We start from the raw sequence: 54,667 nt of genomic DNA, 5'->3' as shown, positions 1-54,667 counted from the left end.
AGCGGCGCCGGTTCGCACTTGAGCTTGATGAAGAGATAGCCGACCACGCCGAAGGCGGCCGCCGTGAAGACGTCGAAGGTCTGGTTGTTGACCGAGTACACGCCGATGCAGCAGAACGTCAGGATGGCCGGGAACAGGTAGCGGTAGGGCACCTGCAGCAGCTTGACCCAGATGCCGATCAGCGGCAGGTTCAGGATGATCAGCATCAGGTTGCCGATCCACATCGAGGCGATCAGCCCCCAGAACAGCGCGGGGTTGCTGGTCATGACCTGCGGGCCCGGCTGGATATTGTGGATGGTCATCGCGCCCACCATCAGCGCCATCACCGCGTTGGGCGGAATGCCCAGCGTCAGCAGCGGGATGAAGGAGGTCTGCGCCGCGGCGTTGTTGGCCGATTCCGGACCCGCCACGCCTTCGATGGCGCCCTTGCCGAACTCATGCGAGTACTTCGAGGTCTTCTTTTCCAGCGAGTAGGCCGCGAACGAGGCCAGCGCCGCGCCGCCGCCCGGCAGGATGCCCAGTGCTGAGCCCAGCAGCGTGCCACGCAGCACGGCAGGGATCATGCGCTTGAAATCGGCCTTGCTCGGCCACAGGTTGGTGACATGGTCGGTGAAGGTCTCGCGGTTTTCCTTCTGCTCCAGGTTCGCGATGATTTCCGCGAAGCCGAACATGCCCATGGCCAGCGCGACGAAGTCGACGCCATCGGTGAGTTCAGGCACATCGAAGGAGAAGCGCGCGGCGCCCGAGTTCACGTCGGTGCCGACCAGGCCCAGCAGCAGGCCCAGCACGATCATCGCCACGGCTTTCGCCAGTGAGCCCGACGCCAGCACTACGGCGCCGATCAGGCCCAGCACCATCAGCGAGAAGTACTCGGCCGGGCCGAACTTGAATGCCAGTTCCGACAGCGGCGTGGCGAACGCAGCCAGGATCAGGGTCGCCACGCAGCCGGCGAAGAACGAGCCCAGGCCGGCGGTGGCCAGCGCCACCCCCGCTCGCCCTCGCCTGGCCATCTGGTAGCCATCGATGGTGGTCACCACCGACGACGATTCACCAGGCAGGTTGACCAGGATGGCGGTGGTCGAGCCACCGTACTGCGCGCCGTAGTAGATGCCGGCCAGCATGATCAGCGCGGCCACCGGGGGCAGCGTGTAGGTCACCGGCAGCAGCATGGCGATGGTGGCCAGCGGGCCGATGCCCGGCAGCACGCCGATCAGCGTGCCCAGCACGCAGCCGAGGAAGCAGTAGCCTATGTTCTGCAGGGTCAGGGCCGTGGAGAACCCAAGGCCCAGATGCTCGATCAAATCCATGACGCCGCCTCCCCGCCTGCATCGTTGTGCCACGAGATATCCTCGACAGCAGGCGCGCGCAGGCTGCGGCCCCGATGGCTTATCCATTCACGGTAGGCGCGGGTGCTTTCATCCGCCTTTCAGTGCGGCACGCTGCGGGTATGTACCGATGGGCGGAGCGTGACGCCGGAGATGCCTGAGGCACAAAGCAGCCGCCCCGCGCTCGGGCGGGGCGTTTCGGCACGGCTGCCGCTTGCGCGGCAGGCGGGAGCGCGATGGCGATGTCCCTACTGCTTCGTGGCGTCCTTGCTCATCGCATCCTTGCCCATGGCGTCCTTCCCCATCGTGTCCTTGCCCATGGCGTCGTGCCCCTTCTTCATCTTGTCCTTGCTCATCGCATCCTTGCTCATTGCATCCTTGCCCATGGCGTCCTTGCCCATGGTGTCCTTGGCCATGCTGCTGTCCTTGCTCATGGGAGCGGCATCCTTCTTCATGGCGTCCTGCGCGAAAGCGTGGCCGCCGAGCAGCATGGTGGCCGAGAGCAGGGCTGCGAACAGTTTGTTCATGGAATACTCCTTGGGGTGGTCAGTGTGCAGGCCGGCACCATGCCGGCCGATTCTTCGCGCGGATCCATGCGGGTCAGGATCCGCCGAACCAGTTGTATCCCTGGTCTTCCCAGTAACCGCCGGGATACGTGTTGGTGACGTACAGCGCCATGATGTGCTTGGGGTTCTTGTAGCCAAGCTTGGTCGGCATGCGCAGCTTCATGGGAAAGCCGTATTTGGGAGGCAGTCTTTCCCCGTCGTAGGTAAAGGTCAGCAAGGTCTGCGGATGCAGCGCGGTCGGCATGTCGATGCTGGTGTAGTAGTCGTCGGCGCAGCGGAAGCCGACGTAGCGGGCGCTGGTGTCCGCGCCCACCCGCTGCAGGAACGTCGAGAACGGCGTGCCGCCCCATTTGCCGATGGCACTCCAGCCCTCCACGCAAATATGCCGCGTGACCTGCGAGGTCTGCGGCAGCGCGTAGAGCTGCTCGAGTGTCCACGGGGTCTTGCGCGCGACCAGGCCGCTCACTTCGAGGCGAAAGCCATCGGCCTGCACCTGCGGCACTTCATCCTCGCCGTAGAAGGCGTTGAACGGGAACGGTCGCGTCAGCCGGGATTCATCGTAGGTCGGCGCCAGCCGGTCGGGATCGAACAGCCAGCCCTGCACTCGGTCGTTGAAGCGCGACACCGCGGCGAGGAAGCGCTCGACGGAGGCGTCGTCGCTGATGCTGCAACCGGTCAGCAGCGACAAGCCGCCGAGCGTGATGGCACGCTTGCCGAACAGGCGGCGCGAGGGCATGTCGAGTGCGCGCGCAGCATCGCGCAGGATCAGTTCCCGGTCCGGCACGGCGATGGTCTTGGGCTTGGTCATGGGAGCTCTCTTGCGTGGGGGGAAGCGGGTACTCAGCGGCCGCGCAGCATGATCAGCAGCGTGCGCGGCACCAGCGCCACCATCGCCACATGCACGACCACAAACAGCACGATGGCGCTCATGCAGACGAAATGGACCCAGCGCGCCGCGTCGTAGCCGCCCATCAGCGTGCGCAGCAACGGGAATTGCACCGATTTCCACACCGCGAGGCCGGACAACACGGTCAGCACCAGTATCAGCACCACGCCGCAGTACATCGCCTTCTGCGCCGCGTTGTATTGCGCCAGGTCCGCATGCGCCAGGCGGCCGCGCAGCGCGGCACCGATGTCGCGCAGCGCGCCGCGCAGCGACAGCGGCAGGAAGCGGCGGCGCAAGCGGCCGGTCAGCACGTTCATCGACAGGTAGAACAGCCCGTTGGCCACCAGCAGCCACATCGCGGCGAAGTGCCACTGCAGCGCGCCGCCCAGCCAGCCGCCGAGCGTGATGTCATTCGGAAAGCGCAGGCCGAACAGCGGCGAGGCGTTGTAGATGCGCCAGCCGCTGAGGACCATGATGACGACGGCGATGGCGTTGAGCCAGTGGGTCAGGCGCACCCAGCCAGGCTGGATGATGGCGGACGTATGTCCGCGGCGGCCGGGTACGGGCCGCGATGGCTGATTTGTCTCCACCGTCGTTCTCCAGGAGCGGGCGATATTGCGCAACGCGCGCCGGGGTCCGGATGGGATGAGGGCGTGGCGCTGCAGCGTTCTATGTGCTTTTGTCGACGGTCAGGCCACGAACTTACACGCGCGCCGAAATTTTTTTACGGAGCGCGGACGCGTCGGCAAGGGGTATGCCCGGGGTCACTCAGCAAGCTCGGAGGGGGCGCGGCAGGCGCGCGGCGCAAGGGGAACGGGCTGTTGGGCGAGGCAGGAAACGGCTACCCGCACGCTTGACATTAGCATCGGGCGGGCACGGCGCCAAAGACAATCGGCGCCAGGCTCCGCGCCGCCCGGCCGGGGCAGGGCCTGCACGGTGCGTGCCGCTACAATGCTGGCTTCCCGGACGCGCTGCGCCATTCCCCGCCCGGGGACAGCCCCCGCCGTACCGCACCAGGACCCCGAGATGCCTTTCACCGCCGAGCAACTGACCGAATACATGGACTTCGCGGGCCAGCTCGCGCAAGCGGCCGGCGCCGCCAGCCTGCCGTACTTCCGCAGCGCGCCCGCGGTGCAGGACAAGGGCGGCCGGCGTTTCGACCCGGTCACCGAGGCCGACAAGGCTGCCGAGCATGCCATGCGCGCCCTGATCCGGGCACGCTACCCCGAGCACGGCATCCTGGGCGAGGAGGAGGAGCGCGTGGCCGGCAGTTCGCCGCTGACCTGGGTGCTGGATCCGATCGACGGCACCCGGGCTTTTATCACCGGGCTGCCGCTGTGGGGTACGCTGATCGCACTCAACGACGGCCAGCGGCCGGTGCTCGGCGTGATGGACCAGCCCTTCACGCGCGAGCGCTTCAGCGGCGACGGGCGCGGCGCCTGGCTCAATGGCCAGCCGCTGCGCACGCGCCCTTGCGCGGACCTCGCGCAGGCCAAGGTGATGTGCACCACGCCGGAGATGTTCGAGGACGAGGCCCAGTTCGCGGCCTTTCGCCGCGTCGCGGATGCCGCCCGGATGCAGCGCTACGGGGGCGACTGCTACGCCTATTGCATGGTTGCCGCCGGCCACGTGGACGCGGTCGTCGAGGCGGGCCTGAAGCCATACGACGTGCAGGCGCTGATCCCGATCGTGCAGGGTGCCGGCGGCGTGATGACCAGCTGGAGCGGTGGCGATGCGCAGCACGGCGGCACCGTGGTCGCCTGCGGCGATGCGCGCCTGCACCAGCAGATACTCGCCCTGCTCAACGCGCCGGCCTGACCATCCCCGGGGCCGGCCGGACCGTTCGCTTGCCAGGAACGCGCTATGATTCAGGGCTTCATTTTTGCAGCAGGAAAGAAACAAGAAACATGACGTCAAACGCATGCGGCCTCGATTTCGGCACCTCCAATTCCACGGTGGGCTGGGTCCGTCCGGGCCAGGCCACGCTGTTGCCGCTCGAAGACGGCAAGCTGACGCTGCCCTCGGTGATCTTTTTCCATGCCGAAGACCCGCTGGTGAGCTACGGCCGCGCCGCGCTCGGCGATTACCTGGCCGGCTACGAGGGGCGGCTGATGCGCTCGCTCAAGAGCCTGCTGGGCACCTCGATGATGGAGGACAGCACCGAGGTGATGGGCCAGGCCATGCCGTTCCGCAAGCTGCTCGCGCATTTCATCGGTGAACTCAAGCAGCGTGCCGAGAGCGTCGCGGGCGCGCGCTTCGAGCAGGTCGTGCTGGGCCGCCCGGTGTTCTTCATCGACGAAGACCAGAAGGCCGACCAGCTTGCCGAGCAGACCCTGCGCGAAATCGCCGCCGACGCCGGCTTCAGGGACATCGAGTTCCAGTACGAGCCGATCGCCGCGGCCTTCGACTACGAAGCGACGATTTCCCGCGAGGAACTGGTGCTGGTGGCGGACATCGGCGGCGGTACCTCGGACTTCTCGCTGGTGCGCCTGTCGCCCGAGCGCGCCGGCAAGACCGACCGGCGCGGCGACATCCTCGCCAACGGCGGCGTGCATATCGGCGGCACGGATTTCGACAAGAGCCTGAGCCTGGCCAGCGTGATGCCCTTCCTCGGCCTGGGCAGCGAGCTGCGCAACGGCAAGGCGATGCCGTCGGGGCAGTACTTCGACCTGGCGAGCTGGCACACCATCAACCTGGTGTACACGCGCAAGGCGTGGTCGCACGTGATGGACAACTATCGCGACGCCGCCGACAAGGTCAAGCTCGACCGCCTGATCAGCCTGATCAAGCAGCGTGCCGGCCACTGGCTGGCGATCCAGGTGGAAGCGGCCAAGATCGCGCTGTCCGCCGAGCCGCAGACCGAGCTCGACCTGGGCCGCATCGCGCCGGGCGAGACCATGGCCATCAGCCGCGCCGACTTCGACCAGTCGATCGGCAAGCTGGTCGGCAAGACCGAGCAGACCGTGCAGGCCCTGCTGCGCGACGCCGGCGTGCAGGCCGATGGCATCGATACCGTGCTGTTCACAGGCGGCTCCAGCAGCGTGCCGCTGCTGCGCGAGCGGCTTTCCGAACTGATCCCGGGCGCGCAGCGCATCGAGGGCGACCTGTTCGGCGGCATCGGCTCGGGCCTGGCGCTGGACGCGCGGCGCAAGTTCGGCTGAACCCACGGGGCCGCGTGCGCCGGTCTCCGGCGCCGCCCGGCAGACCTCTGCCCCGTGTCATGCCGTCATGCTAATGTGCCGTTTTCGCGCAATCGAAGAGGCAATACATGCAAGCGGCTATCGTCGAAGCCGGCTACGGCTCCGATCCGGTCGGCCTGGTAAGCGGCTTCCGCTTCCCGCCGGGAAAGCCGGGCCAGCCCATCGACTCGGCCAGCGCATCCGCCTGGCTCAAGGCGCCGCCGCCTGGCGACGAATTCATCTGGCTGCACTTCAACCTCGCCCATAGCGCCTGCGAGCGCTGGCTCAAAGGGCAGATGGACCTGCCTGAAGGGTTTTTCGAGGCGCTGCGCGAGGGCTCCCGTTCCACGCGTATCGAACGCCTCGACGCGGCGCTGCTGGCCGTGGTCAACGACGTCATTTATAACTTCGGCGTCACTTCCACCGATATCTCCACGCTGTGGGCCTGCGCCGACCGCCGCCTGCTGGTGACGGCCCGCCTCAAGCCGCTGCGCTCGGTGGACCAGTTGCGCGCCTCGGTCAAGCAGGGCGAGCTGTTCAGTTCGCCGCTGTCGCTGCTGGTGCACTTGCTGCGCGACCAGGCCGACGTGCTGGTACGCATCGTGCGCGAAACCAGTGCCAACGTGGACCTGATCGAAGACCGCCTGCTGTCGCAGCGGCTGCAGGGCAACCGTGTGGAGCTGGGCTCGATGCGGCGCGGGCTGGTGCGGCTGCAGCGGCTGCTGGCGCCCGAGCCCGGCGCGCTGTTCCGGCTGCTGAACCGGCCGCCGGACTGGCTGCGCGAGGAGGACAGCCAGGACCTGCGCGAATCCACCGAAGAGTTCTCGCTGGTGCTCAGCGACCTGGCGGCGCTGGTCGAGCGCATCAAGCTGCTGCAGGAAGAAATCGCCGCCAAGCTAAACGAGCAGACCAACCGCACGCTGTTTACACTGACCCTGGTGACGGTGCTGGCGCTGCCCATCAATATCGTGGCCGGCTTCTTCGGCATGAACGTGGGCGGCATTCCGCTGGCGGACCACCCGCACGGCTTCTGGGTGCTGGTGGTGCTGGTGGCCAGCTTCACCGTGCTGGCCGGGCGCTGGGCGTTCCGCAAGCAGGAAGACTACTGAACGCCACCGGACGGCAGTGGCGCCCGTTCATACCGCCGTCACATGCTGCTGCTAGGCTGGCGTGCTGATGCGAAGAGGAGTGTGCGATGAGACCAGACGAGAGCGAGCTGATCCGGCGTATCCACCGCGAGGTGGCCGATCACTATGACGAAGAACTCGAACTGGAGCTGGAAGACCACCACGTCGACACGCTGTTCGGCGAAGGCGGCGGCGGCCTGGACGAAGAGGAGCGCGCTGCGCGCCGCGAGTATTTCCGCGAGCTGTTCCGCCTGCAGGGCGAGCTGGTCAAGCTGCAGAGCTGGGTGGTGGAGAGCGGCCACAAGGTCGTGATCCTGTTTGAAGGGCGCGACGCCGCCGGCAAGGGCGGCGTGATCAAGCGCATCACGCAGCGGCTCAATCCGCGCGTGGCCCGCGTGGCGGCGCTGCCCGCGCCCAACGACCGCGAGCGCACGCAATGGTATTTCCAGCGCTATGTCTCGCACCTGCCGGCCGCCGGCGAGATCGTGCTGTTCGACCGCAGCTGGTACAACCGCGCCGGGGTCGAGCGCGTGATGGGTTTCTGCACCGACGACCAGTACGAGGAGTTCTTCCGCTCCGTGCCGGAGTTCGAGCGCATGCTGGTGCGCTCGGGCATCCAGGTCATCAAGTACTGGTTCTCGATCTCCGACGACGAACAGAACCTGCGCTTCCTCAGCCGCATCCATGACCCGCTCAAGCAGTGGAAGCTCAGCCCGATGGATCTCGAGTCGCGCCGCCGCTGGGAGGACTACACGCGCGCCAAGGAGATCATGCTGGAGCGCACCCATATCGCCGAGGCGCCGTGGTGGGTGGTGCAGGCGGTCGACAAGAAGAAGGCGCGCCTGAACTGCATCCATCACCTGCTGCAGCAGATGCCCTACGTCGAGCGCGTGCAGCCGCCGGTGGTGCTGCCGCAGCGCGAGCGGCACGAGGACTACACGCGGCAGCCGGTGCCACAGGCCATGGTGGTGCCGGAGATCTACTGATCGCCGCCACGGCCGCGGCGGTGCCGACCGGCGCCACCACGTCCGTGGCGCCGCGCTTTCCCTGCCTCAGCCCTTCTTCCTGGCATCGCGCAGCGCCACCTCGCGCTCCGGCCTCGCGGCGATGATCTTCCTGCGCTTCTTCTTTTTCAGTTCCTTCCACGCCTTGCATTCCTTGCGCGTGCGCAGGCACCCCTTGCAGTAGCCGGTGGCCTCGTCGAACTTGCAGATCTTGATGCAGGGCGACGGCACGCTCATGGCGCGCTCCCGCATTCGGCACGGCGCAGCACGAAATCGGCCACATCGTCGCGCACCGGCGACAGCCAGTGCAGGGGATCGGAGAAGGCGCCGATCAGCAAGGTGTGCGAGAGCCGCGCGTAGCTGCGGTACTGCGTGGGCACGCCGCGCTGTTCCAGCCTGGCCGCCATCTGCGCCGAGTTGCGCTGCGGGTTGACCAGGCGGTCGCCTTCATCCACGCCGATGAAGGCGGCGGGCGTGCCCGCCCGCGCATAGTCGATCGGCTGCGAGCCGGCGGGGTAGTCGGGATGGTGGAACACGGGCCTGGCCTGCGGGTTCTCGATGGGCAGGAAATCGTAGGGCCCGGCCAGGCCGATCCAGCCGCGCAATTGTGCCGGGCTCATGTCGACGCCTTCCAGCCAGCGCGGATCGAGCGCCAGCATGGCGGCGTTGTAGGCGCCGGCACTATGGCCCATCACGAACAGGCGCTGCGGGTCGCCGCCATAGCTGGCGATCTCGCGCCGCGTCCAGGCGACCGCGCGCGCGTTGTCGGCCAGGAAATCGGGGTAGCCGACCTCGGGATAGAGGCGGTAGTCGGGAATCACGGTAAGGATGCCCCGCGCGGCCAGCGCGGCGGCGACGTAGGCATAGTCGGCCTTCTCGCCACTGCTCCAGGTGCCGCCGTAGAAGAACACCACCACCGGCGCCTTGCCGCCGCATGCCGGCTCGCGCGGCGCGTAGACGTCGAGCTTGCCCCGTGCGCCGCTGGCAAAGGGGACGCCGGCGCTCAGGGCATACGCCTTGCTTTGGGTTAATCCATTGAGCACATCCGCGGTGGAGCACGCGCCCAGACCGGCCAGCGGCAGCGCGAGCATCGGTGCAAGAAAACGTGTTGGTGACATGGGCCTGCCCTTTGCGCCGGTAATTTTTTCAAATGCCGCCGGCCATTCTTGCATGACGGCGGGCGCCGTGCATTGCCTGGCATGCTGCGGCGCGGCCATGGCCGCGTGCAATGGCGCGCTTGCGTATTGGTCTGCGCGGTGCGCCGCAATATGGATGCCCGCTGGATGCCCGCCCGCGAGCCGGCAACGCGCATCCGTCCGACCAATCCTGCGGATCCTGAATCCTGGCGATCCCGCAGAAGCCTCCGGAGGTACCCGCTTGCTTGGCACCTGGGCATGGGTCATCGGCGCGCTGCTGATCACCATGGGGCTGATCGGCTCGATGATGAAGCGCCTGCCGGTCTCGGCTTCCGCGCTGTACCTCGTGTCCGGTATCGCGCTCGGGCCGTCGGGGATGGGCCTGATCCGGGCCGACCTGGCCGACCGCGGGCATGCCGTGGTGCTGGAAACGATCACCGAGATCGCGCTGCTGGTCTCGCTGTTCGCGGTGGGGCTGCGGCTGCGCGTGCATCCGCGCGAGCGGATCTGGCGCATTCCCCTGCGGCTGGCCACGCTGGGCATGCTGCTGACCATTGCCATGCTGTATGCGATCGGCACGCTGCTCATGGGGCTGCCGGCCGGCGTGGCGCTGCTGCTGGCCGCCATCCTGGCGCCGACCGATCCGGTGCTGGCCTCCGATGTGCAGGTGGCTGACCCGCAGGACCGCGATCGCATGCGCTTCAGCCTGAGCGGGGAGGGCGGGCTGAACGATGGCGCCGCCTTTCCCTTCGTCATGCTCGCGCTCGGGCTGATGGGCGCGCGCGGGGCGGGCGGCACCTGGCAGCACTGGTTGTGGGCCGAGCTGCTGTGGGCCACGCTGGCCGGCCTGGCGCTGGGCTGGGGCATGGGCTGGCTGTGCAGCCGCGCGGTGCTGGCCTTGCGCAAGCGTCACGGTGGCGCGCTCGGCATGGAGAGCTTCTTCACCATCGGCCTGATCGGGACGGCCTACGGTGCGGCGCTGGCTGCACACAGCTATGGCTTCCTTGCCGTGTTCGCCGCCGGCCTGGCGATGCGGCATGTGGAGCATGCCGAGAACGTGGACACAGAGCCCAGCGAAGTGCTGGAGTCGGCCGCGCTGGTCGGCCAGGAAAGCACGGCGGTGCAGCACGACAAGGCTGCGGCCTACCTGGCGCATATCGTCGGCGAGTTCTCGCTGGATCTCGAGCGGCTTGCCGAACTGAGCGTGATGGTGCTGGTGGGCGCGCTGCTGTCGGCGCGGCTGCTGCGCTGGGAATACCTCGGCCTGGGGCTGGCGCTGATCCTGCTGGTACGCCCGCTGGCCGTGTATCTCAGCACCGCCGGGGCGGCGCTGCAGCCCGCCCAGCGCCGCCTGGTGGCATGGTTCGGCGTGCGGGGCATCGGCTCGGTCTATTACCTGGCATACGCCCTCGCGCATGGTGCCGATCCACGCCATGCCCTGCTGCTGGCCGACGCCACGCTGTGCGTGGTGGTGCTCTCGGTGGCGCTGCACGGCTCCTCGGCCACGCCGCTCATGGCCATGTACCGGCGCTGGCGCGGTGGCGGCGGCGGCTGACACGCCGGCGCCCAGCGCCACATGAGGCACATCCGGTACTAAAGCTCCGATCGGCGGATGCCGATATTGGCGTTGTCAATGCGCACGCCGAGGCTGCGCTGCCATCCCAGAAACGGAGCAAGAAGAGAATGTCGGACACCGGAATCCGCGCGCGCGCCAGCGTGATCGCATCACTCCTGGCCGCCGCGATGCTGGCGGCTTGTGGAGGTGGCGGGGGCGATGCGCCAGCTACCCAGGCGACGGCCAGCCCGCCCGTCGTCCCGGTTCCCTCGGTGCCGGCGCCGGCATTGGCCCCTGCGTGCAGCGGCTGTGGCGCGGTCGACGGCAGCAACTACGCGGGCAGCGGCACGGGAATCTGGGAGGCGTCCAACACCGCCGGCACCGCGGCCGACCTGTCGGTGGCCATCGGCGGAGTGAACGGCAAGGCTGTCACGCTGCTCTACACCAATGGCGCCACGGCCCAGCCCATGCCGGCGTTGTCGCTGTCGGTGATCCAGCCGGTGGTGGGCAACCTCTCGATTCAATCCGCGCAGGCCACGGGTTCGTCGCAAGACGAGCAGACCCTGCGCGACATATCCGAGTTCAACCGTTCGGGCTGGGCCGCGCTGGCGGGTACCAAGCACACCGCCAGCTTCTCCGGGATGGCGCCGCCGCCGCCGCAGGCCTCCGTGATCGGTGACGTGAAGAGCTGGTACCACACGGACGGCACGCGGCATTCGGCCACGCTCGAACGCAGCGTTCCCGGCCAGGACGGCACCATCGTCAACTTCTGGGTGGAGACCACGGAATGGACCCCGACCGGCAGCAAGATCAGCAACACCATCGTCGATTCGCTTGCGTCGGGCTTCGCCGGCGCCGGCGGCATCTATGACATGCTGACCTCGGTGGGCGGTCCGATGTGGGGGCCGCACAGCTACAGCAACCTGATTTCCGGCACCGGCCAGCCGGTCGATATCGTCATCCTCAACTTCGACAACAACAACACGCCGTACGGCACGGTGGGCTACTTCTGGGGCCTGCACAACCTGAAGAACACATCAGATGCGCGCAGCAACGAATCGCTGTCGCTCTACCTCGATTCCGAGACGCTCTACCTGGGCGGCGCCGAGGGCCTGAAGTCGATGAAGATGACCATGGCGCATGAAGGCATGCACATGCAGAATTTCTATCGCCGCGGCGTCAAGGCCGGCCCGCAGTACGCGTTCGATACCTGGCTGGAGGAGATGTCGGCGATGATGATGGAGGACTTCGCCAGCTATACCGTCGACGCCACCTTCAACGCGATCCGCGACGTGCGCTTTCGCGACTACGTGAGCTACGGCAACGGCAATTTCAATTGCAATCTGATGAGCTTCACCGGCTTCGGCGCAACCTGCGAGAGCTACTCGGTATCGGGCAGCTTCGGCGGCTTCCTCGACCGGCAGCTCGGCCTGGCCTTCTACAAGGACCTGCTCTCGCGCACCAGCAGCACCGATTCGAAGACCGTGCTCGACCAGTCCATCAAGACTGCGCGCGCGGATTCCGGCTTCGAGCAGGAACTGCTGCGCTGGAGCGTGACCAGCAATTCGCTGATGCCGGCGGCGTCCTCGCCGGCGCGCTTTGGCTACCCGGCCCGCGTCGAAGGCGGCTTCACCTTGCCGCTGATCGATCCGGACAAGTACCGCGCCACGCGCAAGCTGCCAGGCTCGGTAGCCCCCACGCTGCAGCCCTACGGCAGCTTCCCGGTGGTGCGCACCAACACCGGCGCCACGTTCAGCGAGACCGTGCGCATTCCGGCCGGCGCGACGTTGTCGGTGGTGGTGTACTGACAGGCCCGCACCGACCACGCCATGCACCGCATCCTGATCCTGATCGCCGCGCTCTGCGCCGTACTGGCGGCCTGCGTGCACGCGGTGCCGGCCGGGGGCGTGATCGCGCTCACCGGTAAGGTAATGGTCAAGGGAAGCGCCCTGTTCCAGCAGCCGATGCTGGTCACGGCAGACGGCGCGGTCTGGGTGCTGGACGCGCTTCCCGTGGAGCAGGCCCGGGCGCTGGGCAGCCGCGAGGTGACGGTCACCGGCGTGGTAGTGCGCCCAAACCAGCCGGGCACCTGGGCGCCGGCCATCCGTGTCGAGCGCCTGGAAGACACTTCCGGGGCTTTGCGCTAGCAGGGCAGAAGCGGCCCCCAATGGTGGCGCGGCGGCAGTCCGGTGGTCGCCCGATAGCCGCCCGGCGGCGGTCGCCGGCGAGCGCCTTGCACCGCCTCAGGGGAACGCCTCTTCCAGCGTCAGCACCGTACCCGTGAGGGTAGCGTCGTAGCCGGGCAGGGCATCCACCACCTGGCGGAAGCTGCCGCTGCGCAGTGCCGCCACGGCGCCGGCCAGCGCCGGGCTTTGCAGCCGCTCGCGCTCGATGGCGAAGAAATAGCGCTCCTTGAGCACCGGCACGAAATCCAGGCCGAATCGCCGCGCGGCGGTCTCCACGCCGAAACCCGCATCCGCCATGCCGCTGCCGATATAGGCCGCCACCGCCGCATGGGTGAATTCGCCGTTGCTGTAGCCCTCGATGCGGCTGCTGTCGATGCCGCGCGCCTCCAGGATCAGGTCCAGCAGCAGCCGCGTGCCCGAGCCGGTCTGGCGATTCACGAAGCGCACGTCGGGCCGGCACAGGTCGCCCAGGCTGGTGATCCGCTGCGGATTGCCTGGCCGCACGAAGATGCCCTGCGAGCGCACCGCCAGATGGATCAGCAGATGCGTCTCGGGCCGGATCCAGGTGGCGAAGCGGGCCAGTGTTCTTTGCTCGAACTCGCCGATCGGCACATGGAAGCCGGCGATGTCGCAGCCACCCTGGGCGAGCGCGGCCACCGCCTCGAGGCTGCCGCAATATTTCAGGTCGTGGCGCACCTGGTGCGCATCGAGGAAATCATGCAGGGCGGCTACGGCGAAGCCATGGCTGGCGTGCAGGCGCAACGCAGGCTCGGCGCGGTTCACCAGCTTCTTGAGCTCGATCTCCAGCTCCGATGCCAGGCTTTCCAGCGTGGGCGAGAGCCGCGCCGCAATGCGCTTGCTGGCCCACACCAGTTGCTGCGCCAGCGGCGACAGCGCAGTGCCGCGGCCGCGGCTCTTGGCGATCAGCGCGCCGCCGAACAGGGCTTCCGCGTCGCGCAGGATGCCCCAGGCATAGCGGTAGGACAGGCCGGCGGCCTGCGCCGACTGGCTGATGCTGCCGGTGCTTTCGATCAGGCCAAGCAAGGTCACCAGGCGCGAAACGTCCAGCGCCGGGCCGGCGCCGGAATCGTCGTCGCGGACCTGCAGGTGGGGCTCTATGGAAATGCGGATCATATGTGAAAAATAGCATATTGCTCGAATGCATCCAACTGCCTATAGTCCGCTCAAAGAGGCACTGAAAGCGGGAGGATGTCGCTCGAAGTGGCAGTGCAGCATGGCTGAAGCCCGCCGGACGGCCTCCAGATATGAAAAAAATAGCATATAAAGCGGTGGCTGCACGACGGTCGCCGCACCCCGCAGCAGATCCTGGCAAGACGCGCAAGCCAATGCGCCGCACCGTCTGCCGCCGGCCCTAACGCGCCGGCCCGTGCTGCTTCACCAGGAGATCCGATGTCCCTACCCGCCGCTGACGCCTTGCGCGAGCCGGCTCGCGCGCAGATCGCCGGCATCATCGCGGCGCGCCGCGACATGCCAGGCGCCTTGCTGCCCATCCTCCACGAGATCCAGGACGCGGTTGGCTATGTGCCGTCCGAGGTCCTGCCCGAGATCGCGCGCGCGCTGAACCTGTCGCGTGCCGAAGTCCACGGCGTGGTCACCTACTATCACGACTTCCGCGAGCGCAAGGCCGGCCGCCACGTGGTGCGCGTATGCCGCGCCGAGGCGTGCCAGTCGGTGGGCGGCGAGGCGCTGGCCGCGCACGCCGAGCGCGCCGTCGGCTGCGCGTTCCACGAGACCACCGCCAATGGCGAATTCACGCTCGAGGCGGTCTATTGCCTGGGGCAGTGCGCCTGCGGCCCGGCCGTGATGATCGACGGCAAGCTGGCCGGGCGCGTCACGCCGCAGCGCTTCGACGCGCTGCTCGCCGCTTGCGAGCGCAGCGCGGAGGTGCCAGCATGAGCGCCACCGCGACCGCTACGACTACCACTACCGTATTCGTCCCCTGCGATTCCAGCGCGCTCGCCATGGGCGCCGACGAAGTCGCGAACGCCATCGCGCGCGAGGCCGCGGCGCGCGGCGCCGCCGTGACGCTGGTGCGCAACGGCTCGCGCGGCATGTTCTGGCTGGAGCCGCTGGTGGAGGTGCAGACCGCGGCGGGCCGCGTGGCCTATGGCCCGGTTACGCCGGAAGACGTGCCGGCGCTGTTCGACGCGGGCTTGCTCGCCGGCGGCGCGCATGCGCTGGCGCTCGGGCTCACCGACGAGATTGCCTTCCTCAAGAAGCAGGAGCGCCTGACTTTCGCCCGCGTGGGCATCACCGATCCGCTCTCCCTGGCCGACTACCTCGCACACGATGGCTTTGCCGGCCTGACACGCGCGCTGGCGCTGGACGGCGCGCAGATCGTGCGCGAGGTCACCGATTCCGGCCTGCGCGGGCGCGGCGGCGCAGCCTTCCCCACCGGCATCAAGTGGCAGACCGTGCTGAACGCGAACTCGCCCGTCAAGTATGTGGTCTGCAACGCCGACGAGGGCGATTCCGGCACCTTCTCGGACCGCATGGTGATGGAAGGCGATCCCTTCATGCTGATCGAAGGCATGACCATCGCCGGCCTGGCGGTCGGGGCAGAGCACGGCTATATCTACGTGCGTTCGGAGTATCCGCACGCCATCGCCATGCTGGAGGCCGCCATCGACATCGCGCAGGCGGCCCGCTGGCTCGGCGAAGATATCCGCGGCAGCGGGCGGCGCTTCTGCCTGGAAGTGCGCAAGGGCGCCGGCGCCTACGTGTGCGGCGAAGAAACCGCGCTGCTGGAAAGCCTCGAGGGCAAGCGCGGCGTGGTGCGCGCCAAGCCGCCGCTGCCGGCGCTCGAAGGCCTGTTCGGCCAGCCCACCATCATCAACAACGTGATCTCGCTGGCCACCGTGCCGCTGATCCTGGCGCGCGGCGCGCAGTTCTACCGCGACTACGGCATGGGGCGCTCGCGCGGCACGCTGCCGTTCCAGCTGGCCGGGAACGTGCGCCAGGGCGGCCTGGTGGAGAAGGCCTTCGGCGTGACCCTGCGCGAGCTGCTGGAAGACTACGGCCAGGGCACGCGCAGCGGCCGTGCCATCCGCGCGGTGCAGGTGGGCGGGCCGCTCGGCGCCTACCTGCCGGTGTCGCGCCTGGACACGCCGATGGACTATGAGGCGTTCGCCGCCTTCGGCGCGGTGCTCGGGCACGGCGGCATCGTGGTGTTCGACGACACCGTGGACATGGCGAAGCAGGCGCGCTATGCGATGGAATTCTGCGCCATCGAATCCTGCGGCAAGTGCACGCCGTGCCGGATCGGCTCCACGCGCGGCGTGGAGGTGATCGACAAGATCATCGCCGGCGACCAGCCGGTCAAGCATGTGAAGCTGGTGCGCGACCTGTGCGACACCATGCTGGGCGGCTCGCTCTGCGCCATGGGCGGCATGACGCCGTACCCCGTGCTGTCGGCGCTCGACGCCTTCCCGGAAGACTTTGGCGTGGCCGTGCCCGCCAAGGCTGCCTGATGCCACTGAACCAGCAAGATACCAGCGAAGAAATGCGGGAGCCCGCCTTGAACACACGCAACGAAATCGACTTTGGTACGCCCCCCAGCGAGGCGCAGGAGCAGGTCACGCTGCAGATCGACGGGGTCGACATCACGGTGCCGGCCGGCACCTCGCTGATGCGCGCCGCCGTGCAGGCCGGCGTCAACGTGCCCAAGCTGTGCGCCACCGACAGCCTCGAGTCCTTCGGCTCGTGCCGCCTGTGCCTGGTCGAGATCGAAGGCCGGCGCGGCTATCCGGCCTCATGCACCACGCCGGCCGAAGCCGGCATGAAGGTGCGCACGCAGAGCGACAAGCTGGCCGACCTGCGCCGCGGCGTGATGGAGCTGTACATCTCCGACCACCCGCTGGACTGCCTGACCTGTCCCACCAACGGCAACTGCGAGTTGCAGGACATGGCCGGCGTAGTGGGCCTGCGCGAAGTGCGCTATGGCTACGACGGCGCCAACCACCGCGCCGAGGCCAAGGACGAATCCAACCCGTATTTCACCTACGATCCTTCCAAGTGCATCGTGTGCAACCGCTGCGTGCGCGCCTGCGAGGAAACGCAGGGCACCTTCGCGCTCACCATCAGCGGGCGCGGCTTCGACTCGCGCGTGACGGCGGGGCAGGGCGGCAGCTTCATGGAGTCGGACTGCGTGTCGTGCGGGGCCTGCGTGCAGGCCTGCCCCACCGCCACGCTGGCCGAGACCTCCATCATCCGCATGGGCCAGCCCGAGCACAGCGTGGTCACCACTTGCGCGTACTGCGGCGTGGGCTGCGCCTTCAAGGCCGAGATGAAGGGCAATGAAGTGGTGCGCATGGTGCCGTACAAGGACGGCCAGGCCAACGAAGGCCACTCGTGCGTGAAGGGGCGTTTCGCCTGGGGCTACGCCACCCACAAGGACCGCATCCTCAACCCGATGATCCGCGCGAAGATCACCGACCCGTGGCGCGAAGTCTCGTGGGAAGAGGCCATCGCCTACGCCGCTTCGCAGTTCAAGCGCATCCAGGCCGAGCATGGCCGCGACTCCATCGGCGGCATCGTCTCGTCGCGCTGCACCAATGAAGAAGGCTACCTGGTGCAGAAGCTGGTGCGCGCCGCCTTCGGCAACAACAACGTCGATACCTGCGCGCGGGTCTGCCACTCGCCCACCGGCTACGGCCTCAAGCAGACGCTCGGCGAATCGGCCGGCACGCAGACCTTCCGTTCGGTCGAGAAGTCCGACGTCATCCTGGTGATGGGCGCCAACCCGACCGACGGCCACCCGGTGTTCGCCTCGCGCATGAAGAAGCGCCTGCGCGCCGGCGCGAAATTGATCGTGATCGACCCGCGCCGCATCGACCTGGTCGATTCGCCGCACGTGCGCGCCGACTACCACCTGCAGCTGCGCCCGGGCACCAACGTCGCCGTGGTCACCGCGCTGGCCCACGTGATCATCACCGAAGGGCTGGCGGACGACGCCTTTATCGCCGAGCGTTGCGAGGACCGAGCGTTCCAGCAATGGCGCGACTTCGTCAGCCTGCCGGAGAACTCGCCCGAAGCCATGGCGGAGGTCACCGGCATCCCGGCCGGGCAACTGCGCGGCGCCGCGCGCCTGTACGCCACCGGCGGCAACGCCGCGATCTACTACGGCCTGGGCGTGACCGAGCATGCGCAGGGCTCCACCACCGTGATGGGCATCGCCAACCTGGCCATGTGCACCGGCAACATCGGCCGCGAAGGCGTGGGCGTGAATCCCCTGCGCGGGCAGAACAACGTGCAGGGCTCGTGCGACATCGGCTCCTTCCCGCACGAGCTGCCGGGCTACCGCCATGTGTCGGACTCGACCACGCGCGGCCAGTTCGAGGCGGCCTGGAACGTGGAGATCAATCCGGAGCCGGGCCTGCGCATCCCCAATATGTTCGAGGCCGCGCTGTCGGGCAGCTTCAAGGGCCTGTACTGCCAGGGCGAGGACATCGTGCAGTCCGACCCGAACACGCAGCACGTGGCGGCGGCGCTGTCGGCGATGGAATGCATCGTGGTGCAGGACATCTTCCTCAACGAGACCGCCAAGTACGCGCACGTGTTCCTGCCGGGCTCGTCCTTCCTCGAGAAGGACGGCACCTTCACCAACGCCGAGCGCCGCATCTCGCGCGTGCGCAAGGTGATGCCGCCCAAGGCGCGCTACGCCGACTGGGAAGCCACCGTGCTGCTGTCCAATGCGCTGGGCTACCCGATGGAGTACACCCACCCGTCGCAGATCATGGACGAGATCGCGCGGCTCACGCCGTCCTTCCATGGCGTCAGCTATGCGCGCCTGGACGAGCTCGGCAGCATCCAGTGGCCGTGCAACGAGGCCGCGCCAGACGGCACGCCCACCATGCACATCGGCAGCTTCGTGCGCGGCAAGGGCAAGTTCATCATCACGCGCTACGTGCCCACCACCGAGCGCGTCAACCGCGCCTTCCCGCTGATCCTCACCACCGGGCGCATCCTCTCGCAATACAACGTGGGCGCGCAGACGCGCCGCACCGAGAACGTGATGTGGCACGACGAGGACCGCCTGGAGATCCATCCGCACGATGCCGAGGAGCGCGGCATCAAGGACGGTGACTGGGTCGGCGTGCAAAGCCGCGCTGGCGAGACCGTGCTGCGCGCCATCGTCAGCGAGCGCATGCAGCCGGGCGTGGTCTACACCACCTTCCACTTTCCCGAGTCGGGCGCCAACGTGATCACCACCGACAACTCGGACTGGGCCACCAACTGCCCCGAGTACAAGGTCACGGCGGTGCAGGTGATGCCGGTGGCGCAGCCGTCCGAATGGCAGCGCCAGTACCAGGATTTCAACGCGCAGCAGTTGCGCCTGCTGCAGGCGGCCAGCGCGGAGGCTGGCCCGGCATGACCGCGATCCGCTCCGGCGCGGGATGGGCGCCCGGCGATGCCGAGCCGCCCACCCATAGCACCTTCGAGGTCGGGCGCAGCCGCCTGGGCCTGGTTGCGCTGGAGGCCGACGAACTGGCCGAGGAAGTGCCGGTCGCGCTCGAGTACAACGGTATCTCGCACGCGGTGATGCTGGCGTCCCCGGCCGACCTGGATGACTTCGCGCTTGGCTTCAGCCTGAGCGAAGGCCTGGTGGCCAGCCCGCGCGACATCTACGAGATCGACACCGAGGTGGGCTGCGACGGCATCACCGTGCGCCTGCGCATCGCCGCCGAAGCGTTCGCGGCCTTCAGGGAGCGGCGCCGCGCCATGACCGGCCGTACCGGCTGCGGCCTGTGCGGCACCGAATCGCTGCAGGAAGTCATGCGCGCGCCGGCGCCGGTCAGCAGCAGCGCCAGCTTCAGCGGCGCCGCGTTGTATGCCGCCTTCGCGCAGCTGCAGACGCGCCAGGAACTGCTGCGCCACACCGGCTCCACCCACGCCGCCGCCTGGCTGCGCCCCGACGGGCAGGTCGGCCTGGTGCGCGAAGACGTGGGCCGCCACAACGCGCTGGACAAGCTGATCGGCGCGCTGGCGCGCGGCGGCGAGGACATCGCGCGCGGCGCCGTGCTCGTGACCAGCCGCGCCAGCTATGAAATGGTGCTCAAGACCGCCAGCGCCGGCGTCGGCCTGCTCGCCGCGGTGTCCGGCCCCACCGCGCTCGCGGTGCGCCTGGCGCAGGAAGCCGGCGTCACCCTGGCAGGCTTCGTGCGCGACGGCCGCCACGTGGTCTATACCCATCCCCAACGCCTGCAGGACAGGACGGAACAGGCATGAACACGGACAACCTCGTCAAGATGGCGAACCAGATCGGCAGCTTCTTCGAAGCCATGCCGGACCGGGAAGAAGCGCTCGCGGACATCGCCTCGCATATCAAGCGTTTCTGGGAGCCGCGCATGCGGCGTGCGCTGCTGGAGCTGCTGGATGGCGGCGGCGCCACCGGCCTGGACGACATTGTCGTGCAGGCCGTGACGCGCCACCGCGCCTTGCTTGCGGTGACGCTGCGGAAGTCGGAGCAGCAGGCCGAGCACCAGTGATCAGCCGCGCTTCCAGCGCTGCAGGATTTCCAGGATCGCCAGCGTGAACAAGGTGGCGAATACGGCCGTGGCGTCGCGCCCCAGCCCCGCCGCCACGCCGATGGCGGCCACCATCCAGATGCTGGCCGCCGTAGTCAGGCCCTTGATGCTGCCCTCGTCATTGAGCTTGATGATGGCGCCCGCGCCCAGGAAGCCGATGCCCGAGGCCAGGCCCTGGAGCACCCGGCTCATGTCGGCCAGTGGCACGCCCGCCTGCAGCGGCACCAGCACGAACAGCGCCGAACCGAGCGACACCAGCATATGCGTGCGCAGGCCTGCGGCCTTGCCGGACGTCTCCCGCTCGTAGCCGATCAGGCCGCCGAGGATCACCGCCACCGAGAGCCGGATCAGGATCCGCGTGGCTTCCTTGATGTCGGGCACGTCGGCGAATTCCGCGCGGAAGGTGCCGTAGATGTCGGTCCAGAGGGATTCCATTTTCTGCTGCCTGGCGGGCCGGGAGTCATTCCAGCGTAGCAGGCGCCGCGGGCGGGCGGGATCGGAGTTTGGCTGACATCGCGGCTCGGAGGGGGCGGGCGGGGTGCTGCAGCGTAAGCACGGACTCGCGCGGTCGAGCTGCATGGCCCGCGCGGCGCATGCCATCACGACGACTGCCTGCCCATGGGGATCTCCTTGCCCTTGCAGTCGACGAAGACGATGCCCTTGCCCATGCCGGCATAACGGTAGTAGACCGTGGTGCGTGACTTGACCGGCGTGGTGTCGTAGCCGGACAGGTCTGCACCAGGTGCGCAGAGCCGTTCGACCTCCTCGGGCCACTGGAACTGGCGGGCCTTGTGGGCGATCCAGCGGTCGACCAGCGGGCCGGCCGCGAACCAGTAAGCCCATCGGCTGGGGGAGAACCATTTGGCCAACGGCCCTTTACGGTCGGGCATGAAGCCACTCGGCTTGCGCACTTGCCCTGCGGCGATGGCTTCGGGGTGCGGCTGGACGGCGTCAAAGCCAAGCTCCATGTAGCGGCGTATGAATTCGAGGCGTTCCAGGCAACGGCCGAAGGTGGCGGAGTCCACGACATCGAAAGCGCCACCGACCGTGTAAGGCCGATCCCGTAGCGCGCGCTGGAAGGTGATGGGGTCCCAGTGCGTCAGTTGGTCGTAGGGCACAGGGAAGCAGAGGCGAAGTCGGTAGTCGGTGCCGAGTTCGACGAAGGGAGCTACCTCGCGCCAAGGCAAATGCACGACGCGATGGTCATGTGTTACGACGTGGACCAATTGTGCTTGGTGATTGAATCGCTGCCTGCTGTTAGCGCTGACGCCGCCAGCCCAAAGGAAGAACCATGCGATCAGCCCGAAAGGGATGCAGGCCAGAAGTCCCAGCAGCAAGTCCGTCGCGCTCTTGACTTCGCCGAACAAAGGGGCAAGCACGAGGACGGAAAACAGCGCGAAGGTGAACCCGCCCATTGGCAAGTACACGACGAAGTTGATTTCGCCTTCCATATCCGGTTCCAGATAGCGCGCATTGAACAACTCGCTGTCCGACAGATCATCGCTGAACCAGAGATCGCCGGGGTACATGGCGTAGCGGATATCCGGCAGCCGGCTGAAATCGTTGCGCTCGTCAAGCACTCCGCATCGCCGCTCGAAATCGGCTTTGGGATCGCCCGGCGGAAAAGACGTGTTCTGAGTCTGGCTCACGGGCAATGACTCCTCCATCATGATGACCGCCCGGCGAGACGGATCTCCTTGCCATTGCGGTCGACGAAGACGATGCCTTTGCCCATGCCGGCATAACGGTAGTAGACCGTGGTGCGTGACTTGACCGGCGTGGTGTCGTAGTCGGACAGGTCTGCACCGGGTGCGCAGAGCTGTTCTACCTCCTCGGGCCACTGGAACTGGCGGGCCTCGCGGGCTAGCCAGCGGTCCACCAGCGGGCCGGCGGCGAACCAGTAAGCCCATCGGCTCGGGGAGAGCCATTTGGGCAGGAGCCTATTGCGCTCGGGCGGGAAGCCGCTTGGCTTGCGCGCCAGCCCCGACGCGACGGCCTCGGGATGCGGTTGCACCGCGTCGAAGCCATGCTCCATGTAGCGGCGGATGAATTCGAGGCGTTCGATGCAACTGCCGAAGCTGGCTGCATCGGAATCATCGAAATGGCCGCCGATCATCTGAGGCCATTTCAGAAATAGGCGTCTGAAGGTAATGGGTGTCCAATGTGACAGTTGGCCATAGGGGACGGGGAAACATAGGCGAAGTCGATAGTCATTGCCAAACAGAACATAAGGTCTGACATCACGCCATCGTAGAGACACGACGCCTTTGTCGTAAGTCGTAACATGAACCAATTGGGCTTGGCGATTGAATCTCACTCTCGTACCAGGGCCACTCCCCATCCACAGAAATCCCCACGTGAACAGGCCGAACGGGATGCAGTTCAGGAGTGCGAACAATAACTCCAGGCCACTCTCTATTTCCCCCGAAAGCGGAAGCATTACCAGCACTGTGAACAGAGCAAAGTTGAATATTCCCGTCGCCAGGTACATGTAGAAATTGACTTCTCCCCGCATGTCGGGCTCCAGATAGCGCTCGTTGAAGAGGGCGCCGTCGGACAGGTCATCGCTGAACCAGAGATCGCCGGGATACATTGCGTAGCGGATATCCGGCAGCCGGCTGAAATCGCTGCGCTCGTCGAGCAGGGCGCATTGCCGCTCGAAATCCGCCTTGGGGTCGGCAGGGGGAAACGTGATTTCCGGCGTTTCGTGGTTGTTCACAGCCAGTTGCTCTCCGCCAGGATGAAGTCGGGATCGGTAAAGCCGTTCGGCCGGTATTCCACGGCCGTCTTGCCTAGCACGGTGTCCGAGGTGATGGTCAGGTAGCCCACGCCGTCGACCAGCTTGATCTGTCCCGGGTCTTCGTGCGTGACCATGCGGCCGGCGGGGTGCTGCAAGTCGGCAGCGTGCTGCTGCGTGACCTTGTAGTGGCTGATCTGCGGGCGCCAGCCCGGCAGGGCGACGGTGATGGTGCGCGCATCGGCGGGCAGCCCGGGGCCGTGGATGATCTGCCCTATCGGCGTGGCGGCGCCAAGTACCTTGAGCACGGCGATGTCGGTTTCGATATGCGGTTGCAGGAACAGGCGGTAGTACTCGCGCAGTTCTTCCACGTCGTCGGCGAAGGGCGGAGCGGGCGTGGTGCTGAAATACGCGTTGTTCTTGCGGTTGCCCCAGGTACTGCGGGCGATCCACGCGGTGATCTTGGCTTCGTCGGCCACGTGATCGTGCCAGGAGCGGCCGACCATATAGATGGCTTCCGCTGCGAGCAGGAACCAGCCGATGGGGCCGCTTCCGGCGCGAGCAACAGCGACCGGGCCTCGCACGGTAGCAAAGCGAGAGGCCTGCATGTACACAAGCGTATCTACCATCAGATCTAACTTGCCCAGTAGTTGCAGGCCACCAACACCGGCGATAACCGCCTGCAAAATACCTGTGGCAGCGCTAATTGCTGCGGCATCCCCTTGCTCGGTGGCAGCTGCACCAACGACCCCATCCTTGATCGCCATCACTGCCGCCGCCCCCGCCGCAATCCCGATCGCCCACCGCTCGAATCCCCTGGCAATAGCATCCAACGCTTCGGCCGCCCTGGTATCCCCACGCAACCGTGCCTGATCGCGCAGCTTTTCGTAATACGCGCGGCTCAGGCCGGCTTGCCCGGCGCCGATGCCCAGCAGCTTGCCGCCGGCATCGAGCGCATGGGCAAAAGTGAGGCCGTCTTCCTTGCCCAAGGCCTTGAATGCAGCGCCTGCGCTATAGGCGGAAGCAAACAGCGCCACGCCGCTCAGCCCGATCCTGGCGTTGTGCCAGAAGCGCAGGCGCCCGCCAAGTTTTCCGATGGCGTGCTGTTGCGCCGCCACGCCCTGTGTGTCATAGACGTCGATGAGCGCATGCGCGGCCTGCGCCGCTGTCTGGGGCCGGAAGCCGTTGATGCCGTGCTGTCCGGTCTGCTTGCGCAACCATTCGCCGATGCCGTCCAGCGGTATCTCGTGGAGCCGGGCCACTTCGCCATCGAGTACTTCCATGATGGGGCGGTAGACACTGGTCCAGTAGGCATGCGGGGATTTCAGCCTGCCGGCGGAGACGAGCGCGCCGATCATCAGGCTGAGTTGCTGGGAGGCGCCATCGGGCGGCAGCCTGCCCAGCAGTTCCTGCAACGGTTTGAGCATCGGGTCGATGGCGAGGCGGCGCACCTGTCCCGCCGCCTTGCCCACGTACTTGGCCATGTCGGGGTGGCCCATGATGGCGTACTTGAGCAGGCCGGCGGGACCGTCCGGGGTGACTTGCGCGGCGAGATGGTCATTGCCGGGCTTGCACTGGATCAGGCCGGGCAGGATTTGCCCGACCAGGCAGCGCAGGTCCAGCGCGGCGGTGTCGTCGCCGGCATCGTGCGTTGCCACGATCAGGTCGAAGCGGGCCTTCTGCGCCTGGTACACCGACCACAGGTCCGTTGCGGCAACCGTGACCTGCCTGACGAACTGGTCGCGCTGCCCGGGATGGTCCTTAGCGAAACGCAGGCGTTCGTCTTCCCTGGCAAACGCGAGCCGCCCGGCCCTGGCGGCCAGGCCGGCCTGGTAGGCGCGATCGCGCGCGGCATTGGCCGCGCCGCCGCCGCTGCCGGGCGGCATGGCGCTGCCGACGGGGTCGTCCCGCAGTGCCTTCAGTTCGGCCTGTCGGGCGGCCTGCGCGCCCAGTTGGTCGACCAGGCTGGACACGCGCAGCTTGCGCCCGGCTTCGGCCGAGTAGGCGTTGAGTTCGTCCAGCCGCGCGTTGACGAGGAAGTTCAGTTCGCTGAGCATGCCGGCGAGGTCGTGCACGACCACCGCCAGCGGCACGATGTCCGTGCGCGGCATGCGTGCCACGTACATGGCATTGAGGATGGACTGGCATTCGCCGGCATCGGGCCGGGTCTCGCTCCAGGCGAAGACGCTGGGCTTGCCTTGCAGGCGGGGTTGCAATTCGTGCACCTGGGTCAGCCAGGCGGCATCGAAGGCATGCCGCTGGCCTGCGCCCTGCGCGGCCTTGATGCCGGTGGCCAGCATCGAGCGCAGCCCGCCCTCGTCCTTCTCGATCCGCCACAGGGCGGCATGGGTGAGGATGGTGTCGCTGACCAGCACAAAGGCCGTGCCGTCCCTGGCGTCGTGCGGCGCCAGCAGGTAGCGCACGGCGCCCGATTCGTCGGGCCGTGCGGCGCGGCCGGGGGCATCGCCGTCGTAGTCGGCCTGGGTCCACCAGATGTGCGCGAAACGGATGTCGTCGGTGACCTGGTAGTGCCGGGTCCACATGCGCCCGTCCCGGAAGAAGCACAGGTAGACGTAGCTGCGCGGACGCAGGACGCGCAGGCCGTAGCCTTTGCCGCCCACCAGCGCGGGATAGCCGGCCAGGCTGAGCGTGGCGAGGCCTTCTCCGATGAACGGGGTTTCCTTCCCGGCGGGGTCGAGGACCTTGCCGGCTACGCCGTAACGCAGCGGGTAGAGCGGGATACCGTGCTCGCACGATGGCGGCGAGATAGCCTTGCCTACGCGCTTGGCGCTGGCGTGGGGAGGCTGCAATGCCCTGGGGCATCGCGCGGTGGCGGCGGTCATGTCGATGGTCCCTTTTCCGGGATGGGTGAGATCCGGCGCAGGCGGTCTTCCAGGGCATGCAGGCGCTGCAGGCCTGCCATGTGTCGCTGTGTCAGGCCGGCGCGCAGTTCGGCGTCGGTCGCGAAGGGCGCTTGCGGATAGGCCAGGCGCAGCGCCATGTAGTGGCGCACGTCGCGCTCCAGGGTCAGCGCGAGTTTTTCCGCTTCCGTGGCGAACGCCGTGAGCTGGCGACACAATTCCTGTTGGTTTGCGGGATCGGCGAAGGCGGCGTGGAGCCGGGTGAAATGGCGCACGTTGTCGCGCATGAACCAGGCGTGGCTGGCGTGGCCGAGCGCGGCCTCGTCTTCGGATGTCAGCGCGACGTGGTGGCGGGGCGACAGTGCGGGGGCGTGCGCGTCGGGGTTGTCGGCGCACAGCCATTGGCCGCCTTGTTCCTCTGGCGTGCGCCACACGAGGGTCTGGATCGGGCCCAGTGTCTCGGCCAGGCGCGGGGCCGGCAGGCCCTCGCAGAGTTCTTCCAGCGCGCGCGGGGCGCCGAGGCTGTAGAAGAGAGGCAGGCCATCGGCAGCGATCAGCTGATGCAGTTGCTGCAGGTGGCCGAGCAAGCCGGCGTCATCGTCCCGGCTGAATAGCAGCAAGCCTGCCTGGCGGGGTGCCCAGTGCGCCAGAAAGTGTTCCAGTAGCGCTTTGTCCAGCGGTACCAGCAGGGGCCCGTGACGATAGCCGGGTGGCTGGTATTCGCGTTCCGTCTCGCGCCATATCCATTGATGATCGAAGCGTCCGGTGATGGCGCGGACTTCGGCTTCCAGGTCCGCATTCTCCGCGCCGTCGAGCCATAGCCAGCGGCGCGGCATGTCCGGCATGTCGTGCCAGGCGGGTTCCTGCACGCCCCGTACTCGCTGGCGCGGCCAGCCCGCCAGCGTTTGGCCGCCGGCGGTCACGCCCGCTCCTCGTTCCGTGGCCGGATGTCGCCGTGGCCGTGTCCCCGGCGGTGCAGCATGCGGCAGGGCAGGCTGCGAGGCGCGGGCGCGGTGAATGCGAAGTCAGCTTCGTCGCCAGCGGCGACAGCGAAGCGCGGATCGGATTGGCGTGGCATGGGAGACCTCCGTGCAATGCGGCGACATTGCATGTTGGTGGAGATCTCTTTGCCTGGGTGTCAGACGAATCCGCTTATCGATGGGGATGTTTCCCGGTGCCGATGTGACATGCCGCAAGGCGGCTCTTGCCTCGGTGCGCAGGCCGCGGCATGCCCCAAGGCCGCGGCGCCGGCGGTCCTACTTCAACCTCAACGGCTCCAGCAGCGCCGCGTCGTACTGCCCGCGATCGATGCGGCCGAGTTCGAACATCCGCAGCAGGATATAAGCCTGCCGCTGCCGCGCGCGCCGCGGGTTGACCACCGGGTTGTTGGCCGAGGGCGCCTTCGGCAGCCCCGCCAGCATCGCGCACTCGGCCAGCGTCAGTTGCCCCACAGGCTTGCCGAAATACACCTCGGCCGCCTCGGCGAAGCCATAGGCGCCCTGGCCGAGGTAGATCTTGTTCATGTACAGCTCGAGGATCTCGTCCTTGCGCATCGCATGTTCGATGCGGTAGGACAGCAGCACCTCGTATAGCTTGCGGGTATAGGTCTTCTGGCGCGACAGGAAAAAGTTGCGCGCCACCTGCATGGTGATGGTGGAGGCGCCTTGCGAGAGCTCGTCGGACAGGTTAGCCACGCCGGCGCGGATCACGCCGACATAGTCGATGCCGTCGTGCAGGTAGAAGCGCTCGTCCTCGATGGCGACCACCGCCTGCGTCAGCGCGGGCGGCAACTGGCCGATGGGGACGTAGCCGGGCGACTGCCGGAACGCGGCAAGCGCATCCAGCGTGGGAAGCTGGCGCTGGGCCACCAGTACCGCCAGCGTGCCCAGCAGGGCTGCGCCGAGCACCAGCAGCAGCACCAGCTTGATGAAGTTTGACCAGAGACGATTCATGGGCCGTATTGTGCCAGCACGCGGCGCATTGCAGCCGTGCGCGCGGTCCATCGGCCGTGTCGGCCGCGTGAGCCAGGTCGTCCGGCAGCGGCAGCGCGAGGATGGCCTTGGGAATTATCCCGCTGCCCGGCGCCGCCTGTCGAGGCCGGTCCGATGCGTCCATGACGCTGGTCAAAGAGTCGGTTCGCGCGTGGATTTCCCGCGTGCATTTCGGTGTCACAACTTGTGACCATTGCGCGGCAATGGGCTGGCGGGCGTCACATGCCGCGGGCCAGTGCGTCGCGCGCCGCAATGCATGCCGCGGCACACCGCACGCGGCGATCTGAAGATATTGGAGCGCATGATGAAGATTTTAGTGATGGGCCTGCGTGCTGGCGTTGACGCGGGCCGGCTGCGCGAAGCCCTGGCTGCCCATGTGCGCGTCAGGGATGTGGAGCTGATCTGCGACGGCGATCGCGCCCATCCGTGGGCCTGGGTCGACCTGGATCTCGACGATGTCGATCCCATGAGTGTGTGGAAACTGGTGGCAAGGCTCGATCACCGTTATATTGCTGGCTGCCATACGCGCTGGCATGTGCCCGCGCACCGCGCGCGCTGATGCGCGCGGATCATATTCAGGATAAGGACCGAGGCAAGCAATGCATGCTGGAGAGAACGAAGCGCAAGCCACGGCGCTGATGCTGGACAACGTGGTCAATCTGCGCGACCTCGGCGGCCTCGGCACGCAGGACGGTCGCCGCGTGCGCAGCGGCAAGCTGTTCCGCAGCGGCAATCCGGCCTTCGCCAGCGTGGCCGACATGGCGCGCCTGCGCGCGCTGCAACTCGACATGGTGATCGACTTCCGCTCTTCCGGCGAGAAATCGCCCGAAGAGGGTGCGTTCGGCCAGGCCTTCCGCTGGGTCGCCACGCCGGTGCTCGAAGGCAGCATGTCGATGGCGGAGCTGATGCCGCGCATGCGTGACGGCAGCCCCGCGCAGATGGAGGCCTTCATGCTGGAGGTCTACGGCGATTTTCCGCGCAAGTACCAGGCTGCCTTCGGCGGCTTCCTCAAGACCGCGGAAGCGGGCGGCAACCTGCTGTACCACTGCACCGCAGGCAAGGACCGCACCGGATTCGCGTCGTTGTTGCTGCTCGCCGGCCTGGGTGTCGGCCGGGAAGCCATCATGGCCAACTACCTGGAGTCCAATCACTGGAACCAGGGCTTCAACGCGCAGATGAGCGCGCGGGCCGCGCAGGGCGGCGTCGATCCCGAAGTGATGCGGCCGCTGCTGGAAGTGCGGGCGTCCTACCTGGAGGCGTCGATGCAGGCCATCGAGCGGGACTACGGCGGCATGGCGGCTTACCTCGGCGAGGTGCTCGCGGTGGATGTGCGGCGCCTGCGGCAGGCCTATCTGGCGTCCTAGGCCGCTTTCTCCGCCAGCATGATGCGCGCGGTATTCAGCGCGATCATGCCCTCCTCGTCCGTGGGCAGCACCAGCACTGGCACGCGGCTGCCGTTGCGGCTGATGCGCTGGCGGTTCTCGCCGTTGGCGGCGGCGTCCAGGCTGATGCCGAACAGGTCGGCCAGGCGCGCGCAGATCCGCTCGCGCACGGGCGGCGAATTGGCGCCGATGCCGGCCGTGAACACCAGCGCGTCGAGCCCGCCCAGCGTGGTGGCCAGCTTGCCGATTTCCTGCGCGGCGCGGTAGGCGTAGAAATCGATCGCCAGGCGCGCGCGCGGCGCGTCGCTGGCCAGCAGGGCGCGCATGTCGCTGCTCACGCCGGACAAGCCCTTGAGCCCCGATTCCTGGTACAGCATGGTCTCGATGTCTTTGGTGCTCATGCCTTGCTGCGACAGCCACAGGACGGCGCCGGCGTCGATGGCGCCGCAGCGCGTGCCCATCGGCAGGCCGTCGAGCGCGGTGAGGCCCATGGTGGATTCGATGCTGCGGCCCTCGCGCATGGCGCACAGGCTGGCGCCGTTGCCGAGGTGCGCCACGATGACGCGGCCGGCGGAGAGATCGGGCGCCACCTGCTGCAGCCGGCGCGCGATGTACTCGTAGGACAGGCCGTGGAAGCCGTAGCGGCGGATGCCGCGCTCGAAGTATTCGTAGGGCAGCGCCAGCAGCTGCGCCATCTCGTCGTGCCCGGCGTGGAAGGCGGTATCGAAACAGGCCACCTGCAGCAGCGCCGGCGCCGCCGTGCGCACCGCGCGGATCGCGGTGAGGTTGTGCGGCTGGTGCAGCGGCGCCAGCGGCACCAGTGCCTCGAGCCTGGCGATCACCTCGTCGTCGATCTTCACCGCCGCGGAAAAATCGGCGCCGCCATGCACCACGCGATGGCCGATCGCCACCGGCGGCGCATCGCGCAGGCCGATGCTGAGCACCAGGCGGATCAGTCGGAAGGCGGCGTCGTGATCGGCCACCTGTGCCACCGGGAAGCGTTCGTCGGCGACCACGCGGCCGTCGGCCATGCTCGCGGTCAGGCGCGGCGCCACGCCGATGCCCTCGATCTGGCCGTGCGCGCTGAGCACCGGGTTGATGTCGGGGCTGGCGTGCGCGGCCTCGGGTACGGTGTAGACCGAGACCTTGACGCTGGACGAGCCGGCATTGACGACGAGAATGGTGGGATGGGTGGCGCTCACGCTGGCATGCCTCCTTGCAACAACATCGATGGGAACGACCGGATGCGGCGATTCAGACCGCGGCGCTCGCCTGGGCGGTGCGCCGCGCATGCGCCAGCAGCACGGTGATGGCGCAGCTGCCGATGCGCGCGCGCACGCTGTCGGCGCGGCTGGTGAGGATGATGGGCACGCGTGCGCCCAGCACGATGCCGGCGGCTTCGGCGCCGGCCAGGAAGGTGAGTTGCTTGGCCAGCATATTGCCGGATTCGAGGTCCGGCACCAGCAGGATGTCGGGGTCGCCCGCCACCTCGGAGACGATGCCCTTGGTGACGGCGGCCTCGCGGCTGATGGCGTTGTCGAATGCCAGCGGGCCGTCGAGGATGCCGCCTTCGATCTGCCCGCGCCGGCTCATCATGCACAGCGCCGCGGCGTCGATGGTGGAGGGGATCTTGTCGGTGACCGTCTCCACCGCCGAGAGGATGGCCACCTTGGGGCTTGCGATGCCGAGCACGCGCAGCAGGTCGATCGCGTTGCGGCAGATATCGGCCTTGTCGTTGAGGGTGGGGAAGATGTTGACCGCGGCATCGGTGATGAACAGCGGCTTGTGATAGCTGGGCACGTCCATGGCGAACACGTGCGAGAGGCGGCGCGCGGTGCGCAGGCCGGTCGCGGAGGCGGTGACCTCGTGCATCAGCTCGTCGGTGTGCAGGCTGCCCTTCATCAGCAACTCGGCCTCGCCGGCGCGTATCGCCGCCACCGCGCGCGCGGCGGCGGCGTGGCTGTGTGGCACGTCGATCAGTACGGCGTCGCCCAGCGCCAGCGCATTGGCCTCGGCGACCTGGCGGATGCGCGCGGCGGGCCCGATCAGCAGCGGCACGATCAGGCCGAGGCTGGCCGCCTGCAGCGCGCCGCCGAGCGAGGATGCATCGCAGGGGTGCGCCACGGCGGTCGGAATGGCGGGCAGGTCGGCGCAGCGCGCGAGCAGGACGGAATACTTGTCGAGATTCTGGGTCATCGGCTTTCCAGTGCGTCCGGGTGAGTCGATCCGGGTGAGTCGATCCAGCGTCGGCGCGCGGGGGCGTGCTGCGTCGCGCAAAAAAAGCAAAGCCAAGTATAGGTCATGTTGCGGGCGCCAAGATGACACCGCGCAAGCGCGGCATGGCTTGGCGCGTCCGTGGCCGAGTGGCGCCCGCGCGGCGCCGGAGGGCGCTTGTCAAGCGTCGGGACCGCTGGTAGATTTGCTGTGCTGCAGGGCAACAATCCGGCAACGACCCGGTGCCTGCCCCTGCCTCCAACGCCACATGCAGGAGGAAGCCGAGTGAACGCACGTGTACCCGTCATCCAGTCTGGCAGCGAATACGGGGGCCGGGGATCCGGGCTGCCGATGCCCCCCGCGTGGTCCTACGCCATCGATGCCTGGCAGCGCGGCATCCTGTTGCTGGACATCCTGCGCGAGCGCGGCAACCAGACCTTGGAGCACGAGCGCGAAGGCATGCCGCCGGTGCTGGCGTTCAGCCACGAGATCGTGGTCGACGGCCGCACGCTCGCGCAGCCCGCCAACTATGCGCTGCTGCGCGTGCTGCCGCCGCCGGGCTGCGAAGACAGCGACGACACCAGTCGGCCCTTCGTGGTCATCGATCCGCGCGCCGGGCACGGCCCCGGCATCGGCGGCTTCAAGATCGACAGCGAGATCGGCATCGCGCTGCGGCGCGGCCATCCCTGCTACTTCGTCACCTTCTTCCCCGTGCCGTGCCCGGGGCAGACCATCGAGAGCGTGGCGCGCGCCGAAGCCGTGTTCCTCCAGGCCGTGGTCGAGCGGCACCCGCATGCGCAGGGCAAGCCCTTCGTGATCGGCAATTGCCAGGGTGGCTGGGCGCTGATGATGCTGGCCGCGGCCGCGCCCGATCTGCCCGGGCCGCTCCTGCTCGCTGGCTCGCCGCTGTCGTACTGGGCCGGCGTGCGCGGGCGCAATCCGATGCGCTACAGCGGTGGCCTGCTGGGCGGCTCTTGGCTGGCGTCGCTCGCGGCCGATCTCGGCAACGGCCGCTTCGACGGCGCCTGGCTGGTGCAGAACTTCGAGCAGCTCAATCCCGCCAACACCTTGTGGAAGAAGCTCTACGACGTGTACGCGAACGCCGACACCGAGCGCGAGCGTTTCCTCGCGTTCGAGCGCTGGTGGGGCGGCCACTTCCTGCTCAACCGCGCCGAGATCGACTGGATCGTGCAGAACCTGTTCGTCGGCAACCATCTCACGGCCGGCGAGGTGCGCAGCGCCGACGGCAACGTCACGGTGGACCTGCGCAACGTGCGCTCGCCGATCGTGGTCTTTGCTTCCTGGGGCGACAACATCACGCCGCCGCAGCAGGCGCTGGACTGGATCCCCGATCTCTACGCCAGCGTCGACGAGATCGTCGCCAACGAACAGGTCATCGTCTACTGCCTGCACGAGAAAGTAGGGCACCTCGGCATCTTTGTCTCGGCCAGCGTGGCCAACCGAGAGCACACCGAGCTGATCTCCGCGCTGGACCTGATCGACGTGCTGCCGCCCGGCCTGTACGAGGCGCGCATCGAGGACATCGCACCTGATACTTCGCACCTGGAGCTGATCGACGGCCGCTACCTGGTGCGCTTCGAGCGCCGGACCATCGCCGATATCCTCGCGCTCGACGACGGCCGCGAAGACGAGCAGGCCTTCGAGGTGGTGCGGCGCGTGGCGCAGGTCAATCAGCGCCTGTATGACACCTTTGTCTCGCCGGCGCTGCAGGCCGTGACCTCCGAAGCGGGCGCCTACGCAATGCGGCAGATGCATCCCGCGCGGCTGGAGCGCTCGCTGGCGTCCGACGCGAATCCGTGGATGGCGTGGATTGCAGCGCTGGCGCCCGCGGTGCGCGAGGCGCGCCAGCCCGTGGCGCAGGACAATCCTTTCCTGGCGCTGGAGCGCGCTGCGTCGGACGGCATCGTGCGCATGCTGGATGCCTGGCGCGACCAGCGCGACGCTGGCTGCGAGCAGCTGTTCGAGGCGCTGTACCAGTCGCCCTGGCTGTCTGCGCTGGTGGGCTTCGCGCCCGGCGCGCAGCGGCGCGGGCCGCCGCCGCAAAGCGTGGCGCTGCGCGAGGAGCTGACCGCCCGTCGCATCCACGATGCGCGGCAGCAGATCGACCAGGGCACGCCGCTGGATGCCTTCATGCGAATCCTTGCCTATGTCGCCGACGAGAGCGCGGGGATCGAGGAGCGTCCCTTCAACCTGATGCGCAAGATGGCGAAGGAGCACCTGGCGCAGCAACCGGACATTGCGACCGTCAAGGCCACGGTCAAGCGCCAGAGTTTTATCGTCGGGCTCGATCCCGCGCGCGCGGTGGCCGCGTTGCCACAGCTGTTGCCGGACGGCGCGCAGCGCCACCGCGTGATGGTGGCGATCCACCGCATCCTTACCGTGCGCGCGCCGCTCGAAGGCGCGAGGCTGGCGCGCTACCGCGAGGTTGCGCGCGTGCTGGGTACCGATCACACGGCACGGCCGGCGCCGGTCGGCGCGCCCGTGCCGGCAGCCGGCGCCACCGATGCGGCCGAATCCAACTCCTGAACGAACGAGGCTTCTCATGACGCAAGTTCCGAATCCCCCCTTGCTGGGCGCTCGCGTGCTGGTGGTCGGCGTGGCCAATGCGGAATCCATCGCATGGGGCTGCGCGCGCGCCTTCCGCGAGCTTGGCGCCGAGATCGCGCTGACCTATCTCAACGACAAGGCCTACCCGCATGTGGCGCCGCTGGCCGAGGCGGTAGGCGCGACCATCCTGATGCCGCTCGACGTGGAAGATCCCGCGCAGGAGCAGGCGCTGTTCGAGCGCATCGCGCAGCAATGGGGCAAGCTCGACGCGCTGGTCCACTCGGTGGCGTTCGCGCCGAGGGAGGACCTGCACGGTGGCCTGCTCAATTCGTCGGCGTCCGGCTTCGCGCGCGCCATGGATGTGTCCTGCCATTCCTTCGTGCGCCTGGCGCGGCGCGCGGTGCCGCTGATGAGCGACGGCGGCAGCCTGTTCGCGATGAGCTACGAGGGCGCCGTCCGGGTGGTGCCGAACTATGACCTGATGGGTCCGGTCAAGGCTGCGCTCGAGGCCACCTGCCGCTACCTGGCGCACGAGCTGGGCCCGCGCGGCATCCGCGTGCACGCGATCTCGCCCGGCCCGCTCAAGACCCGTGCCGCCTCCGGCCTGAAGGATTTCGAGCGGCTGCTGGCCGACGCTGCCGGGCGCGCGCCGCTCGGCGAGCTGGTGGACATCATGGACGTGGGCTTCGCCACCGCCTACCTGGCCACGCCGTACGCGCGCCGCATTTCCGGCAACACCGTCTACGTGGATGGCGGCGTGCACATCATGGGGTAGCGCCTTGCCGGCCCGCGCCGCCTACAATGGTTGAAACAACAAGGGCCGGTGCCGTCCACGCGTACGCGCGCCCCTCCTATCGGGAGCACGACATGAAGGTACTCATCCGGGGCCTGCACCGCGATGTGACCGAACCGATGCTGCGCGAAAAGCTGGCGCCCTACGCGCCTGTCATCTCGGTGGAAATGGTGCGCGAGGGTGACCCGGAGCACCCGTGGGCCTGGGTCGACCTGGCCGTCGACCCGTTTACGGCGTGGCGCCTGCTGCGCCAGTTCGACCGCCAGTATTTCGCCGGCAGCATGATGCGCTGGTATATCCCCGCCCACCAGGGCTAGGCGCGCCGGCATGTCCGGATTGGCATTACCATAGCTGGCTGTGCCACTTTGCGGCGCTGCCCTGGCGCAGCGCCCCTCCACGCATGCTAGAACTCGACGGTGCGATCTGGTTTCGCTCCGGCAGCCGGGACTGGGGCGGCCGCGAGCGCATCGCCCTGCTGGCGGCGATCGGCGAGCACGGCTCGATCACCGCCGCGGCCAAGGCCGTGGGCCTGAGCTACAAGGCCGCCTGGGACGCCATCGACGCGATGAACAACAGCGCTGGCGAGCCCCTGGTGGTGCGCGCCACCGGCGGCAAGGGCGGCGGCGGCACGGTGCTGACCGCGCGCGGCCAGAGCCTGATCCGTACCTATCGCGCGCTCGAGCTGGAACACCAGCGCTTCATCGCCCACCTTGCCAGCCTGGGCAACCTTGCCGAGCCCGCGCAGGATGACCTCGACCTGATCCGCCGCTTCATGGTCCGGACCAGCGCGCGCAACAAGCTGTTCGGCACGGTGGCGGCGATCCGCGCCGGCGCCGTCAACGACGAGGTCGCGCTGGCGCTGGCGGGCGGCCAGCAGGTCATCGCCACGATCACCCATGAAAGCGTGCAGACGCTGGGCCTGGCGCCGGGCGTGGAGGCCTTTGCCCTGGTCAAGGCGTCCTCGGTACTGCTTGGCCTGCCGGACTCGGGCCTGCGGCTGTCGGCACGCAACCAGTTGCCCGGCAGCGTGGCGCGCGTGCTGCCCGGCGCGGTCAGCACCGAAGTGGCGCTCGAACTCGATGGCGGCGGCACCGTGGTGTCCGTCGTCACCAGCGACAGCGTGGCGGCGCTGGGGCTCGTGCAAGGCAGCCGTGCGCTGGCCGTGTTCAAGGCTTCGAGCGTGATCCTCGGCACCCTGTGAGCGGCGCGGCGCCCGGCCGCGCTAGAATCCGGCCTCCGCGCCGCGGCGGCAGAAGCGGCGGTGGCGGCTGCAGCGGCGGCAATGAGCAGAACAACAAGAACCGAATGAAGAAAACGCCCGGGCATCGCTCCCGCCTGACCATTTTTTGCTGGCCGCACGGCCATTGCACGGCGCGCGCCGGCCTGCCGGCGGGAGGGCGCTGAGCATGGACGCCGCCATTGCCGGCTTCAGCCTGGGGCTGTCGCTGATCCTCGCCATCGGCTCGCAGAATGCCTTCGTGCTGCGCCAGGGCCTGCGGCGCGAGCACGTGTTCTGGGTCTGCCTGGTGTGCGCGCTGTCCGACGCCGCGCTGATCCTGATGGGCGTGTCGGGCTTCGCCGTGCTGATGCGCAAGCTCCCGTGGCTTGGCGACGCCATGCGCTACGGCGGCGCGGCCTTCCTGCTGTGGTACGGCGCGCGCAGTTTCTGGGCCGCGTGGCGCACCTCGGGCGTACTCGCGCCGAGCGATGCGCAGCCGCGTCCGCTGGCGGCCACGCTGGCGGTGTGCCTGGCGCTGACCTGGCTCAACCCGCATGTGTACCTCGATACGGTGATGCTGATCGGCTCGGTTTCCACCCAGTTCGCCGGACGCGCGAGCGCTTTCGCGGCCGGGGCGATGGTGGCCTCGTTCGTATTCTTTTTCGCGCTGGGCTACGGCGCCGCGCTGCTGCGGCCGGTGTTCGCCAGGCCCACGGCGTGGCGCGTGCTGGAGATCGTGATCGGCATCACCATGTGGGTCATCGCCGCGCGGCTGCTGCTGGACTGAGATGCCGCGACACCGCGCAACCAGCACGGAAACACGGAAACACGGAAACACGGAAACACGGAAACACGACATGCCTAGAAACGTGGAAATCAAGGCCCGCATCGCCAGCATCGATGCGCTGGTCCCGCTGGTGGCCCCGCTGGCCGATCACGGGCCGGAACGGATCGAGCAGGACGATACCTTCTTCCGCTGCGCCAGCGGCCGGCTGAAGCTGCGCGCGTTTGCCTCGGGCGAGGGGCAACTGATCTTCTACGCGCGCGCCGACCAGGCCGGGCCCAGGGAGAGCCACTACATCATCTCGCCGACGGCGGCACCCGATTCATTGCGTGCCGCGCTGGCGGCGGCCTGGGGCGAGGACGGACGTGTGCGCAAGACGCGCGTGCTCTACCTGGCGGGCCGCACGCGCGTGCACCTGGACCGGGTGGAAGGGCTGGGAGATTTCCTCGAGCTGGAAGTGGTGCTGGCCGAAGGCGAGCCGGCCGCGGCGGGCGTGGCCGAAGCGCACGCCTTGCTGGCCAGGCTCGGGGTGGCGCAGGAGCAGCTGGTGGAAACCGCCTACGTGGACCTGCTGCGCGCGGGGTAAGGCAGGAGCGGGGCGCGGGTGGCTACACCCGCGCCGATGCCGGCGCATAGACCTGCGGATGGCCTTTCACCGGCCCGCCCCCGTGGATGCGCCCGTCGCGCACCTCCAGCACATGATCCCCGAGCGCTTCCACATCATCGGGGTCATGCGAAATCACCAGCATCGGCACCTCGAGATCGGCCTGCAAGGCCTTCAGCTCGGTGCGCATGCGTACGCGCAGCGCGGGGTCCAGCGCGGAGAACGGCTCGTCGAGCAGCACGATGTCCGGCTGTGCAACCAGCGCGCGCGCCAGCGCCGTGCGCTGCTTCTGGCCGCCGGAGATCTCGCCGGGATAGTTGCCGGTGATCGCGCCCAGGCCAAAGGCATCGATCCAGCGCCGTGCTTCGGGGTGGCTGGCCTTGCGGCGCGGGTTGCGCCAGCCGCGCTCGAGCCCGAAGGCGATGTTCTGCGCCACCGTCAGGTGGGGAAACAGCGCGTAGTCCTGGAACAGGTAGGCCACGCGGCGCTCCTGCGGGCGTACGTTGACATGGGCCTGGCTGTCGAACAGGGTGCGGTCGTTCAGCACGATGCGGCCGCTGTCGGGCCGCAGCAGGCCGGCGATGGCCCGCAGCGTGAGGCTCTTGCCCGCGCCCGAGGGGCCGAACAGCGCGATGCGGCGGCTCGTGGAGTCGAAGGCGATGTCCAGCGAGAAGCGGCGGTCGTCGGAGCCGAGATCCTTGCGGACTGTCACATGCATGCTCATGGCGGATCTACCCTAAGGCCTTGCGGCTGGATGGCACCAGCCGGCCTGCCGCCACCAGCAGCACCACGCAGGTGACCGAGGTCACCAGCACCAGCAGGTTGGCGGTATTGTCGTCGCCGGCCTGCACGGCCTCGTAGATGGCGACCGACAAGGTTTGCGTGCGGCCCGGCAGGTTGCCGGCCACCATCAGGGTGGCGCCGAACTCGCCCAGGGCCCGCGCGAAGGCCAGCAGCACGCCGGCGATGATGCCGCGCGCGGCCAGCGGCAGCGTGACGCGGAAGAAGATGCCGGCCTCCGGCGTGCCGAGCACGCGCGCGGCGTCCTCGTACTGGGTGTTCACACCCTCGAAGGCGGCGCGCGCGGACTTGAGCACCAGCGGGAAGGCGACGATGGTGGACGCCAGCACCGCGCCCTGCCAGGTGAAGACCAGCTCGATGCCGGCGCGGCCCAGCCATTCGCCCAGCACGCCGCGGCGCCCCACCATGACCAGCAGGTAATAGCCCATCACGGTGGGCGGCAGCACCAGCGGCAGCGTGAGGATGGCGTCGACCACGTCGCGCGCGCCGGAGCGCCAGCGCGACAAGGCATAAGCCGCGGCCACGCCGAGCACAGTGTTGAGCACGGTGGCCCAGCCCGCTACCTTGAGCGACAGCGCCAGCGGGACCCAGACGGATTGCAGGGAATTCATAAGGATGGCCGGCCGGACCAGGCGGGCCGGCGGCGGGAGGAGCCGGGCCCGGTTCCCGCACCCGGCTCGCGCGTGAGGGTCAGGGCTTCAGGAAGCCATACTTGGCCAGTACGGCCTGGCCTTCGGCCGACAGCACATAGCTGACGAAGGCGGAGGCCTCGGCCGGCTGCCTGGCGATGGCGGTGACGGCGATCGGGTAGGTGACCGGCTGGCGGGTCGGCACGCGCAGCGCCACCTTGACCTTGTCCGGCATGATGGCCGCGTCGGTGGCGAAGACGAAGCCGGCCTCGACTTCGCCGCGCGCCACGTAATCCAGGCTCTGGCGCACGTTCTGCGCCATCACGCCCTTGGCCGACACGGCGTCCCACACGCCCGCGGCTTCCAGCGCGCCCTTGGTATAGCGGCCCACCGGCACCGAGGCCGGGTTGCCGAAGGCAATGCGCTTGAACTCGGGCTTGGCCAGATCCTGCAGCTTGCCCACTTCCTGCTTGCTGTCGGCCGGCAGGATCAGCGCGAGCTGGTTGGCGGCGAAGTCGCGGCGCGTCGAGGCGTTCACCACGCGCGCGGCCTCGGCCTTGGTCATCGCATCCTGGTCGGCGGAGGCGAACACGTCGGCCGGCGCGCCGTTGACGATCTGCTGCATCAGCACGTCCGAGGCGCCGAAGTTCAGGATCACCTTGGTCTGCGGATGCGCGCGCTCATAGGACTCCGCCAGCGACTTGAAGGCGTTGGTCAGGCTGGCTGCGGCCGATACCACCAGGTCGGCGCCGAAGGCGGCCGGCGCGGACAGCGCCAGCGTGGCGGACAGCAGCAGGCCGGCCGCGAACGAAGCGGTCCGGCGGGTGCCGCGCGATCGACGGGGCAGGGCGGGCGAAGCGGGGATCGGTTGCATGGGCATGGCGGTGCGCAGGTTGGCGTAGCTGGGGTAGCTGGAGTAGCGGACTTAGCAGGCAGGACGGGCCCGCAAGCCTGCCAAATGCGCAATATATGACGGTATATAACGCGGCGTCAATGGCACATTCGCCAGCTTCGGCATGCCTTGCGCGCGATGACCGGGGCGCGCATGCATGCCATCTGCGCCGTCACGGCCGTGTAACCGGTGCGTCACCCTGCTGCCATTGACGCCCGCGACAATGTCCGGCGCCGGGCGCCACGCAAAAAAAATGCCGGCGGGTGGCCGGCATCACGCCTTGCGAATGAGGGGCCCGCGCTCATGCCGGCGGGTTGATGTCCTTGAAGGCGCTCTTGAGCATCTGGCGCAGCTCCGGTCCATCCTCGTGCTGGTGGACCTGCACCGCATGCTGCACGGCGACCTGGAGCAGTTCGTCCTCGGTGTCGGCGCTGAGGGCGACCGTGCACTTGGACTCGCTGGGGAAATCGCGGCAATCGATGTATTTGCGTCCCATGGGTGACTCCTGACGCGGGTGAGGGTTGTGTATCGGCCGGGGCAGCTGCCGTGTCCCGGTGGCAGCGTCCCGCTGCGTGCCGCCGGGCCGCGTGTTCAGTATAGGGCGGCCGCCGCAAAAACCCGCCCTCGCCGTCAGATCGGCTATCCTCGAGCGTCACTTAGTCCATGGCACCAGCCGACACCCAACCCCCGACACCAAAGCCAAGATGAAATCGATCTACCTAGCCGGTTTCGACGTCTTCCGTGCCAACGCCGTCGCCTACGGCGAACGCCTGAAAGCGCTGTGCGCCCAGCACGGCTTTGCGGGCCTGTATCCGCTCGACAAGGCCGCCCCGGCGGGCCTGCCGGGGCCCGATACCGCACGCTGGATCTACGAGGCCAATATCAACCTGCTGCGCCGCGCCGATATGGTGATGGCCAATCTCGACGACTTCCGCGGGCCCGGCGAGCCGGATTCGGGGACGGTGTTCGAGGTCGGCTTCGCGGTGGCATTGCAGAAGCCGGTGTGGGGCTACAGCAGCGACGCCGGCACCTTGCTCGAGCGGGTGGGCGTGGCGAAGGCCGCATCGGGCGAGATGCTCGATGCGCGCGGCTTCGTGGTGGAGGATTTCGGCCTGGGCAAGAACCTGATGCTGGCCTGCTCCGTGAAGCTGGTGGACGGCGGGCCGGCGCAGTGCCTGGCGGCGATGGCGGAAGCCGAGCGGCGGCGCAGTTGCCGCGGCAACGGTACGCAGGCCGAAGACTGAACAGCGGCGGGGGCTACCCCTGCGGTCAGCGCCGCAATGCGTCCATGCCGGCGGCGATGTCGTCGGCCGTGTTGGCCACGATCTGGCGGTAGGCGGCCACCACGCCGTCCACCGCGCCCGGCGCCGGCAGTTCGGCCTGGGTGCGGCCGGCGCTGATCTTGCCATCGGGCAGGCGGCGCACGGTCCAGTTGATGGTGGCGCTGGCGCGCTGGCCGACGCTGGCCTCCAGGCGCACCACTTCGGTCGTGATGCGGTACACCGGCGCCACGTCCGACAGGCCCTGCTGGTAGGTGTCGACCGCGCCGAGCCGGGCCTGCAGCTGCTGCGAAAGCGCATCGCGAAGTTCGTCGGGCAGCGGCGCGGACCAGCGCGACAGGTCGAGCAGCCTGAGCTCGCCGTCCTGGCCGTCGCGTACCACCAGTTGGGGGCGGTTCAACCGCTCCGGCACGCGCACCGGCGCCACCTCGATCCACATCGGCTGTGCGGCGGCGGCGGGAGCGGCTGCGTCGGCGCCGCCGGCGCCCTGCGCCAGCGTGTAATAGCGCGGATCGGGCGAGGCGCAGCCGGGCAGCAGCGCGGCCGCGAGCGGCAGGGCGAGCAGCACGGCAGACATCATCTTGCGGGTCATCATTGTTTCTCCGGCTTGCCGCGCACCAGCGCTTCGGGGTGGCGTTCCAGGTAGTCGGTCAGCGCGCGCAGCGACGCCGCGGTGCGCGTGAGCTCCTGCATCATGCGGCGCGTGTCTTGCTGCAGCGGCGCGTCGGAGGCCAGCGTGCCGCTGGCGGCGCTGAGCGTCTTGCGGGCGTCCTGCAGCGCGGCCACCACCTGCGGGGCCACGTCGCCGTTGAGCTGGCTGACCAGCTTGTCGGCGCCGGCGAGCATGGTGTTGAGCGAGGCCATGGAGGTACGCACGTCCTGGCCGATCTGCTCGAACGGCACCTTGTCGATCTTGTTGACGATGTCGCCCAGCTTGGCCTGGAGTTCGTCGAAGGTGCCCGGCGTGGTGGCCAGTTCGGGCATCGCGGCGTTGAGGTCCACGTTGACCGGTGGCGCCTTGGGGAAGAAGTCCAGCGCCACGTAGAGCTGCCCGGTCAGCAGGTTGCCGGTGCGCAATTGCGCGCGCATGCCGCGCTTGATCAGGGTCTGGACGATGTTGCGGGCACGATTGACGTCTTCCATGTCGCGCGCGCGGAAGCCCATGCGCGAGGGATAGAGTTCCACCACCACCGGTAGCCGGAAGGCCTTCTTGTCGCTCAGGTACTCGATGCCGATCGAGCGCACCTGGCCCACCACCACGCCGCGGAAGTCGACCGGCGCGCCGGGCGAGAGCCCGCGCACCGACTGGTCGAAGTTCAGCACGGCGAGCGATGGTATCAGTTCCTCGGGCTCCTTCATCGCTTCGGTCTGGTCGCTGGAGAGCAGGAACTGGGTGTTCTCGTTGGCGGCCGCGGTCACTCTGCTGTCGTCCGGCGCCTGGAAGGCCACGCCGCCCAGCAATACCGTCACCAGCGACTGCGTATTGAGCTTGAAGCCGCCGGCGTCGAGCTTGATGTCCACGCCGCTGGCGTGCCAGAAGCGGGTATCGGCCGTGACCAGGTTATCGTAGGGCTTGTTGATGAACACGCGCAGCGAGAGATCGCGCCCGTTGGGCTCGAGCTGGTAGGCCACCACCTGCCCCACCTGCACGCGGCGGTAGTAGACCGGCGAGCCTATGTCGAGCGAGCCGAGATCGGCGGCGCGCAGCAGGAACTGCTTGCCCGAGGCATCGGTGGTGACCGCGGGCGGCACTTCGAGCCCGGTGAAGTCGCGCACGCGCTCCTCGGACTTGCCGGCGTCCACGCCGATATAGGCACCCGACAGCAGCGTCTCCAGCCCCGAGATGCCGCTGGTGGCGAAGCGCGGGCGCACCACCCAGAAGCGTGTGTCCTTGGCGGAAAAGCTGGCCGCGTCCTGGGTCAGGTCGATCTTGGCGATCACGTGCGAGCGGTCAGGCGCCAGGCGCACCGACTTGACCAGGCCGATGTCCACGTCCTTGTAGCGCACCGGCGTCTTGCCAGGCGTGAGGCCTTCGGCGGTGCGGAAGGTGACCGTGATCCCGGGGCCGCGCTCGGCCAGCGTGTGGATCAGCAGCGAGAGCCCGACCACGGCGGCCACGATCGGAATCAGCCATACCAGCGAGGGCAGCCAGCGTGCGCGCCTGCGGCGCTCGGGCGCGGGCGGCAGCGGCGGAGGTGGCGGCGGAGCAGAGGGGTTGTCAAGGTCGGGCATCGTTTGTATCCAGCGAATCCCACAGCAGGCGGGGATCGAAACTGAGTGAGGCCAGCATGGTCAGCACCACCACGGAGCCGAAGGCCATGGCACCGGCGCCGGGGATGATGGTGGCGAGCGCGCCCGCGCGCACCAGCGAGGCCAGCAGCGCTACCACGAAGATATCGAGCATCGACCAGCGGCCGATGACTTCCACCAGGCCGTACAGCCTGGTCTGCTGGCGGATGCGCCAGCGCGAGCGAAAGTGCACGGACAGCAGCAGCAGCGTGAGGATCATCATCTTCAGCAGCGGCACCACGATGCTGGCGATCAGCACCACGATGGCCAGCAGGTTCGATCCCGACAGCCACAGGTAGACCACGCCGGAGAAGATGGTGTCGCGCTGCGTGCCGAGGATGGACTGGGTCACCATCACCGGCAGCAGGTTGGCGGGGATATAGAGGATGAAGGCCGACAGCAGGAAGGCCCAGGTGCGCGTGAGGCTCTGCGGCTTGCGGTGGTGCAGGGTGGCGCCGCAGCGCGGGCAGGGCTCGCCCGCCAGCGCGCGCGGGCTGAGCGCGTCGCAGGCGTGGCAGGACACCAGCCCCATCGAGGTGGCGGTGGGCACCTGCGGCAGCGGCTTTGCCTCGTCGTCGTCGGTCAGTTCCGCCACCACGCCGGCGGCTATGCGCCGCGAGCGGGCCAGGGCGCCGTTGCCGCGCTTGCCCCCGTGCTGGTCGCTGCCGGGCGGGGTGTGGTCGGGCGCGGCGCTCATCGCGGCGGCTCCTCGTCCAGGTACTGCCACAAGTCGCGCGGGTCGAACGACAGCATCGCCGCCAGCACCACCACCAGCGCGCCGAACGACCACAGCGCCACGCCGGGCAGCACCTGGGCCATGGTGGAAAGCTTCACCAGCGTGACCAGCACCCCGATCATGAAGACCTCGATCATGCCCCAGGGACGGGTCTGGCGGATGCCGCGCACGATGCGCTCGAAGCCGGCCGGCATGCGGTGGCGCGCCATCGGCACCAGCAGGTACAGCATCATCAGCATCTCGGTCAGCGGAAACAGGATGGTGGTGGCGAACACCAGGATCGCCACCAGCGACATATTGTCGGCATGGAGCGCCAGCACCGCGCCCCACAGCGTGGTCTCGGTGCGCACGCCCTTGAGATCCATCTCGACGATCGGGTAGGCGTTGGACACCGCGAACAGGATCAGCGCGGCCAGCACCAGCGGCAGCAGCCGCGCATAGGCGCGCGAGCTTTCGCGGTAGAGCTGGCCACCGCAGCGCAGGCACAGCGCCCGCTCGCCGGTGCCAAGGCGCTCGCGCTGGTAGACCGCGTCGCAGTATTCGCAGGCCACCAGATGCGCCAGCGCCGCCGGCGCGACTGGCGTGCCGGGCGCGCCCGGACTGGTCTCGCCGCGGCCGGCTTCGCTCATGCCTTGCCGGAGCCCGCCACGTCCTCGGCCGTGGTGACGGGTTTGCCTTGTGCGAGCACGCGCGGCGGATCGGCCGGGTGCTGCGAGCCGATGGTCCAGTCGCGCAGCAGCGCGTAGGCCACCGCCAGCAGCGTGGGCCCGATGAACACGCCGAGGAAGCCGAAGGCCAGCGCGCCGCCGAACACGCCCAGCATGACCCAGATCAGCGGCATGTCGGTGCCCTTGCTGATCAGCAGCGGCTTGATGATGTTGTCGGCCATGCTGACCACGCCCACGCCCCACACCACCATGAAGATGGCCCAGCCCAGCGAGCCGGTGTGGTACAGCCACAGCGCGGCCGGGATCCACACCAGCGGCGGGCCCACCGGGATCACCGAGAGGAAGAAGGTGACGAAGCCAAGGATGGCCGCGCCGGGCACGCCGGCGATCCAGAAGCCGATGCCGGCCAGCACCGCCTGCACGAAGGCGGTGCCGAGCACGCCGTAGACCACGCCCTTGACGGTATTGCCGGCCAGCGCCAGCAGGTGGTCGGCGCGCTCGCCGGCGATGCGGCGCATGCCCGCGCGCAGCCACGCCACCGCGAATTCGCCGCCGGTATAGAAAAAGAACGCCAGCACGATGGACAATGCCAGCTGCCCGAGCCCGGCGCCGATCGAAAGCCCCGCGCCCAGCACCGCGTGGCCCACCGGCGCGATCAGCTTGCGCAGGTTGGCCACCATGTCGGAGTCGGCGTGGATCACCTTGTCCCAGCTGTTCTGCAGGTAGTTGCCCACGTAGGGCAGGCCGGTCAGCCAGTCCGGCAGCGCCGGCAGGCCGTTGTCCACGAAACGGTCGACCAGGCCGGACAACTCGTCGATATGGGCGGAGAAGCTGGCGCCCGCGTAGACGAAGGGGCCCAGCACGATCACGGCGGCCAGCAGCACGCAGATCACCGCGGCCAGGCTGCGCCGGTTGCCCAGCCAGCGCGACAGCACCGAATACGGGTACCAGGAGCTGAAGGCGAGGATGGCGGCCCACAGCAGGGCGGTGGTGAAGGGCGCCAGCACCAGCAGCGAGCCGCCGATCAGGACGACCAGCGCAAGCACGGCGGCGAGTTTTTCAATCAGTTGGCTGGAGCTCATCGGGCGTATGTCCGGACATGCCGGCGTGACGGGAACGCCGACAATATATAGGAAAACATAGACCCTTCCGGCCGATAACGCGTGCGCCGGCGCGCGCGGGAAAAAATGCTGCAGTGCGGATGCCGCACTGCGGCCCGCGCGTTCCGCGTGGCGCGCGCGGGCCTGCGCCGATCGGTGCGGGGATGCCGCCGCTGCGTGGCACCCCCGGGCAGGGCGGGAGGCCGCCGGGTAACGCCCGCGGCGCTCCGCGCCGCCCGCCGGGCCGCTTTACACGCTTCAGCGCGGGGCCGGTGCCTCGGCCTGCGCCGGCGGTCCCTGTTCGAGCAGCGCGGCGATCAGGTCCGACTGGGTGACGATGCCCAGCAGGCGCCGCTGCGCATCCACCACCGGCATCTCGTGCAGGCCGCCGTCGGAGAAGGCGCGCGCCAGTTCCACCATGGGCTGCTCGGGCCGGGCGGTGGCCACGCCGGTGTGCATCAGGTCACCCGCGTTGCCCGCGCGTGGCTGGCTGGCGCCGGCGCGCACGGCGAGCAGGTCGACCAGGTTGAGCATGCCGACCAGGCGGTGTGCTTCGTCCACCACCGGCAGCGTGCGCAGGCCGTGCCGGTTGAGCAGGGCGCGGGCCTGCACGCCGCTGTGGCCAGGCTGCACCGTGACGACGTCGCGCGACATGATGTGCTCGCAGCGCACGTCGCCGAAGCGGCGGCGATAGGCGCGCATCTGCGCCGCCACCAGGATTTCTTCCAGGTCGTCTTCTTCGATGTCGAGGAATTCGCCGCGCGTCTTGAGCACCTCGTCGAGGTCGGCGCGATTGAAGCCCACGCGCTCGCTGGGCAGCGGATCGGCGGTGCGGTGCGGGTTGGCGTGGTCGGCCGGGCGGTGCGGATAGCGCCGGCGCAGCGCGTTGTTGAACAGCAGCGCGATCAGCAGGAGCAGCATCGAGTTGAGCAGCACCGGGAACGCCACGAAGCCGAAACCGAGCTTGGCGACGGCCGGGCCGCCGAACACTGCGGTGATCGCCACCGCGCCGCTGGGCGGATGCACGCAGTGCAGCTGGAACATCATGACGATGGCCAGCGCCACCGCCACGGCGGCGGCCAGGCCAGGGTCCGGAATCCAGCGCGCGCAGGCCACGCCGATCAGGGCCGCCACCAGGTTGCCGCCGATGATGGACCACGGCTGCGCCAGCGGGCTGGCCGGCACCGCGAACAGCAGCACCGCCGAGGCCCCCATCGGCGCCACGAACCACGGGTTGACCCCGCCCAGCAAGCGGCGGCTGATCCATTCGGTGACCAGCAGGCCGAGCAGCGCGCCCAGGCAGCTCTTGAAGCGCTCGCGCTTGCTGCCGGCAATGGGCGTGGGAACGAAGGCTCGCAGCCATGCGCGCGCCCGCGCTGGCGTGAGTTCGGCTAGGGAGGGGGCCTGGGATGGTGGCATGGACGGGCCTGGTTCTGCGGTTCTGGAAGCGGCGGGACGAAAGCGGGCGGCGCGGGCAGGCGGCTGGCGGCTACGCATCATGCGTAGCGCGTCGTCACCTTGGCTGCGCTGCAGCAAACCGGTCCGCAAATATATCATGACGTGATACATTGCGCTGTCTCGGCGCTTGCGATGCTGCAAGCCCCGCGTGCCCCACATAAGCCTCTTACACGCCCCGCGCGAGCCTCATCATGCACTTTGAAAAACGCGACTACGCCGTCAGCCGGCGCCTGCTGCTGCTTGCCGCGCTGGCGCCGGTGATCGGCGCCATCAGCACGGCGGCTGCCGTGCTGCTGCTGAACCTGATTCGCTTCTTCACCAACCTTTTCTTCTACCAGACGCTGTCGCTGGCGGAGCGCTCGCCGGCGCAGCACGCGCTGGGCGCGTGGGTGATCCTGGTGCCGGTGGCCGGAGGCCTGCTGGTGGGGCTGATGGCGCGCTACGGCAGCGACAAGATCCGCGGCCATGGCATCCCCGAGGCCATCGAGGCGGTGCTGTTCGGCAAGAGCAAGATGTCGCCGCGCGTGGCGGTGCTCAAGCCCTTGTCTTCCGGCATCGTGATCGGCAGCGGCGGGCCATTCGGGGCCGAAGGCCCGATCATCATGACCGGCGGCTCGATCGCCTCGCTGCTCGCGCAATACCTGCACCTGACCGCCGCCGAGCGCAAGACGCTGCTGGTGGCCGGGGCCTGCGCCGGCATGACGGCGATCTTCGGCACGCCGGTGGCGGCGGTGCTGCTGGCGGTGGAGCTGCTGCTGTTCGAGCTGCGCCCGCGCAGCCTGCTGCCGGTGGCGCTGGCCTGCGCGATGGCTGGCTTCCTGCGCCCGCTGGTATTCGAGTCCGGCCCGCTGTTTGCCATGCAGACGGCGCCGGTATCCACCGCCGCCCTTGGCTCCTGCGTGGTCGCGGGCCTGCTGTGCGGCGTGCTCGGCGCGGCGCTGACGCTGGCCCTGTACCGCACCGAAGACCAGTTCTCGCGGCTCAAGCTGCACTGGATGTGGTGGCCCGCCATCGGCGGCCTGGTGGTCGGCATCGGTGGCTACTTCGAACCGCGCGCGCTCGGCGTGGGCTATGACGTGATCGCCGACCTGCTGCATAACCGCCTGGCGCTGGAGGTCGCGCTGGCCCTGCTGGCGGTCAAGGCGGTGATCTGGGTCGTCGCGCTCGGCTCCGGTACCTCGGGCGGGGTGCTGGCCCCGCTGCTGATGCTCGGTGCCGGGCTCGGCGTGGCGCTTGGCGCAGTCCTGCCCGGTGGCTCGCCCGAGCTCTGGGCGCTGGTGTGCATGGCGGGCGTGCTGGGCAGCGTGCTCGGCGCGCCGCTGACCGCCATCGTCTTCGCTTTCGGGCTGACGCATGACAGCAACGCGCTGCTGCCGCTGCTGCTGACCACCGCCGTCGCGCACGGCTTCACCGTGCTGACCATGAAGCGGTCGATCATGACCGAGAAGATCGCCCGCCGCGGGCTGCATATCTATCGCGAATACGGGGTCGACCCGCTTGAGCGCCAGCATGTGGCGGACCTGATGACCACCGCGGTGGTGAGCGTGGATGGCGACCAGCCCGTCAGCGCCCTGTGGCCGCGGTATTTCGGCGAGCACGCGCCGCATCGCGCTTATCCGGTGCTGTGCGGCGGGCGCGTGGCCGGCATGCTGGAGCGCAATGCCTTGCGCGGGCGCGAAGGCGCATCGATGAGCGGACGCGAGCTGATGACGCCGCTGCGCCCGGATCAGGTGCTGCTGCCTGCCCAGACCGCGCGCGTCGCGGCCGGGCGCATGGCGGAACTGAGCGTGGGGCGCCTGCCGGTGGTGGCGGATCTGGAATCGATGCGCCTGGTCGGCGTGGTATCGCTGCGCGACCTGCTGCGGCCCAGCGGGCAGGTCCTGCATGAAGAGACGCAGCGCGAACGGCTGCGAGGCGTGGCGGCGGGCTGAACGCCGCAACGGTGTTCAGAGCTTGTAGCTCGACAGCAGGATGCTGGTCTCGGTGGCCCCGATCCCGTCGATCAGGCGGATCCGGTCGAGCGTACGATCGAACGCCTCGAGCGTGTCGGCGCGTAGTTCGGCAATGATGTCCCAGCGCCCGTTGGTGGTGTGCAGCGTCTGCACATTGGGCTCGCCGCGCAGGGCCTGGAGCACCTGGCGAGCCTTGTTGCCCTCCACGGCGATGGTCGTCCAGGCGCGGATGCGGTGGGTCTCGGCTTCCGGCTTGAGGCGGACCGTGTAGCCGACGATCAGCCCCTCCCTCTCCAGCTTGTCGATGCGGTTCTGGACGGTGGCGCGCGACACGCGCAGGGCCTTGGCCAGGGCAGTGGCGGGCATGCGGGCGTTGTCGCGCAGCAGGGCTAGCAACTGGCGGTCGGTGTCGTCCATGGCGGTTCCTGGTGGGTCTTGGGGCGCACTTGCGGCCCCGATTGGCGATTCGCCAATATGACCTTGCATATTGCAAATCATAGCAGCGGAATTGCGCAGTTTGCTGGCTTTTGGTTAGCGCCGCACTGCACCAGAATGCAGGCATCCCCAGTCACCGCGCGTCCACCGCGCGTCAACCACCAAGGAGCCAGCGTGACCAACCAGCCCACCATCCTGCTTGTCGACCCGACCCACTACGACGTGTCCTACAGCATCAATCCGTGGATGGATCCGGGCCTCTGGGCGCGTGATCCGCGCGGCATGCACCAGCACGCGGTGGGTTCCTTCGCAGCGCTGCATGCGGCCTTGCAGGCGTCCGGCTTCGTGGTGGAGACCGCCCCGGGCGCGCCTGGCCTGCCCGACATGGTGTTCCCCGCCAACGCAGCCGTGGTGCTGGACGGCCATGCGGTGCTGGCGCGCTTTCGCTATCCGGAGCGCGCCGGCGAGGAAGTCCCGTTCGCCAGGATCTTCGAGGGCCTGCGCGAGCGCGGCCTGATCGATTCGGTCAGCGTGCTGCCCGAGGGCTGCTACCAGGAGGGCGCCGGCGACTGCATCTGGGATGCGGTGCGCGGTCATTTCTGGGCCGGCTTCGGCCCGCGTTCGACGCGCGCGGCGGCCGATGTCATGGGCAGCCGTTTCGGCCGCGAGGTGGTGGCGCTGGAACTGGCGACCGAGCAGAGCTATCACCTCGACGTGTGCTTCTGCCCGCTGTCCGGCGGCGAGATCCTCTACTACCCGCCCGCGTTCACGCAGGAGGCGCTGCGCACGCTGCGCGAGCGCGTGCCGGCCAGCCTGCGCATCGAGGCGAGCGAGGACGACCTGCGCCACTTCAGCGTCAACGCGGTCAACCTGCACGACCAGATCGTGATGACACGTACCACGCCGCACCTGCGCGCCGAGCTGGGCCAGCGCGGCTACCAGCTGCGCGAGGTGGACCTGTCGCCGTTCATGCTGTCCGGTGGCGGCGCCTACTGCATGACGCTGCGGCTTGACCGCACCAGCGCGGCGGGGCAGGCCGCGGGTGCCGGTCGCACCGCCGCGGCAGCGGTTGCCGCCTGAGCCGGGCGGCAGGACGACACGACAACAAGACAACAAGACAAGACACGACAGGGAGAGCACCATGAAGGAGATCGCCATGACCCGCTTCCTCGACGCCGCCGACGTGGCGGCGCTGGTGCGCGAGACGGGCGTCGCCAGCGCCATCGCGCAGATCGCGCATCATGTCCGCCAGGATTTCATGCGCTGGGATGCGTTCGACAAATCGGCGCGGCTGGCCGCGCATTCGGCCGGTGGCGTGATCGAGTTGATGCCGGTGAGCGACGGCGTGCAATACGCGTTCAAGTACGTCAATGGCCATCCGCGCAACGCGCTGGTCGGCATGCCCACGGTGATGGCTTTCGGCGTGCTGGCCGAGGTGGCGAGCGGCTTCCCGCTGCTGCTGTGCGATCTGACGCTGGCCACCGCGCTGCGCACCGCCGCCACCTCGGCGCTGGCCGCGCAGGCCATGGCGCGGCCCGGCTCCGCCACGATGGCGCTGATCGGCAACGGCGCGCAGGCGGAGTTCCAGGCGCTGGCCTTCCACGCCATGCTGGGCATCCGCGAGATCCGCGCCTACGACATCGACCCGGCGGCGAGCGCGCGGCTGGCGCGCAACCTGGCCGCCGTGCCGGGATTGAAGGTGGTGCCGGTGGCGTCGGTACGCGACGCGGTGCGCGGCGCCGATATCGTCAGCACCGTCACCGCGGACAAGACGCGCGCCACCATCCTCACGCCCGACATGGTGGCGCCGGGCATGCATCTCAACGCGGTGGGCGGCGATTGCCCGGGCAAGACCGAACTGCACGCGGATATCCTGCGCGCGGCGCGCATCGTGGTCGAGTACGCACCGCAGACCCGCATCGAGGGCGAGATCCAGCAGTTGCCGGCGGATGCGCCGGTCACGGAATTGTGGGAGGTGCTGGGCGGCCGCGCGCCGGGACGCGGCGGCGCGGACGAAGTGACGGTGTTCGATTCGGTCGGCTTCGCGCTGGAGGACTACGCCGCGCTGCGCTGGATCCATGCCGCGGCCCATGCGCGGCACCGCGGCAGCCACGTGGAGCTGGTGGCCACGCCACCGGACCCGCGCAATCTCTACGGCTGGATGATGGAGGCGGCGGTCCCGCGGCCTGAACCGGCCGCGGTGGCGGAACTGGCCTGAAGCCGGCCGCCGTGCGGTAAGCCGGCGCGCGCCGGCCGGCCAGGTGGCTGGTTCAGCCGGCCGCGCCGCGCGTCATCATCAGCTGCGCGCGCAGGAAGCCCTTGACCTCTTCCAGCGACGGCGTCTTCAGGAAGACCATGATGCCCCAGTGCTGCAGGGCGTCGGCCACGCCGTCATAGGCCTGGCGGTTGGTGATCACGGCGAAGATGACATTCTGGCGGGTGAAGAAGTTCTGCAGCTTCTCGATGGTCGCCGATTCGGCGTCGCTGAGTTCTTCCACGTAGTACAGCACCACCCGCGGGTGCGAGCTGACCGACGTAATGATGGTATCCACCACGTCCTCCACCACCACGCTCTTGAGGGGCAGGCCCCATTTGCCCAGTTGCGCGTGGATGCGCTGGGCTTCCTGGTGATTGGGGTGGAATACCACCAGGTCAAGCTCGTGCACCGACGGCAGTTCCTGGCCGACTCGCGTGGCCAGCAGGCGGTGCACGGTCTCCTTGTGAATACGGCGGTGGCCGCCGTTGGTCTTCCAGGCCCCGAGTTCGCCGCGCTCCACCATCTTCTGTACGGTGCCCAACGAGACATTGAGCAACTTGGCGGCGGTACGCGTGCTGTAATAAGGCTTCTCAGCCAGTTCTGAATCCAGTTTCATCCGTTCACCCGTTAAGAAAACATCACACTGCGGTCAGACTGGCAGTGACAGCGCGTACCTCCCGCGCTGGTTTGGGCCCCGGCCACGCATAAAAAAAGCGCAACAACTCAATGGCTTGCTGGCACCGCTGAGCCTCTTGCATGACTTGCCCGTTACCCTGGGCGCCGGAAGCGGAGGTGCTCCGCAGCCATGCAAGGGCGTGATCTATGTCACAAGTGCCTTCTTCTTCCAACGGAAGAATGCCGGTTCCCAATCATATGCGCTATCGAACATATATCACCAGCCAGGGCCGGCAAATATTTCGAAAACGCCTCGAACGCTCCCACTTCTGTGTTTAAACGCATATTGCCGCGTTTTGGCAGACACGCGAAGCCCGCGATTTCTTGCAAACAATGCAGACATCCAGGCGGCTCCCGGATGATGCCCGGGTGATGCCCGACTCGCGCGGTTTCGATGCCGCATGCTACTGAAGACCGCCGGCGGCGCGCGGGGTTCCTGGCACCGGATCGCCGCGCCGGCGAGGCCAGATCCGCAGGCGCCGGCAACTATCCGTGCCCGCCGGGGCCGGCTGCCGCGACGGCGGGAAGCGTGCCGCCAATCGTACCGGGAAGCGTGCCGGGAAGCGCGGCCGGCGGCTGCGCGAGGCCCGGCGCCGGTGCCTTGGCGGCCTCCGCAGGCAGGCCGCCGGGCTCGCTGCATGGAACGGCGCCCTGCGCTGCCGCGCTGCCATCCACGCGCGCGATGCCGGCGTGCGCCGTGGCCGGCGCCGAGGCGCCCCGGGTCTTGAGTTCGTGCGTCTTGATCACGATGAAGTATTCGTAGATCGACTGCAGGATGGCGTAGGTGAGGCCGGCACGGCCGTCGAGGAAGCCGCGCTTGCCGACGTAGAGCAGCACGAACTTGGCCAGTGGGCGTAGCGGCAGGCGGTAGAACAGCTCCTTCTGATGCGCGCGCCGCTGGTGGAAGTCCGGCGCGAACAGCGCCTCGCGCAGGCTGAAATCCGCCTTGCCGCGCCGGTTGTCGATGGTCTGCTGCGCTTCCAGGCTGCTGTAGCTGTTGTGGCGCGTGATCCAGTGGCTCAGGCCCTTGCTGAAGGGAAAGTGGTCGAGATAGCCGGACAGCTCGCCGGCCGGGCCGTCGGGGATCGAGACGGGATTGACCAGCCGTTCGTAGCGCATGCGCTCCGGCCGGAACAGGCGCAGGTAGAAGGGCGAGGTCTGCACGTGGCGCAGCCAGGTGCCGAGGAAGAAATCGCGCCGCTGCACGCGGAACGCCACCTCGTCGCGCGCGGCGCGCACGGCGGCCAGTGCGTGCTCGGCCAGCGCCGGTGTCATGCGCTCGTCGGCGTCGATATAGAACACCCAGGGATGGCGGAAGGCGATGTTGCGCAGGCCCCAGTTCTGGTGGCTGGCCCAGTTGTCGAAGGGGCGCTGCGTGACGCGGGCGCCAAAGCGCGTGGCGATTTCCACGGTGGCATCGGTGCTCATGGAGTCGTAGACATGGATGTCGTCCGACCAGGCCACGCTCTGCAGGCAGCCCGGCAGGTCCTGCTCTTCGTTGCGGGTGAGGATCAGCACCGAGATGCCAGGCGCGGCCGGCGAGCCCGGCCGGCCCATGCGCACGGGATGGCTCATCTGCCTGAAGTTGCTAGGCCTTGCCATGTCTCGTCCTCGTGCCGATGGCCCGGGCCGGCGTGCCGGCATAGACCGTCCACGGCGTGCGCAGGCTCCTGGTGACCACGGAGCGCGGCGCGACCACCGCGCCTTCGGCCACGGACACGCCCGGCGAGACGAACGCTTCGGCACAGATCCACACATGCGGCGCCAGCACGATGGGATGCGCGACCAGCTGGAAATTGGCGCTGTTGTAGTCGTGGCTGCCGGTGCACAG

53 protein-coding genes (2 of these 53 only partly in view) are annotated in these 54,667 nt (G+C 68.4%); 24 read left to right on the top strand and 29 right to left on the bottom strand.

Translation table 11 applies throughout. From position 1 onward, the window contains the following. The 4 genes from AC1DKV_RS04920 to AC1DKV_RS04905 form a co-directional block, all read right to left on the bottom strand. A protein-coding gene (locus AC1DKV_RS04920) for a tripartite tricarboxylate transporter permease (protein WP_441612672.1) crosses the window boundary here: on the bottom strand, nucleotides 1-1,307 show its 5' portion. Its footprint begins 196 nt before the window's first position; only the first 1,307 of its 1,503 coding nucleotides appear in the window; it begins with the start codon at nucleotides 1,305-1,307; its stop codon lies beyond the left edge, outside the window. Nucleotides 1,308-1,573: 266 nt separating this feature from the next. Beyond that, nucleotides 1,574-1,852 (bottom strand): pentapeptide MXKDX repeat protein, encoded by a 279-nt coding sequence (locus AC1DKV_RS04915; RefSeq protein WP_441612671.1) that lies wholly within the window; start codon nucleotides 1,850-1,852, stop codon nucleotides 1,574-1,576. Between the two features lie 73 nt (nucleotides 1,853-1,925). After that, nucleotides 1,926-2,699 (bottom strand): molybdopterin-dependent oxidoreductase, encoded by a 774-nt coding sequence (locus AC1DKV_RS04910; protein WP_441612670.1) that lies wholly within the window; start codon nucleotides 2,697-2,699, stop codon nucleotides 1,926-1,928. Nucleotides 2,700-2,731: 32 nt separating this feature from the next. Further along, nucleotides 2,732-3,367: a cytochrome b/b6 domain-containing protein gene (locus tag AC1DKV_RS04905; protein ID WP_441612669.1), complete on the bottom strand. Its 636-nt coding sequence runs from the start codon at nucleotides 3,365-3,367 to the stop codon at nucleotides 2,732-2,734. A gap of 436 nt (nucleotides 3,368-3,803) precedes the next feature. Here AC1DKV_RS04905 and hisN point away from each other — a divergent pair, with 436 nt between their 5' ends. The 4 genes from hisN (at nucleotide 3,804) to ppk2 (ending at nucleotide 8,069) form a co-directional block, all read left to right on the top strand. Next, complete coding sequence (gene hisN, locus AC1DKV_RS04900; RefSeq protein ID WP_441612668.1) at nucleotides 3,804-4,595, top strand: histidinol-phosphatase; 792 nt, start codon at nucleotides 3,804-3,806, stop codon at nucleotides 4,593-4,595. An 89-nt stretch (nucleotides 4,596-4,684) separates the two neighbouring features. After that, the gene (locus AC1DKV_RS04895) at nucleotides 4,685-5,938 is read left to right on the top strand and encodes an Hsp70 family protein (RefSeq protein ID WP_441612667.1); all 1,254 of its coding nucleotides are present in this window, start codon (nucleotides 4,685-4,687) and stop codon (nucleotides 5,936-5,938) included. Nucleotides 5,939-6,045: 107 nt separating this feature from the next. Next, a complete protein-coding gene (locus AC1DKV_RS04890) occupies nucleotides 6,046-7,065 on the top strand; it encodes a transporter (protein ID WP_441612666.1) in 1,020 nt (339 codons plus the stop codon). Nucleotides 7,066-7,151: 86 nt separating this feature from the next. Next, a complete protein-coding gene (ppk2, locus tag AC1DKV_RS04885) occupies nucleotides 7,152-8,069 on the top strand; it encodes a polyphosphate kinase 2 (protein WP_441612665.1) in 918 nt (305 codons plus the stop codon). Nucleotides 8,070-8,135: 66 nt separating this feature from the next. Here the strand turns inward: ppk2 and AC1DKV_RS04880 are convergent, their stop codons facing one another. Together AC1DKV_RS04880 and AC1DKV_RS04875 are read right to left on the bottom strand one after the other, a co-directional pair. Beyond that, the gene (locus tag AC1DKV_RS04880) at nucleotides 8,136-8,324 is read right to left on the bottom strand and encodes a DUF1289 domain-containing protein (protein WP_441612664.1); all 189 of its coding nucleotides are present in this window, start codon (nucleotides 8,322-8,324) and stop codon (nucleotides 8,136-8,138) included. After that, nucleotides 8,321-9,205 (bottom strand): alpha/beta hydrolase, encoded by an 885-nt coding sequence (locus AC1DKV_RS04875; protein WP_441612663.1) that lies wholly within the window; start codon nucleotides 9,203-9,205, stop codon nucleotides 8,321-8,323. Before AC1DKV_RS04875 ends, AC1DKV_RS04880 begins: the two co-directional genes overlap by 4 nt. Nucleotides 9,206-9,464: 259 nt before the next feature. Between AC1DKV_RS04875 and AC1DKV_RS04870 the strand changes: the two genes are divergently transcribed. From AC1DKV_RS04870 to AC1DKV_RS04860, 3 genes are all read left to right on the top strand, one after another. Further along, nucleotides 9,465-10,778 carry a cation:proton antiporter gene (locus AC1DKV_RS04870; protein ID WP_441643355.1) on the top strand — a complete coding sequence of 438 codons (1,314 nt, stop codon included), beginning with the start codon at nucleotides 9,465-9,467 and terminating at the stop codon, nucleotides 10,776-10,778. 128 nt (nucleotides 10,779-10,906) lie between these two features. After that, nucleotides 10,907-12,586 carry a M30 family zinc metallopeptidase gene (locus AC1DKV_RS04865; protein ID WP_441612661.1) on the top strand — a complete coding sequence of 560 codons (1,680 nt, stop codon included), beginning with the start codon at nucleotides 10,907-10,909 and terminating at the stop codon, nucleotides 12,584-12,586. Between the two features lie 21 nt (nucleotides 12,587-12,607). Then, nucleotides 12,608-12,925, top strand: a complete 318-nt coding sequence (locus tag AC1DKV_RS04860) for a DUF5818 domain-containing protein (RefSeq protein WP_441612660.1) — start codon at nucleotides 12,608-12,610, stop codon at nucleotides 12,923-12,925. A gap of 96 nt (nucleotides 12,926-13,021) precedes the next feature. Here AC1DKV_RS04860 and AC1DKV_RS04855 read toward each other — a convergent pair whose 3' ends face one another. Continuing rightward, nucleotides 13,022-14,098, bottom strand: a complete 1,077-nt coding sequence (locus AC1DKV_RS04855; protein WP_441643354.1) for a substrate-binding domain-containing protein — start codon at nucleotides 14,096-14,098, stop codon at nucleotides 13,022-13,024. Nucleotides 14,099-14,374: 276 nt separating this feature from the next. Here AC1DKV_RS04855 and AC1DKV_RS04850 point away from each other — a divergent pair, with 276 nt between their 5' ends. The 5 genes from AC1DKV_RS04850 to AC1DKV_RS04830 are packed head-to-tail and all read left to right on the top strand — an operon-like array spanning nucleotide 14,375 to nucleotide 20,472. Further along, a complete protein-coding gene (locus tag AC1DKV_RS04850; protein ID WP_441612658.1) occupies nucleotides 14,375-14,881 on the top strand; it encodes a formate dehydrogenase subunit gamma in 507 nt (168 codons plus the stop codon). After that, nucleotides 14,878-16,455 carry a formate dehydrogenase beta subunit gene (locus AC1DKV_RS04845; protein ID WP_441612657.1) on the top strand — a complete coding sequence of 526 codons (1,578 nt, stop codon included), beginning with the start codon at nucleotides 14,878-14,880 and terminating at the stop codon, nucleotides 16,453-16,455. Before AC1DKV_RS04850 ends, AC1DKV_RS04845 begins: the two co-directional genes overlap by 4 nt. A gap of 47 nt (nucleotides 16,456-16,502) precedes the next feature. Next, on the top strand, nucleotides 16,503-19,358 hold the full coding sequence (gene fdhF, locus AC1DKV_RS04840; RefSeq protein ID WP_441612656.1) for a formate dehydrogenase subunit alpha: 2,856 nt from the start codon (nucleotides 16,503-16,505) through the stop codon (nucleotides 19,356-19,358). Next, nucleotides 19,355-20,212: a formate dehydrogenase accessory sulfurtransferase FdhD gene (fdhD, locus tag AC1DKV_RS04835; RefSeq protein WP_441612655.1), complete on the top strand. Its 858-nt coding sequence runs from the start codon at nucleotides 19,355-19,357 to the stop codon at nucleotides 20,210-20,212. Before fdhF ends, fdhD begins: the two co-directional genes overlap by 4 nt. Further along, nucleotides 20,209-20,472 (top strand): formate dehydrogenase subunit delta, encoded by a 264-nt coding sequence (locus tag AC1DKV_RS04830; RefSeq protein WP_441612654.1) that lies wholly within the window; start codon nucleotides 20,209-20,211, stop codon nucleotides 20,470-20,472. Before fdhD ends, AC1DKV_RS04830 begins: the two co-directional genes overlap by 4 nt. Here the strand turns inward: AC1DKV_RS04830 and AC1DKV_RS04825 are convergent, their stop codons facing one another. The 6 genes from AC1DKV_RS04825 to AC1DKV_RS04800 form a co-directional block, all read right to left on the bottom strand. Further along, a complete protein-coding gene (locus AC1DKV_RS04825) occupies nucleotides 20,473-20,946 on the bottom strand; it encodes an MgtC/SapB family protein (protein WP_441612653.1) in 474 nt (157 codons plus the stop codon). Between the two features lie 164 nt (nucleotides 20,947-21,110). Then, entirely contained in the window at nucleotides 21,111-22,160 is a 1,050-nt protein-coding gene (locus AC1DKV_RS04820) for a hypothetical protein (RefSeq protein ID WP_441612652.1), read from the bottom strand. A gap of 17 nt (nucleotides 22,161-22,177) precedes the next feature. Beyond that, on the bottom strand, nucleotides 22,178-23,230 hold the full coding sequence (locus AC1DKV_RS04815) for a hypothetical protein (protein WP_441612651.1): 1,053 nt from the start codon (nucleotides 23,228-23,230) through the stop codon (nucleotides 22,178-22,180). Continuing rightward, nucleotides 23,227-26,091, bottom strand: coding sequence for a toxin VasX (locus AC1DKV_RS04810; RefSeq protein WP_441612650.1), 2,865 nt, complete (start codon nucleotides 26,089-26,091; stop codon nucleotides 23,227-23,229). Before AC1DKV_RS04810 ends, AC1DKV_RS04815 begins: the two co-directional genes overlap by 4 nt. Continuing rightward, nucleotides 26,088-27,032, bottom strand: a complete 945-nt coding sequence (locus AC1DKV_RS04805; RefSeq protein ID WP_441612649.1) for a DUF4123 domain-containing protein — start codon at nucleotides 27,030-27,032, stop codon at nucleotides 26,088-26,090. Before AC1DKV_RS04805 ends, AC1DKV_RS04810 begins: the two co-directional genes overlap by 4 nt. Nucleotides 27,033-27,365: 333 nt before the next feature. Further along, nucleotides 27,366-28,061: a transglycosylase domain-containing protein gene (locus AC1DKV_RS04800; protein WP_441612648.1), complete on the bottom strand. Its 696-nt coding sequence runs from the start codon at nucleotides 28,059-28,061 to the stop codon at nucleotides 27,366-27,368. Between the two features lie 343 nt (nucleotides 28,062-28,404). Between AC1DKV_RS04800 and AC1DKV_RS04795 the strand changes: the two genes are divergently transcribed. Continuing rightward, the gene (locus tag AC1DKV_RS04795; RefSeq protein WP_441612732.1) at nucleotides 28,405-28,659 is read left to right on the top strand and encodes an RNA-binding protein; all 255 of its coding nucleotides are present in this window, start codon (nucleotides 28,405-28,407) and stop codon (nucleotides 28,657-28,659) included. A gap of 40 nt (nucleotides 28,660-28,699) precedes the next feature. Beyond that, on the top strand, nucleotides 28,700-29,464 hold the full coding sequence (locus tag AC1DKV_RS04790; RefSeq protein WP_441612647.1) for a tyrosine-protein phosphatase: 765 nt from the start codon (nucleotides 28,700-28,702) through the stop codon (nucleotides 29,462-29,464). Here the strand turns inward: AC1DKV_RS04790 and AC1DKV_RS04785 are convergent. Together AC1DKV_RS04785 and AC1DKV_RS04780 are read right to left on the bottom strand one after the other, a co-directional pair. Beyond that, a complete protein-coding gene (locus AC1DKV_RS04785) occupies nucleotides 29,461-30,684 on the bottom strand; it encodes an acetate/propionate family kinase (RefSeq protein WP_441612646.1) in 1,224 nt (407 codons plus the stop codon). The genes AC1DKV_RS04790 and AC1DKV_RS04785 overlap by 4 nt on opposite strands. Nucleotides 30,685-30,736: 52 nt before the next feature. After that, a complete protein-coding gene (locus tag AC1DKV_RS04780) occupies nucleotides 30,737-31,678 on the bottom strand; it encodes a phosphate acetyltransferase (protein WP_441612645.1) in 942 nt (313 codons plus the stop codon). 303 nt (nucleotides 31,679-31,981) lie between these two features. On the opposite strand from AC1DKV_RS04780, the gene AC1DKV_RS04775 reads away from it, so the two are divergent. The 6 genes from AC1DKV_RS04775 (at nucleotide 31,982) to AC1DKV_RS04750 (ending at nucleotide 37,646) form a co-directional block, all read left to right on the top strand. Continuing rightward, nucleotides 31,982-34,243, top strand: a complete 2,262-nt coding sequence (locus tag AC1DKV_RS04775; RefSeq protein ID WP_441612644.1) for a DUF3141 domain-containing protein — start codon at nucleotides 31,982-31,984, stop codon at nucleotides 34,241-34,243. A gap of 16 nt (nucleotides 34,244-34,259) precedes the next feature. Beyond that, nucleotides 34,260-35,039, top strand: coding sequence for an enoyl-ACP reductase FabI (fabI, locus tag AC1DKV_RS04770; protein ID WP_441612643.1), 780 nt, complete (start codon nucleotides 34,260-34,262; stop codon nucleotides 35,037-35,039). 92 nt (nucleotides 35,040-35,131) lie between these two features. Continuing rightward, a complete protein-coding gene (locus AC1DKV_RS04765) occupies nucleotides 35,132-35,374 on the top strand; it encodes an RNA recognition motif domain-containing protein (protein WP_441612642.1) in 243 nt (80 codons plus the stop codon). An 83-nt stretch (nucleotides 35,375-35,457) separates the two neighbouring features. Beyond that, a complete protein-coding gene (locus tag AC1DKV_RS04760) occupies nucleotides 35,458-36,258 on the top strand; it encodes a TOBE domain-containing protein (RefSeq protein WP_441612640.1) in 801 nt (266 codons plus the stop codon). Nucleotides 36,259-36,463: 205 nt separating this feature from the next. Then, complete coding sequence (locus tag AC1DKV_RS04755) at nucleotides 36,464-37,063, top strand: LysE/ArgO family amino acid transporter (RefSeq protein WP_441612639.1); 600 nt, start codon at nucleotides 36,464-36,466, stop codon at nucleotides 37,061-37,063. 70 nt (nucleotides 37,064-37,133) lie between these two features. Next, nucleotides 37,134-37,646 (top strand): class IV adenylate cyclase, encoded by a 513-nt coding sequence (locus AC1DKV_RS04750; protein ID WP_441612638.1) that lies wholly within the window; start codon nucleotides 37,134-37,136, stop codon nucleotides 37,644-37,646. Nucleotides 37,647-37,668: 22 nt separating this feature from the next. Here AC1DKV_RS04750 and AC1DKV_RS04745 read toward each other — a convergent pair whose 3' ends face one another. From AC1DKV_RS04745 to AC1DKV_RS04730, 4 genes are all read right to left on the bottom strand, one after another. Next, nucleotides 37,669-38,388 carry an ATP-binding cassette domain-containing protein gene (locus tag AC1DKV_RS04745; RefSeq protein ID WP_441612637.1) on the bottom strand — a complete coding sequence of 240 codons (720 nt, stop codon included), beginning with the start codon at nucleotides 38,386-38,388 and terminating at the stop codon, nucleotides 37,669-37,671. A 7-nt stretch (nucleotides 38,389-38,395) separates the two neighbouring features. After that, nucleotides 38,396-39,067: a molybdate ABC transporter permease subunit gene (gene modB / locus AC1DKV_RS04740; RefSeq protein WP_441612731.1), complete on the bottom strand. Its 672-nt coding sequence runs from the start codon at nucleotides 39,065-39,067 to the stop codon at nucleotides 38,396-38,398. An 88-nt stretch (nucleotides 39,068-39,155) separates the two neighbouring features. Then, on the bottom strand, nucleotides 39,156-39,968 hold the full coding sequence (gene modA / locus AC1DKV_RS04735; protein ID WP_441612636.1) for a molybdate ABC transporter substrate-binding protein: 813 nt from the start codon (nucleotides 39,966-39,968) through the stop codon (nucleotides 39,156-39,158). A gap of 319 nt (nucleotides 39,969-40,287) precedes the next feature. After that, complete coding sequence (locus AC1DKV_RS04730; protein WP_441612635.1) at nucleotides 40,288-40,482, bottom strand: DUF1059 domain-containing protein; 195 nt, start codon at nucleotides 40,480-40,482, stop codon at nucleotides 40,288-40,290. A gap of 208 nt (nucleotides 40,483-40,690) precedes the next feature. Between AC1DKV_RS04730 and AC1DKV_RS04725 the strand changes: the two genes are divergently transcribed. After that, a complete protein-coding gene (locus AC1DKV_RS04725; protein WP_441612634.1) occupies nucleotides 40,691-41,230 on the top strand; it encodes a nucleoside 2-deoxyribosyltransferase in 540 nt (179 codons plus the stop codon). A gap of 25 nt (nucleotides 41,231-41,255) precedes the next feature. On the opposite strand, the gene AC1DKV_RS04720 is transcribed toward AC1DKV_RS04725, so the two are convergent. The 6 genes from AC1DKV_RS04720 to AC1DKV_RS04695 form a co-directional block, all read right to left on the bottom strand. Further along, on the bottom strand, nucleotides 41,256-41,861 hold the full coding sequence (locus AC1DKV_RS04720) for a PqiC family protein (RefSeq protein WP_441612633.1): 606 nt from the start codon (nucleotides 41,859-41,861) through the stop codon (nucleotides 41,256-41,258). Continuing rightward, nucleotides 41,858-43,498 carry a PqiB family protein gene (locus AC1DKV_RS04715; RefSeq protein WP_441612632.1) on the bottom strand — a complete coding sequence of 547 codons (1,641 nt, stop codon included), beginning with the start codon at nucleotides 43,496-43,498 and terminating at the stop codon, nucleotides 41,858-41,860. Before AC1DKV_RS04715 ends, AC1DKV_RS04720 begins: the two co-directional genes overlap by 4 nt. Beyond that, on the bottom strand, nucleotides 43,485-44,252 hold the full coding sequence (locus AC1DKV_RS04710; RefSeq protein ID WP_441612631.1) for a paraquat-inducible protein A: 768 nt from the start codon (nucleotides 44,250-44,252) through the stop codon (nucleotides 43,485-43,487). The genes AC1DKV_RS04715 and AC1DKV_RS04710 overlap by 14 nt, the downstream gene beginning before the upstream one ends. Then, the gene (locus tag AC1DKV_RS04705; protein WP_441612630.1) at nucleotides 44,249-44,920 is read right to left on the bottom strand and encodes a paraquat-inducible protein A; all 672 of its coding nucleotides are present in this window, start codon (nucleotides 44,918-44,920) and stop codon (nucleotides 44,249-44,251) included. Before AC1DKV_RS04705 ends, AC1DKV_RS04710 begins: the two co-directional genes overlap by 4 nt. After that, on the bottom strand, nucleotides 44,917-46,041 hold the full coding sequence (locus tag AC1DKV_RS04700) for an AI-2E family transporter (protein WP_441612629.1): 1,125 nt from the start codon (nucleotides 46,039-46,041) through the stop codon (nucleotides 44,917-44,919). The genes AC1DKV_RS04705 and AC1DKV_RS04700 overlap by 4 nt, the downstream gene beginning before the upstream one ends. A 276-nt stretch (nucleotides 46,042-46,317) precedes the next feature. After that, entirely contained in the window at nucleotides 46,318-47,478 is a 1,161-nt protein-coding gene (locus AC1DKV_RS04695) for an HPP family protein (RefSeq protein WP_441612628.1), read from the bottom strand. A 230-nt stretch (nucleotides 47,479-47,708) separates the two neighbouring features. Between AC1DKV_RS04695 and AC1DKV_RS04690 the strand changes: the two genes are divergently transcribed. Continuing rightward, complete coding sequence (locus tag AC1DKV_RS04690) at nucleotides 47,709-49,448, top strand: chloride channel protein (protein ID WP_441612627.1); 1,740 nt, start codon at nucleotides 47,709-47,711, stop codon at nucleotides 49,446-49,448. Between the two features lie 15 nt (nucleotides 49,449-49,463). On the opposite strand, the gene AC1DKV_RS04685 is transcribed toward AC1DKV_RS04690, so the two are convergent. Beyond that, a complete protein-coding gene (locus AC1DKV_RS04685; RefSeq protein ID WP_441612626.1) occupies nucleotides 49,464-49,886 on the bottom strand; it encodes an Lrp/AsnC family transcriptional regulator in 423 nt (140 codons plus the stop codon). Nucleotides 49,887-50,078: 192 nt separating this feature from the next. Between AC1DKV_RS04685 and AC1DKV_RS04680 the strand changes: the two genes are divergently transcribed. Beyond that, nucleotides 50,079-50,984, top strand: coding sequence for a dimethylarginine dimethylaminohydrolase family protein (locus AC1DKV_RS04680; protein WP_441612625.1), 906 nt, complete (start codon nucleotides 50,079-50,081; stop codon nucleotides 50,982-50,984). A gap of 61 nt (nucleotides 50,985-51,045) precedes the next feature. Next, complete coding sequence (locus tag AC1DKV_RS04675; protein WP_441612624.1) at nucleotides 51,046-52,122, top strand: ornithine cyclodeaminase; 1,077 nt, start codon at nucleotides 51,046-51,048, stop codon at nucleotides 52,120-52,122. Between the two features lie 52 nt (nucleotides 52,123-52,174). Here the strand turns inward: AC1DKV_RS04675 and AC1DKV_RS04670 are convergent, their stop codons facing one another. The 3 genes from AC1DKV_RS04670 to AC1DKV_RS04660 form a co-directional block, all read right to left on the bottom strand. Beyond that, nucleotides 52,175-52,777: a helix-turn-helix domain-containing protein gene (locus tag AC1DKV_RS04670; protein WP_441612623.1), complete on the bottom strand. Its 603-nt coding sequence runs from the start codon at nucleotides 52,775-52,777 to the stop codon at nucleotides 52,175-52,177. A gap of 545 nt (nucleotides 52,778-53,322) precedes the next feature. After that, nucleotides 53,323-54,438 carry a glycosyltransferase family 2 protein gene (locus AC1DKV_RS04665; RefSeq protein ID WP_441612622.1) on the bottom strand — a complete coding sequence of 372 codons (1,116 nt, stop codon included), beginning with the start codon at nucleotides 54,436-54,438 and terminating at the stop codon, nucleotides 53,323-53,325. Further along, nucleotides 54,425-54,667, bottom strand: the 3' end of a protein-coding gene (locus AC1DKV_RS04660) for an LbetaH domain-containing protein (protein WP_441612621.1). It continues 318 nt past the right edge of the window; only the last 243 of its 561 coding nucleotides appear in the window; its start codon lies beyond the right edge, outside the window; the stop codon is at nucleotides 54,425-54,427. Before AC1DKV_RS04660 ends, AC1DKV_RS04665 begins: the two co-directional genes overlap by 14 nt.

The organism is Cupriavidus sp. 05T41 (assembly GCF_056396525.1).
The sequence above is the reverse complement of the archived record's forward strand: the minus strand, read 5'-3'. Positions and strand labels throughout refer to the sequence as shown.

Bases quoted from the DNA above. Each gene is read 5' to 3' on its own strand.
- AC1DKV_RS04695 (WP_441612628.1), bottom strand. From the start codon at position 47,478: ATGCCACCATCCCAGGCCCCCTCCCTAGCCGAACTCACGCCAGCGCGG.
- modA (WP_441612636.1), bottom strand. From the start codon at position 39,968: ATGCAACCGATCCCCGCTTCGCCCGCCCTGCCCCGTCGATCGCGCGGC.
- AC1DKV_RS04845 (WP_441612657.1), top strand. From the start codon at position 14,878: ATGAGCGCCACCGCGACCGCTACGACTACCACTACCGTATTCGTCCCC.
- AC1DKV_RS04895 (WP_441612667.1), top strand. From the start codon at position 4,685: ATGACGTCAAACGCATGCGGCCTCGATTTCGGCACCTCCAATTCCACG.
- AC1DKV_RS04850 (WP_441612658.1), top strand. From the start codon at position 14,375: ATGTCCCTACCCGCCGCTGACGCCTTGCGCGAGCCGGCTCGCGCGCAG.
- AC1DKV_RS04860 (WP_441612660.1), top strand. From the start codon at position 12,608: ATGCACCGCATCCTGATCCTGATCGCCGCGCTCTGCGCCGTACTGGCG.
- AC1DKV_RS04855 (WP_441643354.1), bottom strand. From the start codon at position 14,098: ATGATCCGCATTTCCATAGAGCCCCACCTGCAGGTCCGCGACGACGAT.
- AC1DKV_RS04890 (WP_441612666.1), top strand. From the start codon at position 6,046: ATGCAAGCGGCTATCGTCGAAGCCGGCTACGGCTCCGATCCGGTCGGC.
- AC1DKV_RS04730 (WP_441612635.1), bottom strand. From the start codon at position 40,482: ATGGGACGCAAATACATCGATTGCCGCGATTTCCCCAGCGAGTCCAAG.
- AC1DKV_RS04705 (WP_441612630.1), bottom strand. From the start codon at position 44,920: ATGAGCGAAGCCGGCCGCGGCGAGACCAGTCCGGGCGCGCCCGGCACG.
- AC1DKV_RS04715 (WP_441612632.1), bottom strand. From the start codon at position 43,498: ATGCCCGACCTTGACAACCCCTCTGCTCCGCCGCCACCTCCGCCGCTG.
- AC1DKV_RS04800 (WP_441612648.1), bottom strand. From the start codon at position 28,061: ATGAATCGTCTCTGGTCAAACTTCATCAAGCTGGTGCTGCTGCTGGTG.
- AC1DKV_RS04790 (WP_441612647.1), top strand. From the start codon at position 28,700: ATGCATGCTGGAGAGAACGAAGCGCAAGCCACGGCGCTGATGCTGGAC.
- fabI (WP_441612643.1), top strand. From the start codon at position 34,260: ATGACGCAAGTTCCGAATCCCCCCTTGCTGGGCGCTCGCGTGCTGGTG.
- AC1DKV_RS04700 (WP_441612629.1), bottom strand. From the start codon at position 46,041: ATGAGCTCCAGCCAACTGATTGAAAAACTCGCCGCCGTGCTTGCGCTG.
- AC1DKV_RS04760 (WP_441612640.1), top strand. From the start codon at position 35,458: ATGCTAGAACTCGACGGTGCGATCTGGTTTCGCTCCGGCAGCCGGGAC.
- AC1DKV_RS04675 (WP_441612624.1), top strand. From the start codon at position 51,046: ATGAAGGAGATCGCCATGACCCGCTTCCTCGACGCCGCCGACGTGGCG.
- AC1DKV_RS04875 (WP_441612663.1), bottom strand. From the start codon at position 9,205: ATGTCACCAACACGTTTTCTTGCACCGATGCTCGCGCTGCCGCTGGCC.
- AC1DKV_RS04830 (WP_441612654.1), top strand. From the start codon at position 20,209: ATGAACACGGACAACCTCGTCAAGATGGCGAACCAGATCGGCAGCTTC.
- AC1DKV_RS04665 (WP_441612622.1), bottom strand. From the start codon at position 54,438: ATGGCAAGGCCTAGCAACTTCAGGCAGATGAGCCATCCCGTGCGCATG.
- AC1DKV_RS04810 (WP_441612650.1), bottom strand. From the start codon at position 26,091: ATGACCGCCGCCACCGCGCGATGCCCCAGGGCATTGCAGCCTCCCCAC.
- AC1DKV_RS04720 (WP_441612633.1), bottom strand. From the start codon at position 41,861: ATGATGACCCGCAAGATGATGTCTGCCGTGCTGCTCGCCCTGCCGCTC.
- AC1DKV_RS04670 (WP_441612623.1), bottom strand. From the start codon at position 52,777: ATGAAACTGGATTCAGAACTGGCTGAGAAGCCTTATTACAGCACGCGT.
- fdhD (WP_441612655.1), top strand. From the start codon at position 19,355: ATGACCGCGATCCGCTCCGGCGCGGGATGGGCGCCCGGCGATGCCGAG.
- AC1DKV_RS04725 (WP_441612634.1), top strand. From the start codon at position 40,691: ATGAAATCGATCTACCTAGCCGGTTTCGACGTCTTCCGTGCCAACGCC.
- AC1DKV_RS04745 (WP_441612637.1), bottom strand. From the start codon at position 38,388: ATGAGCATGCATGTGACAGTCCGCAAGGATCTCGGCTCCGACGACCGC.
- AC1DKV_RS04825 (WP_441612653.1), bottom strand. From the start codon at position 20,946: ATGGAATCCCTCTGGACCGACATCTACGGCACCTTCCGCGCGGAATTC.
- AC1DKV_RS04685 (WP_441612626.1), bottom strand. From the start codon at position 49,886: ATGGACGACACCGACCGCCAGTTGCTAGCCCTGCTGCGCGACAACGCC.
- hisN (WP_441612668.1), top strand. From the start codon at position 3,804: ATGCCTTTCACCGCCGAGCAACTGACCGAATACATGGACTTCGCGGGC.
- AC1DKV_RS04910 (WP_441612670.1), bottom strand. From the start codon at position 2,699: ATGACCAAGCCCAAGACCATCGCCGTGCCGGACCGGGAACTGATCCTG.
- AC1DKV_RS04765 (WP_441612642.1), top strand. From the start codon at position 35,132: ATGAAGGTACTCATCCGGGGCCTGCACCGCGATGTGACCGAACCGATG.
- AC1DKV_RS04755 (WP_441612639.1), top strand. From the start codon at position 36,464: ATGGACGCCGCCATTGCCGGCTTCAGCCTGGGGCTGTCGCTGATCCTC.
- AC1DKV_RS04690 (WP_441612627.1), top strand. From the start codon at position 47,709: ATGCACTTTGAAAAACGCGACTACGCCGTCAGCCGGCGCCTGCTGCTG.
- AC1DKV_RS04795 (WP_441612732.1), top strand. From the start codon at position 28,405: ATGAAGATTTTAGTGATGGGCCTGCGTGCTGGCGTTGACGCGGGCCGG.
- ppk2 (WP_441612665.1), top strand. From the start codon at position 7,152: ATGAGACCAGACGAGAGCGAGCTGATCCGGCGTATCCACCGCGAGGTG.
- AC1DKV_RS04865 (WP_441612661.1), top strand. From the start codon at position 10,907: ATGTCGGACACCGGAATCCGCGCGCGCGCCAGCGTGATCGCATCACTC.
- AC1DKV_RS04750 (WP_441612638.1), top strand. From the start codon at position 37,134: ATGCCTAGAAACGTGGAAATCAAGGCCCGCATCGCCAGCATCGATGCG.
- AC1DKV_RS04780 (WP_441612645.1), bottom strand. From the start codon at position 31,678: ATGACCCAGAATCTCGACAAGTATTCCGTCCTGCTCGCGCGCTGCGCC.
- AC1DKV_RS04915 (WP_441612671.1), bottom strand. From the start codon at position 1,852: ATGAACAAACTGTTCGCAGCCCTGCTCTCGGCCACCATGCTGCTCGGC.
- AC1DKV_RS04880 (WP_441612664.1), bottom strand. From the start codon at position 8,324: ATGAGCGTGCCGTCGCCCTGCATCAAGATCTGCAAGTTCGACGAGGCC.
- AC1DKV_RS04710 (WP_441612631.1), bottom strand. From the start codon at position 44,252: ATGAGCGCCGCGCCCGACCACACCCCGCCCGGCAGCGACCAGCACGGG.